We start from the raw sequence: 56196 nt of genomic DNA on the forward strand, positions 1-56196 counted from the left end.
GTGGAACGACCTTTTCTACCGCTCGTGGTCGCGTCGTTCGGCCGCTCTGTCTCTGCGTTCGACGGCGGCGTTGAACGCCATCGCGCCCGCCGCCGTGGCTCACCCGCCCCCCTTCTGACGTCGCGAGGAACATTCCGTGATCACCCCTACCAAGCCGTCTACCTGGATCGACGCCGTGCCGTGCGCCGCCAAGGACGGCTACGTGCCCGTCGCTTCGCAGGTCGACTCACCCAGTGACCTCATCGCCGCAAGCACTCCGCTGATGCAGGACTGCGCGGACTCCTGCCCGTTCATCTCCCGGTGCTACGAGCGGGTACGCCCGGAAGCCGGCCGGTTCGACGGCGTGTGCGCGGCTCGGGTGTGGATCAACGGGAGGGTGGTCGCGAAGGCCGAGGGCGCTCCGGCGCTGAGCAAGCTGCCTTCACGGGCGGGGAGTTGCGGCACCAGTGGAGGAGTGGCCGGTCACGGGCGAGTGGGGGAACCCTTGTGTGGGGAGTGCCGGGAGGTGGCGCTGCGCGCCCAGGTGCGCTCCGCCGGCCCGGCGAGCATTCGCAAGCGTTCGCGAGGCAAGAGGTCCGCCGCGGCAGCCTGATCGAAGCGCGCGGCGGATGGCGCGCGCACCCGGGCGGATCGCGCCACCAGGCTCCTGAACTGCTCGTTCGTAATTGACACCCCCACTGCCCATAGTAGAATTTAGTTAATACGGAGAGGGGATCCCCTGCTGAGTGAAAGGACTCTCGTGAACGCATCCACGCCCGACCCGCTGACCGTCTTGAAGACCGCCACCGACTACGGCCTCACCGAGCACCAGGCGGAAGCCGCGCTCCTGCTCGCGGCAAACTACCTGGTAGACACCTGGCAGTTGCACGCGGATGCGAGCGGTCAGGACCGTACCGACGGATCAGCCATGGAGCGGTGGGCGCAGCAGTTCACTTCCTGCCACCGCCGCGCCGTACTTGAGGAGTCCATCGCCGTCGTCCTCGCCGCCGACACCGAGCCTTCCCCGGCGCTCCGATGCCCGTTCACCTCCCCCCGGCGGCCGCGCGCCATGCGCACCAGCCGGTCCCCGCGTGCACATCCGCTGACCCTCACTGACGCGTTACGGCCCGCTCGACCGGGGCGGGCCGCGTCGCCGGAGCTCTGCCGATCCGCACCGACGGTAAAGGCACGTAGCCGTCCTTCGGTTGGGCCTCTTGCTGACACCCCACCGCCGGCCGCACCCGCAGTCAGCGGTACCCCTCCCCCTAGAAAGACTTCACACCCCTGATGCTGCCTAGACGCCTGCCGCTGCTGGCGGTCGCCGACGTGATCAGCAGTCTCGACCTGAACTCGCAGCAGATCCGCCGCGCCACCAACGCCATGGAGCACATTGTGCAGCGAGCCTTCGCGCGGCGTGCCGGAGCCAAGCGCCACCTGAACTACGAAGAATTCGCCGACACGGTGCCCGAATGCCACTGGAGCCTGGTGTTCGAAGTCTGCGCGCTCATTCACCTCGAACGCTTCGCGGAGGCGTACGCGCTGACCAGTGCAGCGCGAGCCCTTCACCTATCCCCCGCACCGACCGCCGACCCGCCCGTCGAGCGCGAATCCACCGCAATGACGAGGAGCTACACGTGACCGACAACGCTTCCCTGCACCGAACCCTGATAACCACCTCCCGGTTCCTGGCCGACTTCTCCCATCCCGGACCACACCTTGCGCTCGCCAATCACCGCGCACTGCTGCACTTGTGGGGGCAGCTCTCTCCCAGCCGTCGATGCCGGTTGCTACTGGTCGCCGCGTGGGCGGCCCGCGACACTCAGGCCGTGCGAGGTACGTTCCACGAGGATCGCTTCGCCCACGAACTGATCGGCGCCACACGCAAATGGCTGGCCGCCAATCAGGACGGCTCATTGGATCAGTTCTGCCACGGCATACACCATGCCTACCTTGCCTGTACCTGGCTGACCAGTGAAGACAACAACGCGCTCTCCCTCCTGGTTTTCCTGTCCCTGGCCGTACTGCTGTCCTTGGGCGGCGACGGGAGGCAGCCGTGAACCCCGGCGATCCTGTCTGGCTGCGTCACACCGACGGCCGCCACATCCTCGACGCCGAGGGCCTGCCGGTCACCTTCGAGATAACGGCCGTCGACGCCATCGCCGACAACACCTGGTATCGGCTGACCACCGACCACCCGACCGCCCACGAAATCTTCAGTGGCAGGTACACCCGACACCGCATCACTCCGGGTTCGAGGTGCGGCGTGGGTTCCAAGAGCACCCACAGGGGCCGCAGACTGTGGTCAAGGGTCGACTTCCAGCGCGGTGATTTCGCGAAGTACCGCGGGACTTGGTACGAGGTATTGCGAGTCAACAACGCGTCGGTGACGATCCCACACCTCCATCTGCACGTCAGCGGTGGCGTGGTGCGCACCGGGGATGTCCGGCCCGGCTGGACATGGACGGCGCCGTACGACGGCCTCGCCGGCCGCATGTCTGCGGAGGAGATGCAGCAGCGGCAGGCCACTATGGAGGCTCCCTCTAATGACACAGCGTAGTTGACCCACCCCTTAAGCATAGTAGAAATTACTTAACGGGCGGACCACCCCAAGGAGACTCCCGGCCGTGCAGCTCGCCATACACCCCAGCACCACCCAGCAGAAAGACCGCGCCCTCAACTTCTACCTGGTGGGCCTCCCTCCCACCCCCGCAACTTGATCTCGGCCGTAGTCGCCTTCGCCCGCATTGACGAACTCGGCTGGGCCCCCCGCTCCGGCTACCCCGGCTCCGACGTCCAGTGGCCCGTTCGCTGCATGGTCTGCGGCTGGCAGGGCCAACGCTTCTACAGCCACCTGCGGCGCGCCAAGCCCCTCAAGCGCCACCAGAAGTGCGCACCCGTGTCCGACCACGCCCGAGCCCTCAACGCCCTGAACTCGAACGCGACGAGCACCTGCCCCTGCCGAACCCCTCACGCCACCAGAGAAGAAGACGTGGCTCGTCTGATCAAAATCGCCGACCAGGCACGACGCGAGTCCGACACCCGCCGCCTCCTGGCCGCCCTCAAGCACCTCCTCGGACCCTGCCCCGCCACGGCTTCGCGCGCCGCAGCCGCCCAGGCGTACGCCACCGCAGCCCAGAAATGACCGAAAACGAAAGACAGCACATGCCCACCCCTGCTCCGTACAAGCCCGGCGACCGCGTCTGCGCGGCGTACGACGCCCATGACGGCCCCGCCATCGTCTACAACCGGTTCGTGATCGAGGTCGGCCCCCGCGAGGAGTACGGCCACCGCGTATGGATCGACATGCCGGAGGACGCTGTCGGCGGAGCCGTCGGCGCCTATCACTCCAGCATCGCCAACTTCACCCTGATGGACATCCCCCTGCACCTCCAAGCCCCGCCGCAGATCGTCGCCAACACCCACTGGCACGCCGATCACGCCGCCCCCGGCTCCACCCGCCCGACCTGGCCACGCGGGCGTCACCACGCCCGCGTGGATGTCCCGCTCACCGACAACGAGCGGGAGAAGCACGCGGCGTTCGCCGCCCTCTACTCCGAGCACTGGATACGGCACGACCCCGCCGGCTTCGGCCTGTGGCTGTCACGCATGGTCTCCGAAGCATGGGGAGAGGACCGGTGAAGCCCCCGTTCCAACATGCACAGCCGTTCCACGGCTTGTGGTGCGTCGTCTTCCACGACCCCACCCGCGACAGCGGCACTTCGTCATACCTGCTGTCCTCCCGTACGACCAGCACCGAAGCTGCCGCCACGGCCACCGCACGCAGGCGGCACCAAACAGCAACCGCAGGAACAGCCGGGCAGTACCGGATGCCGATGGTGATCTGCGAGGTGACCTTCAAACCCAGCGCCTCGTGCCGGAGGTGTGCCGTGGCCTGGGCGGCCCGTGCGGACGCTCAGGTTGCCGAGCCGTCGGAGCTGCGGCTGCTGATCGAGGAGTGCGAAGCGAAAGTGGTCGGATTCAGCAATTCCGTAGCTGACGTGATCGATTCTGCCAGCCCCGGAGGCACCTGGGACGTGGAGCCCTACCGAGATCCGTACGGCCGGGTGCACTGGGCGGACGTTCGAGCCGACATCGGCAAGGCGGCGATGAGCACGCTGCGGCAGACACCCTTCGGGCTGCTCTGGCTCGACCAGGCCTGATTCAGCGAAGCAGCCTGTCACGCTCCACCGCAGCCACAGCAGAAACCTCCTTATGTGGATGGCTCTCCTGCGGCGACCGCCCCATGGCGGGCGGTCGCTCAGCAGGGAAACGCCATGCCCCCGTTCGGCCATCTATGCAGTTTCAGTGACAGGCGCATCTACAAGTTCGCGCAGTTTGTCGCGGGTTTCGGCGTCCGTGGAATAGATGACAGTGCCGACGATGCCGCGGGTGAGAAGCACCTTGTACGTGTTGAGGATCAGTTGCCGTACATCAGACTGCGGCACGCGTTTCAACGCAGGGTCGGCCGATGCCGCGTGATCAACGAGCCATGCACCATTTCGCCACAACAGGTCCGGCCCAATGATCACACCGCTCCAGTCGTACTCGAAGCCCTGTGCGTTATAGATGCAGCCGACCTGACCGAAGCCGGACGGGTCGGTGGCCCAAAGCGCGGCGGGCGGGGCTCCCATGACGGCTCGTTCACCCTTGGCGCTCCAAGGGCGGGACCAGTCGCCGATAACGATGTCCCCGGGCAGGGGCTCTCTCGGATTGGCGTACGACCATGGCCAGCACAAACCTGCTGTCATGCGCGCGCTGTAGCCATAGGACCGTCGCTGGTCGAGAAATGCTTCCAGTTCCTGGGGGGTGTTGGCTATTTTGAGCTCCATTAGACCGTCAGGGTTCCAACCCGCCGGTCCATCCCTGGATGGTTCGAGCAGTTGCTCCACCCAACGCAGATACGCCTCACTGCCACGGCTTCGAAAGTTGCCGTTGAGGCAGATAACCCGACACTCGACACCTTTTTTCTTGGCCGCAGTTCGGATCAGATCGACCGTTCCCAGCTCACCAGGACGTATGACTTGGAGCTCGTCGAGCAAGAAGACGGGAACCCGTGCAGCGTCGATCAGCTCCTCGACCTGCGGCCTTCCGGTTCGATGAGAAGTCGGGGTATACCGATTATTGGAGCTTTCACGGATGCGGTGTGCTTCATCGCAGATCAATACATCGAGGCTGTTCCGGTCAGCTGTGATGAAGCTGTTGAAGTACTTAAAGAGCTTCTGCACTTCGCGGCTGCGTGAACCGACCATCTTTCGCATGGCTGTAGTGAAAGCAGCCGACCCTGTGGCGTGCAGCACAGAGAGGCCGCGCCGGTGAAACTCACCGAGCAGGGCCAGCGCGATAGCACTCTTGCCAGACCCCGGGCCGCCAGCGACAACCACTACCTCCTTGTGGGGCGATTGCTGCGCCCTTCGGACAGCGTGTAGCACTTCCTCATATGCGACGCGCTGCTCATCAAGGAGTACAAACTGTTGCTGCTCACGGACCTCATCAGCGGCCACCGCCATAAGAGGCTTCGAAGGGATAATTTCCCCGGCGAGTAGCTCGTCGGATGCCGCTGCGCCGACCTCCGGGGCTAGGTGCTCCTTCAAGAAAACCATAACGTCTCTGCGACGCTCAGCACTGAACAGCCGCCCGTGCGCGCTCTGCCCCGCGTCGTACAATCCAGCAACGTCAGATTCGGCCGCATTGTACAGATAGGCTACCCCCGTGATCCGTTCCGGGTGCCCAACGAGAGCCCCGTTATGGGACACCAAGTAATCGCAGTAGCGGCGCACTTGCTCGATCGGGTTGAGCATAGGTCGACCGCTGGGTCCGGTCCGGCACAGCAGCGGTTTCCCCTCCACCGCCTCTGCACTTTTCCACTGCTTCAACTCGATGACGACGTACGAGGGGTTCCCACTATCCGGGTGCACACCAGCAAGTATTACGTCGACCCACTTAGAAGTAAGTGGCAGGTGGTACTCCATCATCACATCGATTTGCTCAAGGCCGGCATCCAGTAGTACGGCAGATAGCGCCGATATACTCTCCCCCCAAAAGCGCACCTCGGATGCACTGGGAGCGCAGCCGTGTTCCCGGACGAATCGCTCTCGCAACTGAGATGGCAGCGAGCCTTCATGCGCCAGCGCGGCGACTTCGTGTGCCGATCCACGGAACAGCAAGGATTGCCCCCAGGTTGCGTACAGGGTCTCGGGTGTCCACTCTATCTCCGCAGACGCTCCCCCTGCGTGCCGGAGCGCGTGCATACGGATCGCGCTCCGACAGGCGAAGAGACTGGCAGGCCAGCTATTTCCGCCGCCACCACGACGTCAGGAGGTGACGGTAGATCCTGGCGAGTTCTCGAATAATTTCGGGGCGGTCGGCGGAGCGGCTACCCCGAATGGCCGCTCTAACGATCAAGCATGCCGTGACGCAGATGGCCACGCAGCAAGTGACCAGCGTAAGGGCGGTCATGGAAGCAGCAATGAACAGAGGGTCGGAGAGCAAGGCAGTCCTTTCGGCGCTGCGCCGAACCGTGATCAAGCGCGCAGTCTCGGCTCGTTGCAGCCCATCGGTGTTCAGTCTGAGTATTTAGACCGTTTGGTCGGAACTGGCCGACGGTGCCGTGGAGACTGCCGTGTCCCGGCATGCTGCGCAGTGCGGCGCGGAAACGACTATCACTGCTGAGTGACAGCTACCCGTGTGGGAAGGCATGGAGAAGCTCCGTTGGCTGTTGAGGACGTGTCTGCCATAGCAGAAGTCCGGTGTTTGCCAGATGAGGCGGGACTATACAGGAGAACGCCCCGTGAAGAGAGTCGAGTTGGCCCGCCCAGCCGGTACTCGTCGGCGACCTCGCCCAGCCCCACGTCTCGAAGGTCGACACCTATGCCCGCTTGAACCTGCAGCCACACCGGGCCAGTTCGAACCCGTCAAGCAGGGTCACGCCGAAGCCGTGCCTCTCGAGGTAGTAGCTCCCTAGACGCAGTTCACGCCCTGCAGCACGCTACAGGGCGGCTAACTCGTGCCCTCAATAGTGCAGTTGACCTCGCCCATAGGGGTAGTAGAATTTATCTATGTGGTTGAGGGGGAAACCTTCAACTCTGGCCCGCCCCGCGCCCGCGGGGCGGGCCGCCGCATTTTCACCACCCCGACGGATTCGGACCCTCATGACGCAGCAACTCGACCTTTTCGCCGACCTCCAGCCGGCCCCCATGCCTCCGCAGCCCAAGACCCCGGTGACCTTCGCTGCGAAGCCCAGCCGCAGCACCACTGCGCCTTCGCCCGCGCCGCGGCCAGCCAAGAAGCAGCCCAGCACACCGGCACGCCCGCGCACCATCAGCGTCCGCCCCGCGAGTGCCCCCCATGCGCAGGCCATGCAGATCGGCGAAGCCGTCGCCGGAGCCTGGCATCGGCAGCACGGCGGCAACCACGTAAACGTGCCGATCGGCATCGTGGCCGCCCTCAGCCTGATCGGCCAAAAGGACCCAAACGGGCCCGACCTCGCGACGCAGATCCTCAGCCTGAACGACACGAACCTGATCGGCATGTACCGCGAGATCTGGTCTACCCACTGGTTTCAGCGCCCCGACCTCATCGACCGGGCCCGCATCCTCCACGAGTGGCTGAACGATACGGACGTCGACAAGAACCGCATATCCGCCGTCCGCGCCGTCACGGAAGCAGCCCTGAAGAACGGCCTGCTCACCCTGACCGGGTACGCCGACCCCTACCTGCGCTCCATGACCGACGTACTCTCGCCCGTGATGATTCTGCTGCGTAGCCGTGGCGCTCAGCAGGGGCTCGGCGAGTTCCACACCCCGGCTTCCGTCGCGGAAACCATGGCTGAGATCATGGGCTTCAACACTCTCGACATCATGATGACCACCACCGAGGCTGGCCAACCGCAACCGGGCCAGCACATTCACGACCCGGCCGGCGGCAGCGGTGGCCTGCTGCGCGCCGCAGCGCAGAACCTGCGCGAGAAGCACCTGGACCCCGCCGATTTCCAGTGGTCGATGTGCGATATCGACGAGATCGCTGCCGCCTGCGCCGCCGTCAACGCCATCATCTGGGGCCTCGGTCCCCGCGTCACCGTGGCCTGCGCCGACATCCTGACCAACCCCAGGGCAATCGAGGACGCTGTCGAGCACGCTCGCGCCGTGATCGAACACCGCAACTCCGTCTTGGGCAAGGCGAAGGTCATTGCGGCCATCCAGCGGCCCCAGCAGCTCCTGAACCAGGCCGTGGAGCGCGCGGCGTGAATGTGATCAGTTATGGCGGAGGGGTGCAGAGCACTGCGCTCATGGGCTTGGCTGCCCGTCACGAGATCCCGTACCACACCCTGCTGTTCGCGAACGTGGGTGATGACAGCGAGGATCCGGCGACGCTGGAGTACGTACGGCACGTGGCGAGACCGTACGCAGCAGCCAACGGCCTTGCCCTGCACGTCCTGCATCGCACGCTACGGGCCGGCGGGACGGAGACGCTGTGGGGGCGGATGATGCGGAAGGGCTCTCGCGCACTGCCCATACCCGTCCGGATGCCCAACGGGGCTCCTGGCACGCGGGGTTGCACGCGAGATTTCAAAATCTGGGTCACTGGCAGGTGGCTCAAGGCGAATGGCGCGACACCCGGCAACCCGGCGACGGTCGCCGTTGGCATCTCCCTCGATGAGATCGCCCGGGCGGCCAACCGGCGGGTCGAGCCGTACGAGCGGCTGGTCTACCCGCTGCTCGATCTCAAGCTCCGCCGGGTCGACTGCCAGCAGATCATCTCGGAGGCGGGCCTGCCGGTACCGCCGAAGAGCGCCTGCTGGTTCTGCCCGCTGAAGTCACTGGGGGGCTGGAAGGAGATGCGTCGCGACCGTCCGGGGCTGTTCCTGCGTGCCTGCTGCCTTGAGGAGTCGCTAAACGAGACGCGGCAGTGGGGCGGCAAAGGCGACGCGGTGTTCCTGACCCGTACCGGCCGGCCGTTGCTCGAAGCGGTCGAGGCAGCGCAGGAGGAGCTGCCCTTCGATGTGGGCTGCGACTCCGGCTGGTGCATGACCTGACATGGCTCTGACCTGCGTATCCGCAGTTGACCCACCCCCTAGACGTAGTAGAATTTAGTTAACAGGTTGAGGGAAAACCACACCCCCACACCTCTTGGAGACACCCACCGTGACCACCGCAACCGCCCAGAACCCCACCACCGACGCCGACCAGGACACCGCCGCCGACACCATCGAGGCTGCCCCCTTCGACATCTCCCTCATCGACCTCTACCTCCTGGCCGACCTGATCATCGAAAAGCTCGGCGACGGCTGGCACAAGGCCGACGACTCCATCGACCCCGAAACCATCCACTTCGCCCACCAGGACGGCCGCACGTTCGGCATCCGCCGCCTGTGGAACGGTTCCGCCGCCCAGACGTTCGCACTCGGCCCCGAGAAGACCGGCCCCCACTACAACGCCGCCTGCCACTTCACTACCGCCGAAGCGCCCCTCGACACCCTCCACCTGCGCCTCTTCCCCGTCTTCAAAGGCCACCGTGCGAAGCTTCGCTACGACGGCACCCGCATCCCTGTCACCACCGCCGACGAGCCCGCGCCGCAGCAGCCCGCCCAGCCGGAGGCACCCGCCGCGCCGACCGGCGAGCCGACCGCGAGGAAGACCACCGTGAAGAAGTCGCCCGCACGGAAGGCCGCGCCAACCAAGCCCGCGCCCAAGGCCGCCGCTAAGAAGCCCTCCCCGGCCGGCACAGGGAAGCCCGCCGCGAAGCGTCCGGCGAAGAAGGCCGCCACAGCTGCACGCCCCAAGGCCGCCGCGGCACAGCCCAAGCGCACGGCCCTGATCGCCTCCGTGGAAGAGGTCGGCGTGCAGAGCCTTCTCCTTCTGCGACCGCAGACCGGGGACAACGAAGGCAAGCTCGGCATCATCTTCGGGCAGCGTCGCTGCAAGGCAGCGATCATCGCCGCCGACAAGGCCCGCCTACATGCTCGTTCCTGCCCTGATCCGCGACGACCTTCGCGGCGTCGACGACGAGGCCCTGACCCTGTCGGTCATCGAGAACAAGCACCGCCGGGACGCGCACGCCCGCGACTACGTCGAAGCCGCCCGGCAACTGTCCTTGATGCCGCTGCCTCAAGCGGTCAAGGAGCGACATGCGCGCGCGCTCGGCCTGTCCGCCGCCGAGCTCACCGCCGCCGACAAGGCGTCGAAGCTGGACGACAAGAATCTCAGCGCCGCGGTCGCTTACGACTTTGACCTGGTAGAGCTGGCCGATTTCCAGGAAGTCGCGCACATCAACAACGCCCGCAGTCGTCTCGAAGCGGCAAAGATCCGGGACCGCAACGACGGCGCGGGCACGCGCGGCCACTGGGCCCACGCACTCCAGTGCCTCAAGGACGAGGCGGCCGAGAAGGCCAAGCGCGTCCAGCTCAAGCAGGACCTCGCCGTCGCCGGCGTCACGCTAGTGGACTGGGACTGGCGGTGGCACGAGACTCCCATGCGCCCCCTCAAGGACTTGGTCACCCCCCTCGGAACGGCCATCACCGCCCACCAGCACGCCCGGTGCCCCGGACACGCCACCACCCTCAACCCGTTCAAGCCCACGGTGACTTGGTTGTGCACTGACTGGCGAGCCTGCCAGCACAAGCTGAGCCGCGAAGCGTCCGAGTCGGCGGCACCGGACGCCGCGGAAATGGCGGAAAAGCGACGCAGAACCATCCGCTATAACGCGGCCTGGCGCCAAGCGTGTTCCGTACGGCAGGAGTTCATCGCGAATCTCTGCACCCGGCCCGGCGACGCGACCGACGAAGTCTGGAAGTTCACCCTCAGCGCCATCACCGGCACCTCCGCCATGTACTCCCAGTACATCGCACGCCACCGCACCGACCTCATCTCGGCCTTCCTGAAGATCAAAGACCCCAATCACGACAGCGAGCCGTGGCGGCGAGTCGAAGACCCCTTTGGGTCGCTCATCGCCCGTACCGGAGCGACCGGACGCTGGAGGCTGCTCTTCGCCCAGGTCGCCGCGGTGTACGAGCATCAGGCCATGTCCGATCAGGCGTGGCGGAACCCGATCAGCAAGGACACCACCAACTGGCTGGCCTTCCTCCAGCGTCAGAAGTACTCACTCAGCGACATCGAGGCCGAAGTGCTCGACACCGCACGCGAACGGTCATCCCGTTCCGCTGCCTGACCAACTCCAGCGCAGCGCATCACCACACCCCGCCCACTGCAGACCCCCCGACCCCACCCTCATCCATAGTAGAACCACACTAAGGGGGCGGGGGGTGCCGGGCCAGCCCGAAAGACCCATGCCTCAGCACCAGCGCACCCTCCTCGTCGGCGGCGCCACCGTAACCGTGCGAACCAGTAACCGCACCACCCTCGGCCTCGACGTCACGAAGGCGGGCGACATCGTCGTCCGCGGCCCTCACCACACCACCGACGCCGAAGCAGCCGCCCTTGTCGAACGCCGCCGACGGTGGATCTACCGGCAGCTCAACCACCTCGCCGAGATCTCCCCCCACGCCCCCGTACGGCACCTCGCCGACGGAGAGCAGTTCACCCTCCTCGGCCGCCGGTACCGATTCCGCATCGTCCCCGACGACGCACTGACCGCCCCCGTCACACGGCAGGAAGTCCCCGATTCGGGCACCGCCGTCCTCATGCGCCGCACCAGTCCATAAACCTGGACAAAGCGCGGCGAGAGCTCATCAATCTCCACGTCCAAACTGCACAGGAATGGCTGAAAATCTACGGCCCGCATATCACCCGATACACCAACACACCAGACATGACACTCACCGCGTCCCCCCGCCTCCGCACCACATGGGCCCGACACCACCCCGACCGCGGCCTCACCCTCCACTGGGCCACCGCCCAACTACCTGCCCCCCTTCTCCGCGAACTCCTCCACCGCACCCTCGACCTCCACACCGTCGCCGACACCCACCAGCTCGACCGTGAACTGCGCAACCTCTGGCTCGGCGACCTCACCCACCACCCGCTCCCACTCCCCCAGCCGGCCACGAACGCCACCTGCCCCGCCTGCTCCACACCCCCCGGCGCCCTGCACGCCAAGCACTGCGACATCGCCCGCTGCGCCCTCACCGGCCGCCAGCGCGACGACTGCCACCCTGCGAACGTCTGCAACACCGTCTGGACCGGCCACTACCCCGGCGTCGCCGAATGCACCGAATACGGCTTCTACTACCGCCACGGAGCCTACGGCTACGAACCCTGCAACGCCGACGACCCCGACGCCCACCACGACCTCAACCGCCTCTACGCCGAGTGCCACTGGGACGTTGCCGCCCAGCTCATGGTCATTCCCGGCTGAGCCCGCACGGCCCCACATCTGGACTCCTACATCCGCTCCGGGGTACTCACCCCAAATGAGGCCCCGTAACGGAAAGATCGCCGCATTCGCGGTCGCAGCCTGGATCCCCGTCACCTTGCTTCTGCGCTACGAAACAGCGTCGTCCTGGGGCCTCTCCGCCCTCCTGGGGGCCCTGACCACTCCACTCATCCTGTGGTTGACCTGGCTACGGAGACGCATGAACGAGCAAGCGAGGGAATGGGGCCGCCGCAGCTCCCGCGAGTGGCCCGAGAACAAACGATGACCACACAGGCCAGTCGCTGCGTTCATCACGACGAGCCATCACCTGAATCGCGGACTGCTCTCTGCACGCAGTTGCCCCTGTCTTGCCTCACTTCCTTACCGCTCTCCTCAACCGCCCTCCACACTCCTGACCTCGCCTCGTGTGGGGCGGATGGTCGGCAGCCGTAAGCTCGACTGGGCGCTGCAATGTGGGGCGGCAGCGCCGCGAAGCACCGGAGCGCGACCTTCTCTGTCGTCGTCTCCGGCGGAAACACCTTGTCCACGTTCTGTCCACGGACGGGCCTCAGGAAGCACAAACGCCCCTCCGGAAGACCTTCCGGAGGGGCGTTCTCAGTGCGTTTTACCTGGTCAAGCCGAGAGCCCCCTGTCGGATTCGAACCGACGACCTACGCTTTACAAGAGCGTTGCTCTGACCAGCTGAGCTAAGGAGGCGTGCCTGGTGAAGTGTACCCAGGCTCGCAGCCTACCTGGCGCCGCTATTTCGTGACCCGCGGGCTACTGACACCGGGCGTCGGCGCGGGTACCGTCACGGGCAGTCCTCAGCAGTGGACTACACCACTCCTTTTACTCGGATCGTCCGGCACGTTCCTGCCGGTGAAGGGACACACCCATGGCTACGGTCACGTACGACCAGGCAACCCGTATCTACCCGGGTTCCGAGAAGCCCGCCGTCGACAAGCTGGACATCGAGATCGAGGACGGCGAGTTCCTCGTCCTGGTCGGGCCGTCCGGATGTGGGAAGTCGACGTCGCTGCGGATGCTGGCGGGGCTGGAGGACGTCAACGACGGGGCGATCCGGATCGGGGACCGGGACGTCACCCACCTGCCGCCGAAGGACCGGGACATCGCCATGGTGTTCCAGAACTACGCGCTCTACCCGCACATGACCGTCGCCGACAACATGGGCTTCGCGCTGAAGATCGCGGGCGTCAACAAGGCGGAGATCCGGCAGAAGGTCGAGGACGCGGCGAAGATCCTGGACCTGACCGAGTACCTGGGGCGCAAGCCGAAGGCACTCTCCGGTGGTCAGCGCCAGCGGGTGGCCATGGGGCGCGCCATCGTGCGGGAGCCGCAGGTGTTCCTCATGGACGAGCCGCTGTCCAACCTGGACGCGAAGCTGCGCGTACAGACGCGTACGCAGATCGCCGGTCTGCAGCGGCGCCTCGGGATCACCACCGTGTACGTCACGCACGACCAGGTCGAGGCCATGACGATGGGCGACCGGGTGGCCGTCCTGAAGGACGGGCTGCTCCAGCAGGTCGACTCGCCGCGCAACATGTACGACCGGCCCAGCAACCTCTTCGTCGCGGGCTTCATCGGGTCGCCGGCGATGAACCTCGTCGAGGTGCCGATCACGGACGGCGGTGTGAAGTTCGGCAACAGCGTCGTACCGGTCAGCCGGGAGGCGCTGGCCGCCGCGGCCGACAAGGGGGACCGTACGGTCACCGTCGGCGTCCGGCCCGAGCACTTCGACATCGTCGAGCAGAACGGCAGCGCCGCCAAGTCGCTCTCCAAGGAGGCCGCGGACGCACCGGCGGGCCTCGCCGTCACCGTCAACGTGGTCGAGGAGCTGGGGGCCGACGGGTACGTGTACGGGTCCGCGGTCGTCGGTGACGAGCACAAGGACCTGGTCGTACGTGTCAACGGGCGACAGGTGCCGGAGAAGGGCACCGAGCTGCACGTCGTGCCGCGGCCGGGTGAGACGCACGTCTTCTCGACGTCTACGGGTGAGCGGCTCAGCGACTGAGCGGCTCAGCGACTGAGAGGTCGATCGGCCGAGCCCTTGAGTCCTTGAGTCCTTGGCTTAAGGACTCAAGGGCTCAATGACTCAAGGAAAGGCTGAGCGGCCGGCTGGGTCGGTAGGTGAGCGGCCGGACCGCGCGACCGGCCCCCGGGCGGTGCGGCCGTTCGTTCCGTACGGCGGTGGCGGTTCTTCGGGGCCGGCACCGCCGTTTCGTGTTCGGAGCGGCGGTCCGACCTCCGCCCGCCTTGTCGACAAATACCCCGGCACAGCAGTCATTTCGAGCCTGTACGTCAACATCGCGTGCGGCCGGGGAGCGAAAAAACCGCTCGATTCGGTGACTAAATGTCGCCAAATCATCACTACTCGCTACCATCGCCCCGTGAACTCCGCAGCCCGCCGTATCGGCCGAACCCTCGCCCTCGTCCTTCCCGTCGTGCTCGTCCTGTCCGGGACGCTCGCCGTCACCCGCGTCCCGTGGGCCTCGCCCGGGACGGATTCGCAGATGCTGACCGCGTCCTCCGAGAACGCCTCCACCAAGGCCGGTTCCCGGGCGCCGCAGGACGTGCTCCGCGACCGGCTCCTGGTGGAACTCCAGGACAAGAACCCCGGTGTCGCCCTGACCCACCTCCAGGAGGAGACCACCAAGCGGCCCTCGCTGGCCAAGCACTGCATGGCGATCGCGCGCGCCCTGGGCCGTGCCGCGGTCGCCAAGTACGGCGGTGCCACGCACCGTGCGCAGGCCTGGTCCCGGCCGGTCTGCGATACGTCCTTCGCCACCGGCGTCGCCTCCGTCCAGTGACCCCGGCTCGCACCGCATAGGGTGCGAACCATGACAGCCCCGTACCCGCACCCCACGCAGGCGGTGGTCCTGGCCGGAGGCCAGGGTTCGCGACTCCGTCCGTACACCGACGACCGTCCCAAGCCGATGGTCGAGATCCCCGGCACCGGGACCCCGATCATCGGCCACCAGCTCGCCTGGCTGGCCTCCGAGGGCGTCACGGACGCGGTCGTCTCCTGCGGCCACCTGGCGGAAGTGCTTCAGGACTGGCTGTCCCAGGCGCAACTTCCCCTGAGTGTCACGACCGTTGTCGAGACCGAGCCGCTCGGTCGCGGTGGCGGTCTCAAGTACGCCGCCGCCTCGCTGCCCCGGCCGGAAGAGCCCTGGTACGCGACCAACGGCGACATCTGGACCCGCTTCTCCCTGCGCGAGATGGCGGACTTCCACCATGAGCGCGGTGCGGACGCCACCCTCGCGCTGGCCCGGCCGCGCATTCCCTGGGGCGTCGTGGAGACCGACGAGTTCGGCCATGTCCTCGACTTCATCGAGGCGCCGCCCTCCCCTTATCTGATCAACGCCGGTGTGTATGTCTTCTCCGCCGCCTTCACCGGGCTGCTGCCCGCGCGCGGGGACCACGAGCGCACCACGTTTCCCCGCCTGGCCCGCGAACGCCGGCTGGCGGGCTTCCCGCTGCCGCACGGGGCGTACTGGCGGGCCATCGACACGGCCAAGGACCTGACCGAGGCGGCCAAGGAGTTGGGCACTCAGGGGGCTTGAGGGCCTGCATCCACATGCGCTTGAGAGCCTGCATCCGCATCCGCATCCGCATCCACGTACGCGTGCCGGCGATCCTGCGGGCTGCGGGCCGCGAGAGCTTCCGGACTGCCTGACTGCCTGACTGCCGGACTGCCTGGCCGCCGGACTGCCGGGCCGCGGGCGCTCAATGAACCGCCCCCACAGCCTCTGCCGTGAGGGCGGTCCATTGCGTTCAGCTCAACCGAGGGGTCCGGGTCCGTCCTCCGCAAGGCGTTTCACAACGCCCCCGACCCACGCCCCTCCCCTTCAACCCAGCAACCCGCCCAGCGTGCTCCCCCGCCCCTTGCCGCTGCTGGAACTGCTCGAACCGCTCTCGCTCGCGCCTCCGTTGGTGCCACCGGCGGTGCCGCCGACGGAGGGCGCCTGGGGGGTCGTCCCCGGGGCCCGCGTCGGTACGGACTGCCGCGGCGGCGTGCCGTTGGACGTACGGCCGGGCTGCTGCGCCGAGCCGGTGACGCTGCCGGTGGCCCGCGCCGTGCCGGGGGCCGAGGCCGACGGGGCCTTGGACTTCGGGGAGCCCGCCTTGCGCGAGGCGTCGGCGGACGGCTTCCCGGGGTGCTTCGACGCCTTGCCGGGGCGCCCGGGGCCGTGCTGCGCCTTCGTGCCGCCGCGCTGGGACTGCTGGGGCAGCGGCGAACCGGGCAGGTTGTTCGTCGCGGGCTCGCCGGGCTTCGGTACGGACGGCACCGTGGCGGACCGTACGGCACCGCCCAGCAGCGACCCGCCGAGCAGCGTCAGGCCGGCGACCACGGCCGTCAGGACGGCGCCGCGGCGCAGTACCCGGCGCCGCAGGGCCCACAGCTCGACCCGCGGGCCCAGCCGCCGCCACGCCTCACCGGCCAGCCTGGCGTCCATCGAGTAGACCGGCGCGCCCGCGATGACCAGCGGGCTCCAGGCGGCGAGGTAGATGATGTCCGGCGCGTCGTAGACCGGTACGGTGCGCCAGCTGACCGTCATCAGGAGCGCGGCGGACAGCAGCGCGCCGAACGACGCGGCGACCCGCTGCCACAGCCCGCACATGGTCAGCACGCCCACCACGACCTGGAGGAAGGCCACGGTCAGCCCGGCCCCCACCGGGTGCGAGAGCGCGAAGTCGCGCAGCGGCGCCACCAGCGTCCACGGGTGCAGCGACTGGAGCCACTTGACCATCGAGCCGCGCTCGCCGCCGTCGAAGTAGACGGGGTCGCAGAGCTTGCCCATGCCCGCGTACACGCAGATCAGGCCGAGGAAGATGCGCAGCGGCAGCAGGACGACACCGAGGTTCATCCGGTGCCCGGGGTAGTACGCGTGGCGGATCGTCTCGCCGCGCCGCTTGGCTTCGTCGCCGTAGCGCTCGTACGCGGCGGTGTCGTCGTCCGGGTACGGCGGCTCGTCCTCGTAGTGGTCGTAGGCGCCGGTGGTCGGGCGGACGCCCTCCAGCAGGGTGGTGTCCGCGTCCACGGGGCCGCGCGGGCCGACCACGGTCGAGGACGGGCCGCCGGAGCCCGCGGCGGGCTGCTCCTCGTCGAGCCGGACCCTGGGCAGGACCTGGGTCGTGGTGCCGGCGTCCTCGCCCGTCTCGGCGGCGGTGGTGCGACCGGAATTCCGTACGGCGTGCAGGAGTTGGCTGGTGGCCGCGGTCGTGCCGCCCGGTTCGGTCCGGCCGCTCCACACCACGGGCGCGCGGCGTCTGCCCACCACGGGCTCCCGCACCGCGGGGATGCGCGCGGTGTCGGCCATGGCGCTGCCGCTTGTGGCGGGCGCGGCGAGCTGCACGCGGAAGCTGGCGTGATTGACGATGACCTGCGCGGGATCGCACGGCACCTTGACCGAGCTCAGCACCGGCTCGTCATCGAAGCCCGGCGAGCGTCCCCCCGTAGGCGTGCGGGGTGTTCTGGTGTCCACGCTCATCTAACCGAGTGACCCGCGTTTAAGACACTGCCTTGACCGCGCCTATCTGTCCGAGGCCCGTCAAAGGGAGGATGAGATCACCGGCGGTCGTACGGGCGGCCTCCGCATGGCTGCGGGGAGGCCCCTGCCCCATGGGAATCACCGGCACCGCCGCCGAACAGCCTTCCGGGTGATGGTTCGGACGTGCGTGCGCTGCCGGACGAGGTGGTGCTCAGGCATCCGTACGCTGCCGAACGCGGTGGTGCAGGGCAGAGCGGAAGGGCGGAGCGGAGGGGCGGAGCGGAGGGCGCGGACCCGGCCCGTCGGCCGCCCGCCCGCGCCCCCGCGCCCGCCCCTCACCACCTCACGCGCGCCGTCGTGCCGCTTCCCACAGGACCACGCCCGCCGCGACGCCCGCGTTCAGCGACTCCGCGCCGCCGGGCATCGGGATGCGTACGCGTACGTCGCAGGTCTCGCCGACCAGCCGCGACAGGCCCTTGCCCTCGCTGCCGACGACGATGACGACCGGGCCGTCCAGCACCTCCAGGTCCTGGAGTTCCATCTCGCCGTCCGCCGCGAGGCCCACGACGGTCATGCCCGCCTTCTGGTAGCCCTCCAGGGCGCGCGTCAGGTTCGTGGCGCGCGCGACCGGCGTACGGGCCGCCGTACCCGCCGAGGTCTTCCACGCGCCGGCCGTCATGCCGGCGGCGCGCCGCTCCGGCACGACCACGCCGTGCCCGCCGAACGCGGCGACGGAGCGCACCACGGCGCCGAGGTTGCGCGGGTCGGTGACGCCGTCGAGCGCGACGATCAGCGGGTCCTCGCCGTCGTCGAAGGCGGCGGCCGCCAGGTCCTCGGGGTGCGCGTACTCATAGGGCGGCACCTGGAGGACGAGGCCCTGGTGGTTGAGCCCGTTGGTCATCCGGTCGAGCTCGGGGCGCGGCGCCTCCATCAGGTTGATGCCGCGGTCGGCGGCGAGCTGCAGCGCCTCGCGCACCCGCTCGTCGTTCTCGATGAACTGCTGCACGTACAGCGTCGTCGCGGGCACGCCGTCGCGCAGCGCCTCGAAGACCGGGTTGCGGCCGACGACCAGCTCCGAGGTGCCCTTGGCGCCGCCGCGGCGCGGGGCCGGGCGCCGGTTGGCCGCCTGCTTGGCCTTGGCGTTGGCGACGCGGTTCTTCACATGTCCCTTGCGCGCGGACGCGGGCGGGGTGGGGCCCTTGCCTTCCAGGCCCCGGCGCCGCTGGCCGCCGCTGCCGACCTGCATGCCCTTCTTGTTGGACGTGCGGCGGTTCCTGCGCTGGCTGTTGCCGGCCATGGGTCACCTGTCTCTTCACTGCTCTCGACGTCTCGCGACGTGGAGTGGATACGTACGTACGGATGTGTGTCTGGTGCGCCGGGCGCATGTGTGCTGTGCGTCCGATGCGTGTCTGCAAGAAGTGTCGCCTGTAGGCGGCCGGTACGGCCAACCGGCCGGTGCGGCGCGCCGCTACCGGCCGGTTGCCATGGGCGCCTGCCTCGGCCGGCGCCTCAGGACGACGATCGACCTCAGGACAACGACCAGCGGGGTCCCGAAGGGGTGTCCTCGATGGCCAGGCCGGACTGCTGGAGCTGGTCGCGGATGGCGTCGGCGGTCGCGTAGTCCTTACGGGCGCGGGCCGCCTGGCGCTGCTCCAGGACCAGCCGGACGAGCGAGTCGACGACGCCGTGCAGGTCGTCGCCGCGGTCCGTGCGGCCGCCCGACCAGTGCTCGTCCAGCGGGTCCAGGCCCAGCACGCCGAGCATGGCGCGGACCTCCGCCAGGCGGGCGACGGCCGATTCCTTGTCGTCGGCGGTCAGCGCGGAGTTTCCCTGCCGGACGGTGGTGTGCACGATGGCGAGCGCCTGCGGTACGCCGAGGTCGTCGTCCATCGCCTCGGCGAAGGCCGGCGGCACCTCGGCGGCGGGCTCGACCGTACCGGCCTTCTCCACCACCCGCTGGACGAAGCCCTCGATCCGCGCGAACGCGGACTCGGCCTCGCGCAGTGCCTCCTCGCTGTACTCGATCATCGAGCGGTAGTGCGGGGTGCCCAGGTAGTAGCGCAGCACGATCGGGCGCCAGCGCTTGACCATCTCCGAGACCAGCACCGAGTTGCCCAGCGACTTGGACATCTTCTCGCCGCTCATGGTCACCCAGGCGTTGTGGCACCAGTAGGCGGCGAAGTCGTCACCGTACGCCTTGGCCTGCGCGATCTCGTTCTCGTGGTGCGGGAAGACCAGGTCGACGCCGCCACCGTGGATGTCGAAGGCGCTGCCCAGGTACTTGTGCGCCATCGCCGAGCACTCCAGGTGCCAGCCCGGGCGGCCGCGGCCCCACGGGGTCTCCCAGCTCGGCTCGCCCGGCTTCGCCGCCTTCCACATGGCGAAATCGCGCGGGTCGCGCTTGCCGGTCTCGCCCTCGCTGGAGGGCTGGAGCAGATTGTCCAGCTCCTGGTTGGACAGCTCCAGGTAGCCCGGGAAGGAGCGCACGTCGAAGTAGACGTTGCCGTCCGCCGCGTAGGCGTGACCGCGCTCGATCAGCCCCCGCATCATTTCGATCATCTCGGGGATGTGGCCGGTCGCGCGCGGCTCGTACGTGGGGCGCAGGCAGCCGAGGGTGTCGTAGGCCGTGTTGAAGGCGACCTCGTTCTCGTAGCCGATCGCCCACCACGGGCGGCCCTGGTCGGCGGCCTTGTTGATGATCTTGTCGTCGATGTCCGTCACGTTCCGGATGAACGTCACGTCGTAGCCGCGGTGGACGAACCAGCGGCGCATGATGTCGAAGTTCAGCCCGGACCGGATGTGCCCGATGTGCGGAGCGGCCTGCACGGTCGCGCCACACAGGTAGATCGAGACACAGCCCGGCGTGAGCGGGGTGAAATCACGAGTCTGCCGGGCGCTGGTGTCGTACAGGCGAATAGTCACGCGTCAAGGGTAGTCCGAACCGGACAGTGCCCCGCGACCCCTGGGGTACACGGTCACAGAAGCGTGATATTTCCCCTCGGCGCGACACGTGTGGTCACCGCGGTACCGAGAACCGGTTGATCACCTTGTGCGGGGTGATCCGGATGACGACACGCGGGGAGTCGTCCGGCGGGCCGGGGTTGAACTCGTCGTACGACGTGCCGGTGTACTTGTACGCCAGCTCGTCGATCAGCCCCCGCTCCTCGTCGGGACTGAAGGTCGCCGTGCCGCGGATCTCGGCGTACGTGTACGGCGCGTCGAACGGGAGCACCATCAGCGCCGCGCGCGGGTCGCGGCGCAGGTTGCGCTCCTTGCGGCGGCCGACGGTGGTGGAGATCAGCACGTCGTCGCCGTCCCGCTTGGCCCAGACGGGAGTCACCTGGGGGCTGCCGTCGGGCTGGATGGTCGCCAGGCTGACGAAGACCGGGCCGTCGAGGAGGGCCTTGAGCTCGTCGGACAGTGCGGCTGCCATGGTGGGTCCTTCCTGCGGGCTGTCGGGCGGGCGGCGACGGGCCGCGGGGTACGGACGGGTCCGCACTCCCGACTCTGCCCAACTCCCGTTCTCCGCGCGGCATTCCCGTGCCGCCTGGCCGGTATTCGCCCTTGGGTGGCCGTAGGCCGTCGGCTCGCGGTGGCCGGACGCCGTCCGGTCTGCGGTGGCCGGCTGCCGCCCGGTCTGCGGCGGCCGACTGCCCTCCAGCCCTCGGCCGCCGGTCGTCGGCCCGTACGCCCGCACCCGGCCCCGCCGCTCAGATCCCCGGCAGCACCAAGGCCGTGGCCACCGCCGCCAGCCCCTCCGCGCGGCCCGTCAGGCCCAGGCCGTCCGAGGTCGTGCCGGAGACCGAGACCGGCGCGCCGGCCGCTTCCGAGAGGACCTTCTGGGCCTCGGCGCGCCGCTTGCCGATCTTCGGGCGTACGCCGATGACCTGCACCGCGATGTTGCCGATCACAAAGCCCTCGGCCCGTACGATGCGGGCCGCCTCGGACAGCAGCGTCACGCCGGAGGCACCGGCGTACTCCGGGCGGCTGGTCCCGAAGTGCGCGCCGAGGTCGCCCACGCCGGCGGCCGAGAAGAGCGCGTCACAGGCGGCGTGCGCCACCACGTCACCGTCGCTGTGCCCGGCCAGGCCGTAGCCGTCGCTCGCCGCGTCGTCCCAGAGGAGCCCGGCGACCCACAGTTCCCGCCCCTTCTCGAAGGCGTGCACGTCGGTGCCGATGCCCACCAGCGGCACCCGCTGCGGCTCAAACATAACCATCGGTGGCCCTCCTGCGGGCGAGTACGGCTTCGGCGAGCACCAGGTCCAGCGGCCGGGTCACCTTGAACGCTTCTTCGTGGCCGGGCACCACCACGACGGGCGCGCCGAGCTGCTCGACCATGCCGGCGTCGTCGGTCGCGCCGTCACCCTGGAGGGCGACCGTCTCGTGGGCCTTGACCAGGGTCGCCCGGTCGAAGCCCTGCGGGGTCTGTACGGCGCGCAGCCGGGCCCGCTCCGGCGTGCCCACCACGGGCTCCGGCTCGCCGGTGCGCTCGCCGGTGCGCGGTTCGACCTGCTTGACGGTGTCGGCGAGCGGCAGCGCCGGTACGACGGCCGGGGCGCCGTCCCGTACGGCGGCGATCACCGAGTCGACCGTGTCGGCGGGGACCAGCGGCCGGGCCGCGTCGTGGACCAGCACCACGTCGATGGTGTCGGGCAGCGCCTCCAGACCGCGGCGTACGGACTCCTGGCGGGTCTCGCCGCCGGGCACGACCTTCAGGTCGGTGCGTTCGGAGAGCGGGTACTGGTCCAGCAGGTTGCGGACCTCGGTGGCGCCGTCCGGCGGGGCGACGACCACGACGAGGGAGACGGCGCGGGAGGCGGCCATCGCCCGTACGGCGTGGACGAGCATGGGTGTGCCGCCCAGCGCCCGGAGCGCCTTGGGGGCACCCGGGCCCAGCCGTACGCCGCGTCCGGCCGCGGGGATCACCGCGGCGGTACGGAGGCGGGGTGTGCCGGTGTGACCGGCGGAATCTGGGGATACGTCTGACATCGGTTGCTCCGAAGCCCGGGGAGACCCCGGAATTAGCGCAGACAGGTTTGTTTCCTGAGCCGACATGGGTATGGCCGCAGTGTGCCGGGCGCGACGCCCCGATCCGGACCCTTCCGTGACGACCGGTCGGGACAGCTGCCCGGGCCCGGCACGCCATCAGCCGGCGGGACGGCGGATCTTGTCGGGACGAACACGGGGGCGGTCACCACGGGAAACGATCACAGAGTTCGGTAGTGGTGCGCGGTTCTACCCGGTTTCCGCGGCGTCCGCGTATGACAGCCGCGTATGACAACGCAGGCAGATATGCCGCAGCGCCCGGCAACTGACCGCTCCGAGCCGGAGTCGGCCGCCACTCGGGCACCGCGGCATTCTTACGTCGTCAGGACGCGAGGACCTCGTCGAGCAGGGCCTCGGCCTTGTCCTCGTTGGTGTTCTCCGCGAGGGCGAGTTCGCTCACCAGAATCTGGCGGGCCTTGGCGAGCATCCGCTTCTCACCGGCGGACAGGCCGCGCTCCCGCTCACGACGCCACAGGTCACGCACCACCTCGGCGACCTTGATCACGTCACCCGAAGCGAGCTTCTCCAGATTTGCCTTGTAACGACGGGACCAGTTCGTCGGCTCTTCGGCATACGGTGCGCGGAGCACCTCGAAGACCCGGTCCAGCCCGTCCTGGCCGACCACATCGCGTACGCCGACGAACTCCGCATTGTCCGCTGGTACACGAACAGTCAGATCGCCCTGGGCGACCTTCAGCACCAAGTAGGTCTTGTCCACGCCTTTGATCTGGCGAGTTTCGATGGCCTCGATCAGCGCGGCCCCGTGATGGGGATAGACCACGGTGTCGCCAACCTTGAACGTCATGTGACAGGTACCCCTTCCGTGGCTATCCATGCTAACACGGGAACGGGCTGTTCTGAATGGCGTTTTCGCAGGTCAGGGCATATCTCGGGGCTTGACAACAACGGCCGGAACGTGCTTCGGCGGCCCTCCGGGTGCAGGAATTCGCAGGTCGGAGGCGCTTCGCGTGCGGCCCGAAACACGTACGTCACACCCCGGGAGGGGCCCGGGACGACGCCCGTACGTCCCGTTTTGCCGGAATCCGGATGTCGCAGTTCCGCTACTCCGTTCGGTTCCGGAGCGCGGGTGTCCGCCGAATCGCGAATTGATCATCGCGCACCGGCCGCCGTACGTGATCAATTCCGAGAAGCCACCGCATTCCCTGCGAATGCCGATTTACCTCCGGGGAAACCGCCGGGCTTCACCCGAACGGCCGCTTGCCTCATTTCCGGGTTTCTTCTATGCGCTCGCCGGGGGCTTCCGGAGAGCGGGCCGGCAACTTCCCCGGTGACGGGCGGTCCGCGGCATTCGGACGTACGGCGGAGGGCGACCGTGGCGTGCCGTGGAGGGATGTGACGAGGGTGTGATCGTCCTGGGGGCGGGTCGGGTGCGGCGGCCCGGGGGCGGCTCGGTAACCTAGCGGCGCTGACACACCCTTAGGGCGGCTTTACGCGGACGTCGACACGGCGGCCGCGCACGGGCCGCCCAGCCGCCCCCGCGACCGGGCTCGAAGTTCGGCCGCCGTAGTTCGTCCAAGGAGATGCCGCCGCCGTGAGCCGCAGCCTTCGACGCGGCGTCCTCGCCGCCACCGTTCTCACGCTCTCGATCGCCACGCTCTCCGCGTGCGGAGCCGGGAACGACGCCCAGACGCTCCAGGTCAAGCCGGACAACGCCGCGACCAGCGTCGGCGACATCAAGATCCAGAACGCCTCCGTCGTCACCCAGCCCGACCCGAACGCCCAGGGCCCGGCCGTGGTGACCGCGACGGTGTTCAACAACGGCAGCAAGGACCAGACGCTGGAGTCCATCAAGGTCAACGGTACGAACAAGGAAGCGAAGCTGGCGCCCGCCAAGGGCTCCGGGCCGGTCGTGGTCCCGGCCGGCGGCTCCGTCGTCATCGGCGGCAAGAACAACGCCTCCGCCGTACTGGACAGCGGCCGCGAGTCCGTGAAGAACGGCGACGCGCAGTCCGTGACCTTCGACTTCAGCGACGCCGGCAAGGTCTCCCTGCGGGCCTTCGTCGTCCCGGCCAAGAGCTACTTCAAGGACTTCGGCCCGAGCGAGGTGCCGTCGCCGTCCGGCTCGGCCAAGCCGGGCGGCAGCCCCGCCTCGCCGTCCGGCAGCCCGTCCGGCTCGGCCAAGCCGGGCAGCTCGCCCAGCGGCAGCGCCACGCCCGGCGGCAACGGCACGCCGCAGTCGCCCGAAGGCCGCTGACGCCGGTGGCGGCGCGGAGCCGCCACGCGTAGGACGACCGCGGGTACGCGCCGGGCAACCGCGCGTACCCGCAGAACGACCGCGAGCGCCGTGCGGTCCCGGGGATTCCGGGGCGCGCGGCGCTCGCGTAGGGCCTCTTACGGCCTTCCCTGCTTTTACGGCTCGAACTTGTACCCCAGCCCGCGGACCGTGACCAGGTACCGCGGCGCGCCCGGGTCCGGCTCGATCTTGGCCCGCAGGCGCTTCACGTGGACGTCCAGCGTCTTGGTGTCGCCCACGTAGTCGGCGCCCCAGACGCGGTCGATCAGCTGCATACGGGTCAGCACCCGGCCCGCGTTGCGCAGCAGCATCTCCAGCAGGTCGAACTCCTTCAGGGGCAGGTCCACCTTGCCGCCGGAGACCGTGACGACGTGGCGGTCCACGTCCATCCGTACCGGCCCGGCCTCCAGGGCCTGCGGCGTGACCTCCTCCGGCTCGCCGCGGCGGCGCAGCACCGCGCGGATCCGGGCGACCAGCTCCCGGGTGGAGAAGGGCTTGGTGACGTAGTCGTCGGCTCCTATCTCCAGACCGACCACCTTGTCGATCTCGCTGTCCTTCGCGGTCACCATGATGACCGGGACGTTGGAGCGGCCGCGCAGCTGACGGCAGACCTCGGTGCCGGGCAGGCCCGGCAGCATCAGGTCCAGCAGGACCAGGTCGGCGCCGTTGCGCTCGAACTCGTCCAGGCCGTCGGGGCCGGTGGCCGCGACGGCGACCTCGAAGCCCTCCTTGCGGAGCATGTACGACAGGGCGTCACTGAACGATTCCTCGTCCTCGACGACGAGCACTCGGGTCACGGAAGGACCTCCGGGGCAGGGTGAGCAGGGAGCGGATCGTTGAAGGTCTCGTACGGGCGGTCCTCTTCGTCGAGGCCTTCCGCCGACGGGTCGGAGGCGGTACGCGCACGGTCGCGTACGGCACCGGCCTCCGGGAGACGCAGGGTGAAGGTGGAGCCCTGTCCCTCAGCGCTCCAGACGGTGACCTCCCCGCCGTGCGAGGCGGCCACGTGTTTGACGATGGCGAGGCCGAGGCCGGTCCCGCCGGTGGCGCGCGAGCGCGCCGGGTCCACGCGGTAGAACCGCTCGAAGATGCGGTCCCGGTCCTTCTCCGATATCCCGATGCCCTGGTCAGTCACCGCGATCTCGATCAGGTCACCGCCATGTGCCTGGACACGGCGGCCCGCGATACCGACCCGGGTACGGGCCGGCGAGTAGTTGACGGCGTTCTCGACGAGGTTGCCGAGGGCGGCGGCGAGCTGGCCGCGGTTGCCCCAGACGTGCAGGTCGGCGGTGCCGGCGGCGGCCATGGTGATCTGCTTCGTGCCGGCCTGCTGGCGGCAGCGGTCGATCGCCTCGGCGACCAGCTCGTCCACGCGCACCGGCTCGGCGTCCTCCAGCGGGTCGTCGTTCTGCACCCGGGAGAGGTCGATCAGTTCCTGGACGAGGTTGGTCAGGCGGGTGGCCTCGTTCTGCATCCGGCCCGCGAAGCGCTCGACCGCCTCCGGGTCGTCGCTCGCGTCCATGACGGCCTCGGACAGCAGCGACAGCGCGCCGACCGGGGTCTTTAGCTCATGGCTGACGTTGGCGACGAAGTCGCGGCGTACCGCTTCTATGCGCCGGGCCTCGGTCAGGTCCTCGACCAGGAGCAGCACCAGCCGCGAGCCGAGGGGCGCGACCCGGGCGGAGACCGCCAGGGCGTCGCCGCCCCGGCCGGTGCCCCGGCGCGGCAGGTCCAGCTCGATCTGGCGTATCTCGCCGTCGCGGCGGGTTTCGCGGGCCATCTGGAGCATCGGCTCGACGGCCAGCTTGCCGCCGCGTACGAGCCCGAGGGCGTACGCGGCGGAGCTGGCCTTGACGACGGCGTCGGCCTCGTCCAGGACGACGGCCGAGGAGCGCAGCACGGACAGGACCGTGTCCACACCGGGCGGCAGCACCGCGTCGGTGTGCAGGGAGGTCCGGGTGGGCTTGGCCTGATCCCGCTCGCTCCAGCGGAACGCCAGCATGGCGAAGACGCCGGTGCACAAACCGGCGATCGCTGCCACTGCGGCGACGGCCGCGTCCACGTTCATGACTCCAGGTTATGCGGCGGCTGTGACACTTCCCCAGCCGTTCGAGGGCCTGCTCGAACATACGTCGCCCAGAGTTCACCTTGGTGTCGGCGCCGGTTCACTCCGGGTGGCAGAACCGGTCGCGTTCCGGCCGGAACGTGGGAGCGTGGGGGTTTCAGCCCCCCGCGTCACCACTCCGGGCGGCACATCACCATCCCGAGCGACACGTCACCACCCGAACCGAGAGAAGGTCACTGATGCGGGACGCGTACCACGAGGAGCTGGATTCGATCGGCGAGGGCCTCGTCGAGATGGCCAGGCTCGTCGGCTCCGCGATCGGGCGCGCCACCACGGCGATACTCGACGCGGACCTGAAGCTGGCCGAGGCCGTCATCGCCGCCGACGAGAAGGTGGACGATCTCCAGCGGGACCTGGAGGCCCGCGCGATAGCCCTGCTGGCACGCCAGCAGCCGGTCGCCACCGACCTGCGGATAGTCGTCACCTCCCTGCGGATGAGCGCCGACCTGGAACGCTCCGGCGACCTGGCCCAGCACGTGGCCAAGCTCGCCCGGCTGCGGTTCCCGGAGCGGGCCGTACCGCGGGACCTGCACGCCACGATCCTGGAGATGGGCCAGCTCGCCCAGCGCCTGATGGCCAAGGCCGGCGAGGTCATCATCACCAAGGACGTCGACCTGGCACTCCAGCTGGAGCAGGACGACGACGCGATGGACCTCCTCCACCGCACCCTGTTCCAGCACCTGATGGACGACCGCTGGAAGCACGGCATCGAGACGGCCGTGGATGTGACGCTGCTGGGCCGCTACTACGAGCGCTTCGCCGACCACGCGGTGTCGGTCGCCAAGCGCGTCGTCTACCTGGTCACCGGCGAGCACGCGGACGAGATCGCCGCACCGGCACCGGTGGAGGGCGCGTAACGGCGCCCGTCCCCGTCCGGAAGCCGTTCAACGGCGCGCCGTGCCACCGCGCGCCGTTGATGCGCCTCGGCGGGCGGGCCTCCAATGGAAGCGGACGACAATCAATGCCCCTCTTCCCAAGGAGGCAAACCATGGCGCGCTCCTCCACCCCCGAACCCCAACTGTCCAACTGCGGCTGCGGCCCCAGCTGCTCCTGCGGCTGCCAGTCCGGCGGGCCTTGCCAGTGTGGGGGCGGGTGCGGCTGATATCCGGCCGCCCCTGCGGCCGGCTTCCGACCTGCCACGGTCACGCCTGAACGTTCCGGCGGGCGTTCGGGGGCGATCGTGGCGGGAGAGGCGGGCCCCGCTCGGCGGTGTGGCGAGCGGGGCCGTCCTGCTGCGCAGGGAACGGCCGAGCGGACAGAGGTCGCCGTCCCTGTTTCATCGAGGGCTTCTACGGAGATTCCTTCAGGCCGGGCGGGCCGGGCGGGCCGGGCGGGAAACACCCGGCGCCATGGTGTGCAGAGGCGCGGCGGCGGGCATCTGAAGGGCCCCGAACCTTCCGCACCAGGAGTTGCCGTGCAGTTGACGGAAGCGGCTCCGATCATCGTCGCAGTCATCACGATCATCGGCGGGCTGGCCCAAGCTCGTCGCCGACGGCCCATGGCGGCTGCTCGGCTCCTACGGGCTGGGGCAGGACGCGGTCCCGCGCCGCCGTGACGCACGTGGAAGGCCGATCTGAGCGCCTGCCCAAGCCGCGTCCGTCCCCGCACGCAGCGCCCGCCGCCTCCAGCAAGCCACCCACCCGATGCCAGACGCCCCGAGCCCCCACACCCACCACGCCAACGAACCCCCGCCTGAAAACCCGCAGGCGGGGGCTCCGAACGCATGGGCTCACTTCTTCTTGCCCCGGGTCCGGCGGGGCCGTTTCCCGCCCCCTGGCCAGAGGGGCGCGCACCTCGCCTGACCTGCGGTCGGGCGGTCGTTGGCCGTCGTTGCCTGTTGTCGCCGGGCGTCCTCGGAGGGGCTGGAGCGGGCCCGGCCCGGGCCTCTGGCGCCGGCTGTTCAGGCACTCAGGACATGCGGATCTCCGGCTGGTACATGTCCAGCCAGGTCGCGATGTCGATCATCCGGTCGAGCTGCTCCCGCACGGCGTCCGGCATTTTCGCCGGGTCCAGCTTCACCATTTTGTCGATCGATGCCCGGGTGACGATCTGGAAGACCGGGTGGTCCGGCTCGGAGAGCAGCTGCCTGCCCATCTGCTGCAGCCCGCTCGCGTAGCCCGGGTCCTGGGTGGAGGGGTAGGGGCTCTTCAACCGCTCCACCACCGATCGCGGAAGCAGATCGCCGGCGGCTGCGCGCAGCAGGCTCTTCTCCCTGCCGTCGAAGCTCTTCATCGACCACGGGGTGTTGTAGACGTACTCGACCAGCCGGTGGTCGCAGTACGGCACCCGGACCTCCAGGCCGACCGCCATGCTGATCCGGTCCTTGCGGTCGAGCAGCACCTGGAGGAACCGGGTGAGGTGCATGTGGCTCATGACACGCATGCGCCGTTCCTGTTCGTCCTCCCCGGGCAGCGTCTCGACGTCAGCAACCGCCCCGCTGTAGCGGTCCTTGAGGTACGTCGCCAGGTCGCTCGTGGCCATCAGGTCCGGGTTGAGCACCTCCAACGCGTTCGCCTTGGACCACGCGGACAGTACGGGGACCATCCACGGGAAGATCTGGGCGCGCTGCGCCACCGGGTCCCGGAACCAGGGGTATCCCCCGAACAGCTCGTCCGCCGTCTCACCGGAGAGCGCGACCGTGGAGTGCTCGCGGATGGCCTTGAACAGCTTGTACAGCGATACGTCCACGTCGGCGAGGCCGTTGGGGAAGTCCTTCGCGGCCAGGACCGCCCTGCGCGCGTCAAGATCGGTGAGCGCGGTGTGGGGCAGCACGATGTCCTCGTGCAGCGAGCCGACATGGTCGGCCACATCGTGCACGAACGGCGAGTCCGGGGTGGCCCGCATGCTGTCGGGCCGGAAGTTGTCGGCCAGCCCGACGAAGTCGACGGAGAAGCTGCGCACCTTCTCGCCGCGAGCGGCCAGTTCCCGCGCGGCCAGCGCCGTGATCGAGCTGGAGTCCAGTCCGCCGGAGAGCAGCACGCACTGCGGCACGTCCGCGACGAGCTGGCGCCGCACGATGTCGTCGAGCAGCTCACGGATCTTGGCGACCGTGGTGTCCCGGTCGTCGGTGTGCTCCTGGGTGGCCAGCTTCCAGTACGTCCGCTCGCGCAGACCGGCGCGGTCGACCACCACGAGGCTGCCCGGCCGCACCTCGCGCATGTTGGACCAGATCGCGTGGCCCGGCGTCTTGGACACGCTCAGCAGCTCGAAGAGGCCTTCGGCGTCGATCACCCGCTTGAACATGGGGTGGGCCAGGATGGTCTTGGGCTCCGAGCCGAAGAGCACGCCGTCGGCGGTGGGGTGGAAATAGAAGGGCTTGATGCCCATCCGGTCGCGGATCATGACCAGCTTCTCGTGCCGGGAGTCCCAGACCGCGAAGGCGTACATGCCGTTGAGCCGGTCGGCCAGTGCCTCGCCCCACTGCAGGTATCCGCGCAGCACGACCTCGGTGTCGCTGGCCGTCCCGAAGCGGTGGCCGAGGCTGCGCAGCTCCTCACGCAGTTCCGTGAAGTTGTACACCTCACCGCTGTAGGTGATGACCACCGGGCCGTGCGGGGTGTCGACCCGCATCGGCTGCGTGCCGCCCTCGATGTCGATCACCGCCAGTCGGCGGTGGCCGAGTGCCACGTGCCGGTCCACCCAGGTGCCACTGGCGTCGGGGCCCCGGTAGGCCATGGTCCCGGTCATCGCGTCCACCGTCGCCTGCTCTTTGGTCAGGTCGTGGTCGAACGCGAGCCAGCCTGAGATTCCACACATCTCGGCACTCCCGTCGTCGTCATAGGCTGGATTGCCCACAGGCGGGATCGTCGCGCGGATTCATTAGTGTTTTTTTCAAATGTTTAACAGGACTCCGTGAGGTCTGCCCGGGCAAGGTTGCCGGAGCGTGTCAGGCGGGTGGACATGCGGCGGGTTGAGGGCCTGCGGGCGGAGGTGTCGGGGTTCGCGGCAGATGTGTCTTCGCACGCGAGCAAGCGGCCGGCCCGTGACGAAGCGCCTGATCTTCGCCGGACCCAACAGCGGGCCAAAAAGAAACACGCCCCTCATCTGCACCAAACGCGCAGGTGAGGGGCGTGATCGCGATGCTTACTTCTTCTTGCCCTGGTTCTTCACGGCCTCGATGGCGGCCTTGGCGGCCTCCGGGTCGAGGTAGGTGCCGCCCGGGTTGACCGGGTGGAAGTCGGCGTCCAGCTCGTAGGAGAGCGGGATGCCGGTGGGGATGTTCAGGCCGGCGATGTCCGCGTCGGAGATGCCGTCGAGGTGCTTGACCAGGGCGCGGAGCGAGTTGCCGTGGGCGGCGACCAGGACCGTGCGGCCGGTGGCCAGGTCGGGGACGATGCTGTCGTACCAGTACGGCAGCATGCGGACGACGACGTCCTTGAGGCACTCGGTGCGCGGGCGCAGCTCGCTGGGGATGATCGCGTAGCGCGGGTCGTCGATCTGGGAGAACTCCGCGTCGTCGGCGAGGGCCGGCGGCGGGGTGTCGTACGAGCGGCGCCAGAGCATGAACTGCTCCTCGCCGAACTCGGCCAGGGTCTGCGCCTTGTCCTTGCCCTGGAGCGCGCCGTAGTGGCGCTCGTTCAGGCGCCAGCTGCGGTGGACCGGGATCCAGTGGCGGTCGGCGGCCTCCAGGGCCAGCTGCGCGGTGCGGATGGCGCGCTTCTGGACGGAGGTGTGCACGACGTCGGGGAGCAGGCCGGCGTCCTTGAGCAGCTCACCGCCGCGGACCGCCTCCTTCTCGCCCTTCTCGTTGAGATTGACGTCCACCCAGCCGGTGAACAGGTTCTTCGCGTTCCACTCGCTCTCGCCGTGGCGAAGGAGGATCAGCTTGTACGGTGCGTCGGCCATGCCTTCGAGCGTAATCCACTTCCGGCCACGGGATCGCCGCGGCCCACGGTCAGGGGAGGGGGACCCGCACGGGGCGAGAGGTTGATCTTCGTGGGGACACGGACGCCGGTACGTGGGGGCACGGGCGCCGATACGGGTGCTGGCACGATCGCGCCGCGCGTGCGGGTCCGGGAGGCTGGCCGTGGGGTCGCAGAGCCGCCATCGGACGGCCGGGGGCGGCGGACGGCCCGGACGGAACACCACACCGAAACGGGGGAGAATCGGAATGACGACCTTCACTCGCCGTGACTGCATGATCACAGGGGCGGCCGCCGTAGCGGCTCTCGCTCTCGCTTCGCCGGCCTCCGGAAGCGCAGCGAAGGCCGGGCCACGGAGCGCGCCGAAGGCCGGCCCACGGAGCGCGAAGCCGGTCCGTATGACACTTCCCGCACCGACCGGCCCCCACCAAGTGGGCGTGACCCACCTCCACTTGGTGGACGGCACCCGGCGCGACCCCTGGGTGGCCTCACGGCCGTACCGGGAGTTGATGGTGAGTGTCCGCCACCCGGCCCGTGCGGCCGACGGGCATCCGCTCGCTCCTCACATGCTGCCGGGTGAGGCGGCGGCGTTCGACGACTGGAGCAACTTTTCGGAGGACATCGCGAAGGGCCTGGCCGACTGGGGCGCCACCCGTACGCACGCACACCTGGACGCGCCGGTCGCGCGGCATGCCGGGCGGGGGTTCCCGGTGGTGCTCTACTCGCCCGGTGCGGCGGATCCGCGCGCGCTGGGCAGCACGCTCGCCGACGAGCTGGCCTCCCACGGGTACGTCGTCGTCAGCATCGACCACACGTACGAGGCACCAGGGGTGCAGTTTCCGGATGGGCGGGTGGCACATACCCGTCTGCCGGAGGAGGCGGGGAAGGCGCAGCGGCCCGAGCAGGTCGTCGCGCTGTTGAAGAAACTGACGGCGGTACGGGTGGCCGACACCCGCTTCGTTCTGGACGAACTGGCCCGGCCGGCTGCACTGCCGCGCTCGCTGCGGGGCGTGCTGGACCTTCGGGCGGTGGGGATGTTCGGGCAGTCCGGCGGCGGGTTCACGGCGGCGCAGGCCATGCACGACGACCTCCGGATCAAGGCGGCGGTGAACATGGACGGCGTGATGGGTTACACCCGGCGCGACGACGATCCCGCCAACCCGTCCACGGTCGGTACCGACGGGCTGGACCGCCCGCTGCTCCTGATGGGCATGGAGGGCGACGACCACCACACGGTCGCGTCCTGGAAGGCGGTGTGGGAGCACAGTTCGGGGTGGCACCGGGACCTCACGCTGACCGGTGCCGCGCATGCGAGCTTCACGGACGCGCAGTCGCTGGTTCCGCAGTTGGCCGGGGAGGGCGGGCTGTCGCGGAAGACCGTCGAGAAGCTGGTGGGTACGGTCGCGCCGGACCGTTCGGTGGCCGTGCAGCGGGCGTACGTGACGGCGTTCTTCGACCGGTGGCTGCGGGGGAGGCAGCAGGGCGGGTTGCTGGACGGGCCGTCGGCTCGGTTCCCGGAGGTTCGGTTCGTATGGTGATGTCCGTACGGTGCCCCCGTACGGTGATGTCCGTACAAGTCGGGATGTCCATACGCGGGGTCGGTGCGCCGACGCGCCCCGAAAGGGCGGCCGTCAGCCCGACGACCCCTGGGTCAGATGGCTGAACGCCTCCAGGTTCCGCGTCGACTCCCCCCGTGCCACCCGCCACTCGTACTCCTTGCGGATGGCGGAGGCGAAACCCATCTCCAGGAGGGTGTTGAAGCTGCCGTCGGCGTTCTCCAGGACCGTGCCGAGGATGCGGTCGAGTTCGTCGGGGGTGACGGCCGCGAGCGGGAGTTTGCCGACGAGGTAGATGTCGCCGAGCTTGTCGATCGCGTAACTGACGCCGTACAGGCGGGTGTTGCGCTCCAGGAGCCAGCGGTGCACGGTCTCGTGGTTCTCGTCCGGGTGGCGGACGACGAAGGCGTTGATGGAGAGGGAGTGCTTACCGAGGATCAGGGAGCAGGTCGTGGAGAGCTTGCGGGTGCCGGGCAGGGTCACCACGTACGTGCCGTCGGTGGGCGACTCCCACGTCAGGCCGGCGTCGTCGAGAGCCGCCTCGATCACCTGTCGTGCCGCGTCGTCAGCCATGGGGAGATCGTAGGTGACGGCGTCGCTCCTGCATCGCGGCGGTGTACACCTCCGCGGTCGCGGCGGCGGCGGTGTCCCAGCCGAAGGCCCGGGCGTGCCGGGCGGCGGCCGCGCCCATCCGGCCGGCCAGGGAGGTGTCGCGGGCGAAGCGGCCCAGGGCGCGGGCGTAGTCGGCCGGGTCGTGGCCGGATATCAGGAAGCCGCTGACGCCGTCGCGTACGGCCACCGGCAGACCGCCGACGGCGGCCGCGACGACCGGTGTGCCGCACGCCTGGGCCTCGATCGCGACCAGGCCGAACGATTCGCTGTAGGACGGCATGACCAGGACGGACGCGGCGCGGTACCAGTCGGCGAGCTGTTCCTGCCCGACCGGCGGGCGGAAGCGTACGACGTCGGCTATGCCGAGGCGGGCGGCCAGCTTCTGCAGGCCCTCGGGCTTGGCCAGGCCGCTGCCGCTGGGGCCGCCGACCACCGGGACGACCAGGCGCGACCGCAGCGACGGGTCCTCGTCCAGGAGGACGGCGACGGCGCGCAGCAGGATGTCGGGGGCCTTGAGCGGCTGGATGCGGCCGGCGAAGAGCGGGATCAGGGCGTCCTGCGGCAGGCCGAGGCGGGCGCGGGCGGCGGCCCGGGAGGCGGAGGTGTCGGAGGTGGCGGAGGGGTCGCCGTCGGGGGTGCCCTCGGCCGCGGGCCGGAAGCGGTCCAGGTTCACCCCCGGGTGCACCACCGCGACCTTGCCCCGCTCGGCCTCGTAATGGCGCATCAGCTCCCCGGCTTCCTCGTCCGTGTTGGCGATCAGCCGGTCGGCGGCGCGCACGATCTGCGTCTCGCCGATGACGCGCGCGGCGGGTTCGGGGGTGTCGCCCGCGGCCAGCGCGGCGTTCTTGACCTTGGCCATGGTGTGCATGGCGTGGACGAGCGGGACGCCCCAGCGCTCCGCCGCGAGCCAGCCGACGTGACCGGAGAGCCAGTAGTGGGAGTGCACCAGGTCGTAGTAGCCGGGGCGGTGGCCCGCCCACGCCTGCATCACGCCGTGGGTGAAGGCGCAGAGCTGGGCGGGCAGCTCCTCCTTGGCCAGGCCCTCGTACGGGCCGGCGTCCACGTGCCGTACGAGGACGCCGGGGGCCAGCTCGACGGCGGGCGGCAGCGTGCCGGTCGTGGCGCGGGTGAAGATCTCCACCTCGATGTTGAGGGAGGCGAGCTTCCTGGCCAGCTCGACGATGTAGACGTTCATGCCGCCGGCGTCGCCGGTGCCCGGCTGGTGCAGCGGGGAGGTGTGCACGCTCAGCATGGCGACCCGGCGGGGGCGGCGCGCCGTTCCGGGCAGCCGCAGTCCGGAACGCCCCGGGAACGGACCGTGGGGACGGCTGCGGAGCCTGGACACGTATTGGCTCACTGCGGGCTACCTCCTAGCCGGTACGGCCTGGCCGGGGCGTGCGGCGCCTCCGAAGCCCGTAACAACAGAAATGGCGCATCCATTTCCCTGTGAGCCCGCTCTCCCGCCACTTTGCCAAAGCGTGACCTTGAGTCCCTGAGCCTTGAGCCCTTGATCCCTTGAGCCTTGAGTCCTTCAGTGCGTGGCCCCGAGTCCCTGGGCGGCGGAACCGGACGCCCGCGGCAGCGGCCTGCCGGGACGGGCGTGCCTGCCGTACGCATAAAGTCGGAGCATGGTCCGCAGCACGTCCGCGTCTCCCGCCTCTCCCCCGCCCTCCCGCCCCCTCGGGAACGCGACCCGCGGAACCACCAATCCGAACCGGCTGCGCCGCATGGACCGCTGGATCGCCGCCACGCACGCCGCCGCGCTGCGCCGCGGTCCCGCCCCGGTCGCCGTGGACCTCGGCTACGGCGCCGCGCCGTGGACGGCCGTGGAGCTGCTGGCACGGCTGCGTACCGTACGGGCGGACGCGCAGGTGGTCGGCATCGAGATCGACCCGGAACGGGTCGCCGCGGCGGCGCCGTACGCGTGCCCGGGGCTGGTCTTCGCGCACGGCGGCTTCGAGGTGCCGCTGCCGGGGCGGCGCCCGCCGGTGCTGATCCGGGCGGCGAACGTGCTGCGCCAGTACGCCGAGGACGAGGTCGCCGCCGTCTGGGAGCGGCTGTGTGCGCGGCTGGCGCCGGACGGGCTCCTGGTGGAGGGCACCTGCGACGAGATCGGGCGGCGGCACGTGTGGGTGGCGCTGGGCCCCGAGGGGCCGCGCACGGTCACCTTCGCGGCCCGGCTCAGCGCCCTGGAAACCCCGTCCGACCTGGCGGAACGCCTGCCGAAGGCACTGATCCACCGCAACGTACCGGGCCAGCCCGTGCACGCGTTCCTGCGCGACTTCGACCGGGCGTGGGCGGCAGCCGCCCCGTACGCGTCACTGGGCGCGCGGCAGCGGTGGATGCGCAGCGTGCTCGCCCTGAGTACGGCATGGCCCCTGGCCGACGGGCCGCGGCGGTGGCGGCAGGGGGAGGTCACCGTCCGGTGGGAGGCGCTGGCGCCCGTGTGACGGGCCGCGGGGCGGCGGGGCGGGAACTCGCCGTAGGACGACGGGCGGGAACTCAGCCCACCCGCGCACCCCGGGCCAGCTCCCGCAGCTTCCGGTCCGTCGGGGAATCGCGCGGCGCCGTATACGTACACAGTGCCTGCTCGGTGTCCTGGGGCAGCCGGAAGCTCTCGTAGAAGAGGACGAGTTCACCCGCCTCGGGGTGCCGCACGCGCTTGGTGCCGCTGCACCGTTCCTGTACGGACTGGGCCTCCCACAGGCGCCGGAAGTCCGCGCTGTGGTCGAGGAGTTCGCAGATGACAGCGCACAGCCGGGGGCTCTCCGGGCTGCGGCCGGCCTCGGCGCGCAGGTTGCCGACGATGCTCTCCGCGATCGCCTCCCAGTCCGGGTGGAGGGCGCGGGCGGACGGATCGAGGAAGATCAGGAGGGCGGAGTTGCGCCGTGCGGGCTCGATCGCGTCGTAGTCGAAGGCGAGGCGGGCGGCGAGGCGGTTCCAGGCGAGGATGTCCATGCCGGGGCCCTGGATGTACGCGGGGACGGTCTCGTCGAGGGCGTCCAGCAGGTGCCGGATCTCGGGCCGTACGCGCCGCTGCGGCGCCGGGGCCGGGGCGGCGCGCCGTGGTCCGGCGACGTTGCGCAGGTAGCGGGCCTCGGCGTCGCTCAGCCGCAGGGCGCGTTCGATGGCGTCCAGCACCGGTTCCGAGATGGCGTTGGCGCGGCCCTGTTCGATGCGCGTGTAGTAGTCGACGCTGATGCCGGCCAGCTGCGCGACCTCCTCGCGCCGCAGGCCGCGCACGCGGCGCCGGGTGACGCCGCCCGGCAGGCCGAGTTCGGCCGGGTCCAGCGCGGCGCGGCGCGCCTTGAGAAACGCTCTGATCTCGGGTTCCGTCTGCACGCCCATCGCACCAGTATGCGGCGCGGACGGCGCGCGGGAGGGCCCGGCGCCGGCCGCCGTCCATCAGGGTGGTTCCGCCGGACCCAGGCTGCGGCGGGCCTGGTACGGGGCGGGGACGGCACGCAGGGTGGTGGGCACGACACCGTACGGGCAGGCCGGGCGACCCGGGTACGCAGGGCGGCCCGCCGAAGGCACCCCCACGAGAAGAGGACACATGCAGCGCAGGATTCTTGGCGGCACCGGCATCTCGGTCAGCGAGTACGCGCTCGGCGCGATGATGTTCGGGGCCTGGGGGAACAAGGACCACGACGAGAGCGTGCGGATCGTGCACCGCGCGCTGGACGCGGGGATCAACTTCATCGACACGGCCGATGTGTACGCGGCGGGCGAGTCCGAGGAGATCGTCGGCAAGGCGCTCCGGGGACGGCGCGAGGACGTGGTCCTGGCCACCAAGTTCTTCAACCCGATGGGGCCGGACGCCAACCACGGCGGCAGTTCGCGGCGCTGGATCGTCCGGGCGGTGGAGGACAGCCTGCGGCGGCTGGGCACCGACTACATCGACCTCTACCAGGCGCACCGCCCCGACCCGGCGACCGACATCGACGAGACGCTGTCCGCGCTCTCGGACCTCGTGCGGTCCGGCAAGGTGCGGGCGGTGGGCAGCTCCACCTTCCCCGCCGAGGCGATCGTCGAGGCGCAGTGGACGGCCGAGCGCCGGGGTCATGTGCGCTTCCGCAGCGAGCAGCCGCCGTACTCGATGCTGGCGCGCGGCGTGGAGGCGGCGGTGCTGCCGACCGCGCAGCGGTACGGGATGGGCGTGCTGACCTGGGGGCCGCTCAGCGCGGGCTGGCTGTCCGGCCGCGACCTGTCGGCCAGCGGGCGGGCCGCCCTGGAGAACGCCAAGTTCGACCTGTCCGTGCCGGAGAACGCGCGCAAGGCGGAGGCGGTCACCGAGCTGGCGAAGGTGGCGTCGGAGGCCGGGCTGACGCTGCCGCACCTGGCGACGGCGTTCGTACGGTCGCACCCGGCGGTCACCTCCGTGATCATCGGCCCGCGCACGTACGACCAGCTCGAAAGCCTGCTGGACGGCGCGGAGGTGACGCTCGGCGCGGACGTGCTGGACCGTATCGACGCGATCGTGCCGCCGGGCACGGACCTGAACAAGGCCGACCTCTACTACACGCCGCCGGCCGTCGCGGACGCGGCGCTGCGGCGGCGGTAGGGCGGGCGCACGGCGACGGCAGGACGGGCCGGGTGCGCCGGCCGCGCGGCCGTGGTGCCGCGCGGCCGGCCCGGCATCACCGGGAGATCTGCTTGCGCGAGCTTTCGCCCGTGATCTGGATCTTGCGCGGCTTGGCCTGCTCCGCGACGGGGATGCGCAGCGTCAGGACCCCGCTCTCGTACGACGCGTCCACCCGCTCGCTGTCGAGCGTCTCACCGAGGAACAGCTGCCGGCTGAACTTGCCGGTCGTCCGTTCGCTCGCGATCATCTCGGCGCCCTCCGGAGCGGCGGCGGCGCGCTCGGCGCGGACGGTGAGCACATTGCGCTCGATGTCGAGGTCGATGGTCTCCGGGTCGACCCCGGGCAGATCGAAGTGGATCACGAACTCGTCGCCGGACCGGTAGGCGTCCATCGGCAGCGCGGCCGGACGCGCCGTCGTACCGAACACCTGCTGGGTGAGGCGGTCGAACTCGCGGAACGGATCGGTGCGCATGAGCATCACGGGTCATCTCCTTCCGAAGGCAGTGGGTGCGATGCCCCTTCGCCTTCTGGTATAGCGCGACGAAGGAAACTTGACAAGCCCTGGCTCAGGTTAGTTGCGGACACCGGCCAAAGCGCCAGGCGGGACGGGCGACGCCCCCACTCCGGTCCCCCATGCAGGTGACACCTCCACGCATTCCCCCCAAATCGGCGCTCCGACCCGGAATACTCCGTCCCCCACCGACCGGAGGAACCCCACCCGGAGGAGCTCACTCATGGCCTGGATCTGCCCGCGCTGTGACCGCGCCGAGGGGGTCGCCTACGTGGCCAATGGGGGCGGGCTGACGCCTTTTCCCTGTCTGCACTGCGACCGGAACGCCGTGTATCCGGCTCCGCCGGAACGGCGGGCGGTCGGGAGTGCGCCGTGCCGGACCGACCGGTGCGCGGGGACGGTCTGCGACGTTTTCGAGTACGACGTGAAAGGGCGGCTCCACCGGGTCGTACGGGCTCCGTGCCAGCAGTGCGGGCAGTCGTCGGCGCGGGAGATCCAGCACGGCCGGCGAGGGCCGAAGGAACACTTGGCACCCCGGCCCGTGAGGTGAAATGCCGGGCCGCTCCGGGCCGGGCCGCCCTCGCCCTTCAGCCCCTGCCCACCTCGTGCAACGCCTCCAGCAGCGCATCGACCAATTCCCGGTCCCGCGCCTGCGTGAGAATGCGCCGGGCCTGTTCCGGGGGCAGCCACAGCAGCCGGTCGACTTCATGATTCGGGTCGAAGTCGCCCGCAATCGCCTCGGCCGCCCAGTAACGGACGGCTTTGGGGCGTCCGCCGGCCAGGTAATGGACGGTGGGGAGTTCGGCGCCGGGGGCGCATTGCATTCCGGTTTCTTCGGCTACTTCGCGCAGGGCGCCCGCCAGCCAGCCCTCGTCGCGCTTCAGCTTGCCTTTCGGATGTGACCAGTCGTCATATTTCGGCCGGTGGACAAGGGCGATTTCCAGTTCGCCACCGACGGGGGAACGGCGCCACAGCACGCAGCCCGCCGCCTTGATGGGTTTCCGGGGCACCGACATCTCTCCCTCATCCCTTCCGGACCGGCTGGGCCGCCTCGGAAACCGGGGCGGGAATCCAGGCCCGGCCGAACACGAAGCGCGCCGCCTCGACCTCGTGGCGCTGGTCGGCGTGCAGGACGCCGAGGGCGTAGGCGGTGGCGGGGGCGATGCGCGGGGTGCGGGCGGCGGCCGACGCGGCGGCCGCGGCCTCGGCGGCGTCCCGGTGGCGTTCCAGGGCCCGGCCGGCCTCCGCGAGCCGCGGGTCGACGTCGTCGGGGTCGAGCACTTCCTGTGCGTACCGGCTCAGGCGGGCCAGCACCCGGACCTGGCGCCAGGGCGCGTCCTGCCGGGCGTCCGAGGTGAGCGCGTCGGCGTTGTACGGGTGTCCGGCGCGGGCCAGCGGCAGCGCCGCGACGGCCTCCGCGAGCCGCCGGTGGGCCTGCTCGGCCAGCGGCGGCAGTACGTCCTCCGCCGGCCGGTCCGCGGCGGCGGTGAGCGGCGCCTCCGAGGCCAGTACGGCCACGGCGTCGGCGACCGCGTGGAAGCGGGAGGAGCCGAGCGCCTGGAGGGCGGCGGAGTGCGCACGGGTGCGGGCGAGGGTGATCTGCCGTTCCAGCAGGGCCCCGGCGCGCGCGGCCCCGGTGGAGAGGATGGCATCGGCCTCACCGGCGTCCGCGCCGTCCCGGCCGGCGGCGGGGGGCGCGGCTTCGGGAGAGAGGGTGCTTCCCATGGCCGTACGGGCGGGGACGGCCTCGCGGTCCCGTTCCCGTTCCGCCCTGCCGGTCAGCCGTTGCAGCGCTCCCAGCAGGCGGTCCAGCCGTGCCGTACTGGCGTGTTCGCGGCCCAGCGTCCCCGACAGCCATGCCAGTTCGCCGCGCAGCTGATCGGCCCACTTCTCGTCCGTGAGCGGACGGAAGGTGTGCAGCGCGCCGCCGATCCGCCGCGCGGAGGCTCGGAGTTGGCGGGCGGCCTCGCGGGTGCCTTCCGCGTCGGAGCCGCTTTCGCGGTGGGAGCGGAGGCTGCGCAGGAAGTCCGTCGCCTGGTGGTGCAGGTAGGCGGCGAGGACTTCGCGGGCGGTGCGTCCCGTAAGCGCGGCGCCGCCGGTTCCATACGGGCGTGGCCGGCCGCCGGGGCGCGACGGCGAGCCGGGGCGTGCCGGGCCGTCGGCCAGCGCGGCAGGCGCGCCGCCCGGTCCGGCGGGCTCGTAGCGGAGCGGGGGGAAGTCATGTCGCTGGGCCACGCCGGCGCCTCCGGGCGTCAATGAGCATTTCCTGTACGTTGCGCAGCGGCGCGCCGTCCGCGTCGACCGCGTGCCGGGTCCAGTTGCCGTCCGGTCCCAGGTGCCAGGACGAGGTGGCGTCCGACGTGCCGGTCTCCAGGAGCCGGTTGAGGGCGGTGCGGTGACCCTGGTCGGTGACCCGTACCAGCGCCTCGATCCGCCGGTCCAGGTTGCGGTGCATCATGTCGGCGCTGCCCAGCCACACTTCGGGCTCGCCGCCGTTGCCGAACGCGAAGACCCGGGAGTGTTCGAGGAAACGGCCGAGGACGCTGCGTACCCGGATGTTCTCGCTGAGCCCCTCGACGCCGGGCCGCAGCGCGCAGATGCCGCGGACCCACACGTCGACCGGCACGCCGGCCTGCGACGCGCGGTACAGCGCGTCGATGACCGCCTCGTCCACCATCGAGTTGACCTTGATGCGGACGTACGCGGGCCGCCCGGCGCGGTGGTGGGCGATCTCCTTGGTGATGCGCTGGACGAGGCCGTCGCGCAGCGACTTGGGGGCCACCAGCAGCCGCCGGTAGGTCTCCCGGCGGGAGTAGCCGCTGAGCCGGTTGAAGAGGTCGGAGAGGTCCGCGCCCACCTGCGGGTCGGCGGTCAGCAGCCCCAGGTCCTCGTACAGCCGGGCGGTCTTGGGGTGGTAGTTGCCCGTCCCCACGTGCGAGTAACGGCGCAGCATCTCGCCTTCCTGGCGGACGACCAGCGACAGTTTGCAGTGCGTCTTGAGCCCGACCAGCCCGTACACGACATGGCAGCCCGCCTCCTCCAGTTTGCGCGCCCATTTGATGTTGGCCTGCTCGTCGAAGCGCGCCTTGATCTCGACGAGGACGAGCACCTGCTTGCCGGATTCGGCGGCGTCTATCAGGGCGTCGACGATCGGCGAGTCGCCCGAGGTGCGGTAGAGCGTCTGCTTGATCGCCAGGACGTCCGGGTCGGCGGCGGCCTGCTCCAGGAACGCCTGCACGGAGGTGGAGAACGAGTCGTACGGGTGGTGGAGCAGCACGTCACGGGCGCGCAGCGCGGCGAAGACGTCGGGCGCGGAGGCCGACTCGACCTCGGCGAGGTCGCGGTGGGTGCCCGCCACGAACTTGGGATACTTCAGCTCCGGGCGGTCCAGCGCTCCTATGCCGAACAGGCCGGTGAGGTCCAGGGGGCCGGGCAGCGGGTAGACCTCGGAGTCGGAGACCTTCAGCTCCTGGACGAGCAGGTCCAGTACGGCGGGGTCGATGGTCTCCTCGACCTCCAGGCGCACCGGCGGCCCGAAGCGGCGCCGCATCAGCTCCTTCTCCAGCGCCTGGAGCAGGTTCTCCGCGTCGTCCTCCTCGACCTCCAGATCCTCGTTGCGGGTCACCCGGAACATGTGGTGCGCCCGCACCTCCATCCCCGGGAACAGCTCCTCCAGGTGGGCGGCGATCACGTCCTCGATGGGTACGTACCGCTGCGGCGCGGCCTCCAGGAAGCGGGAGAGCAGCGGCGGCACCTTCACCCGTGCGAAGTGGTCGTGGCCGCTGACCGGATTGCGTACGACCACGGCCAGGTTGAGGGACAGGCCGGAGATGTACGGGAACGGGTGCGCCGGATCGACCGCCAGCGGGGTGAGGACCGGGAAGATCTGCTGGCGGAACAGGGTGAACAGCCGGGCCTGCTCCTTCTCGGTCAGGTCGGGCCAGCGGATCAGGTGGATGCCCTGGTCGGCGAGTTCGGGGGCGACGTCCTGCTGGTAGCAGGCGGCGTGCCGCGCCATCAGCTCGCGCGAGCGGGTCCAGATGAGGTCCAGCACCTCGCGGGGCTGGAGGCCGGAGGCGGAGCGGGTGGCGACACCGGTCGCTATGCGCCGCTTGAGGCCCGCGACGCGGACCATGAAGAACTCGTCCAGGTTGCTCGCGAAGATCGCGAGGAAGTTGGCCCGTTCGAGCAGCGGGGTGGCCGGATCCTCGGCCAGTTCCAGCACCCGCTCGTTGAACGCCAGCCAGCTCCGCTCGCGATCCAGGAAGCGGCCGGCGGGCAGTTCCTCGCCGTCGGCGCCGGGCGCTCCGGTTTCCTCGTAATCGTCCAGGTCGGCGTCGAGATCGGGCTCCAGCTCGGGCACCGGCGCGGCGACCGCGTGCGGGCGGTGCGCCGCTATGGAGCCCACCGACGGCTGCGCGGACGGCGGCGGCTGGGCCGCCGTCCGGGACGCGGTCGTCTCGGTCCGGTCCGTTGCCTGGGCGCTGGGCTGCTGGTTCATGGCCTTATTCTTCCGCGCCGAGGGCGATACCAGCCCGTCGGACGGAGTCGGTACGGGGCGCAGGCGGCGACCGGCGGCGTTCGGGACAGCGGGCTGCATTCAGCGATGCTCGCAAGCGACGTTGAACCATCGGTAACGCGGATATGGCGGACAGGCAAGCGGGCCGCTACCGGCCGGTGTTTACATTCCCGTGTCTTGTGCGGAGGGGAGCGCGCCCCATGGCGCGCGAGGGGGCGCGCGAATGCCCCGGCGTGCGCCCCCGGCCGAGGCCGAGGCCCCAGGGTGCTCGACACGATGCGGCGGGGAACAGGGCCATACGGGTCACTTCAACGGATTCAGGGGCACGAACTCGCTCTGGTCCAGGGCCAGGAGATCGGGGTTGAAGTCGGCTCCGCCGCAGTGGTTGTACGGAGCACGGCCCGGCAGCCGGACGATATTGCTGCCGATCAGGCCGGTGGTCCGGGACACGGTGAAGCCCATACCCCGGTGGTGGAGCGTCTGGCACCTGTTGCCGAACGAGGCGTTGCCAAGGCTGCCGAGACCGCCGGCGCCCGCCGGGGCCGCGGTCGACAGCCCCGTTCCGACCACTGCCGTGGCCAGACCGGCCGATACCGCAAGATGCCTGATGCGCATGGGATGCAAACGATCTCCCATGTCCGGGGACACGGGCCGGTTTCGCCGCAGGGCGGCCACGGAAGCGGCAGGCCCCCCTGGTCACCGGTATACGAGCCGCATTCACCCGTATGGGAATCACCCGTTCAGCGGACCTCGGCGCACGGGGCTGCCCGGACGCCGGGCCGGCAGGCGTCCAAGCGCCTGGTCAACGGGCCGGATGCGTCAACCGTACGCAGCACGTGACGACGGCTCCCCGGGCCCGGCCGCCGTCGCCCCGGCCGATCTCCAGGCCGTCCGTGAGCTGCCGTACGGTCCACAGGCCCCACCCCGTCGCGCTGCCCAGTCCAGGAGCGCATTCCGGGATGACGGAAGCGTCGAAGCCCGGGCCGCTGTCGGAGACGCGGCAGCACACCAGGGGCCCGCTGCGGTACAGCGCCAGGCGCCCGCCGCCCCCCGCGTGCCGGATCGCGTTGTCGGCCAGTTCATTGGCCGACAGCAGCAGGGCGTCGCGCCGGCGCCCCGCCAGGCCCAGGCGTGCCGCGTACGCGCCCATCAGGACGCGCAGACTCGGCAGGTCGGCCGAGGTGAAACGGGTCTCCAGGCTGTGGTCGGCCGGCCCGTCCGGAGCCGGTCCCCCCGGCGGCCGCTCCGGACCTCCGTCCGGGGAACCCTCGGTCGTCGGTCCCATCGCGTCACTCGCCTTCCACCGTCAGCTGCGGGATGTCGAGCGCCCCCAGAAGCAGGAACGTGTGGGTGTGTATGCCGCCGCACCGGATGACGACGCGCCTGCCGTCCGCGGCGGCTGCCAGGCGCAGCACGGCCCGCGCGCAGTAGATGTCGAGGAAGGTCAGCTCGGTGAGGTCCAGGACGGCGCGCGGCGCGTCCGAGGCGGCGACGCGGCGCAGGGCGGCGTCGAACCGTTCGCGGGTGGACAGGTCGGCCTCGCCGATCAGCCGCAGCCCGTACGTGTCGTCGGCCGCCTCCGTGAGCGGGGCGGCCAGCAGGGTGCCGGGGCGTTGCAGCAGGGCCGTGGGGTGCCCGGCCGATGCCCGGTCCAGTTCGTCGTCGCTGAAGCGGGTCTCGTCGTAGGTGCAGATCTCGGTGTAGTGCCCGTCGCGGAACAGGTAGTGGCAGCCCTCGCTCTCCCGCCACAGCACCTGTTCGATGTCCGCGCCGAAGGACGCCACCCAGGCCATGTCGATGGCGCTGCGGACCGTGGCGTACCCGTCGTCCAGCGCCTCCTCGACCTCCCGCCGCAGCCCGGCCATCTGCCGCTCCACCGAGAGGGGCCGCGGCAGCCACATCCGGTCCATGGTGAGCAGCTTCAACTGGCCGCGCCGCACGGAGAAACCGACCGGCGGCCCGTACGCCTCCAGGCGCTCCAGCACGGTGGTCTCCGGCAGCGCCGGGTCCGCGAAGAGCAGCACCCGCTCGCCGCGGCTGATGCCGGCATGCGTGTACGCGCCGATCGTGGCCCACCGCGACTCCTCGTCCACGTAGCTCGCGAAGGCGTGGTCGCCCGGCCGCAGGCGCTCCACCGACACGATGCGGGCATGCTCCTCGGCTTGGAAGGGCAAGGAACTCTCCTACGTCTGACGCCGTTCCGACGCCTGCCGCCGTTTCGGCCCGGCCTCGCCGAGTGCGGGGGCACCCGGCCGTACCGAGTGCGAGCACTCGGCGGCAGAGTAGCGGGACGGCGGACGCCGTCGGCCCGGGATACGGGACGACGGCGTCCGTGGTCCGCTGTGGTGCGGCGGGCGATCGGTTGTGTCCGGCGATCGGCTGAACCGGAGAGATTTGTACGGTGAGTTGATACTGGCCGCGAAGTGGCCGCGCGGTGGCACACCCCTCACGTCACGTCCCGGCGCGCCCTCCTCACGTCTCCGTGCGGTACATCAGGTCCGTCTCGTGCGTGGTGAACCCGAGCCGTTCGTAGACGGAGACGGCGGGCCCGTTGTCCGCGTCGACGTACAGCATCGCCGTCGGCACGCCCTGTGCCGCCAGGTGCCGCAGGCCGATCGCGGTGAGCGCCTTGCCGAGGCCGCCGCCCTGCGCGTCCGGCCGGACGCCGACCACGTACACCTCGCCCAGCCCCTCCTCCGAGTGGATCTTTGTCCAGTGGAAGCCGATCAGCCGGCCGCCCCGCTCGGCGAGGAAGAAGCCCTTGGGGTCGAACCAGGGCTCGCTCTTGCGGTCGTCGAGGTCCCGCTGGGTCAGCGAGCCCTGCTCGGGGTGGTGGGCGAAGGCCGCCGCGTTGGCCTCCAGCCACGCCGCGTCGTCCGTGCCCGGCTGGAAGGCGCGTACGGTCACGCCGTCCGGAAGCGCCGGCTCCGCCAGGTCCAGGTTGCCCAGCGGACGGCGCATCTGCCGCAGCTCGCGGAAGAGCGTCATGCCGAGGGTCTGGGCGAGGTGGCGGGCCGCGGAGTGGCCGCCGTGCGCCCACACCCGCAGGCGGCGGCCGGACTCCTCCAGCAGTGCGGTGCCCAGCGCGCGGCCGTGCCCGTGGCCCCGGTGGGACGGGTGCACGACCAGTTCGGCGGCGGGCGCCTCCACGGGGTCGGTGTCCTCCAGCTGTGCGTATCCGGCGAGCACCCCGGCCTCGTCGTCCGGCCCGCCCGGTACGTACAGCAGCAGATGCCGTACGCCCTCGCGCCGCCCGCCGCGCAGCTGGAGCCGCCCCTGTTCGGACACGGCGGGCTGCCCGTCCGTCGCCGCGGCCAGCTCGATCAGTTCGAGGACGGCGGCGGCCGCATCGGGCGCCAGTTCGTCCGCCACCTCGATCCGCCGGCCGGTCCGGGCCTTGTCCTGTGCTGCGTCAGTCATGCCTCGAAGCGTACGGCCCGGACGCCGGTACACCCGATGCACACCGGTCCGTCACCCGGTACCCCCTGTTCCGCTACGCGCGTTGACCGTACGCTACGTCCGCTCGGACACCGGACGCCACGTCCGCTCCGATCCGCTCGGACACCAGCCCACAAGGGGGATCCACCTCATGTCACCGAGACCGCAGCGGCGGCGCGCGTCGCGCCTTCTGACGGCCGGGGCGGCGGCGCTCGCCGTGGCCGCCGGCAGCACGGCGGCGGCAGCGCCGGCCGGCGCCGAAGGCAACACGACCGCCTCGCACGCCCGGCACACCGGACACGGCCACGGCGGCCACTCCGGCCGCACCGTCGACGTCCAGCTGCTCTCCTTCAACGACTTCCACGGCAACCTGGAGGCCCCGCAGGGCTCCTCCGGCACCGTCGAGGAGGTCCAGCCCGACGGCAGCCGCAAGAAGGTCGAGGCGGGCGGCGTCGAGTACCTGGCCAACTCGCTGCGTACGGCGCGCAAGGGCCACCCGTACTCGGTCACCGCCGCGGCCGGTGACATGGTCGGTGCCAGCCCGCTGCTGTCCGGGCTCTTCCACGACGAGCCGACCATCGAGGCGATGAACAAGCTCGGCCTGGACGTCACCTCGGTCGGCAACCACGAGTTCGACGAGGGCCGCGCCGAACTGACCCGCCTCCAGAAGGGCGGCTGCCACCCGACGGACGGCTGCTACGAAAAGGGCAAGCGCTTCAAGGGCGCCGACTTCCCCTACCTCGCCGCGAACGTCACCGACGAGAAGACCGGCCGCCCGATCCTCAAGCCGTACACCGTGTGGAAGCACAAGGGCGTCAAGATCGGCTTCATCGGGGTGACGCTGGAGGGCACGCCCGACGTGGTCAGCGCCAGCGGCGTCAAGGGCCTGAAGTTCCACGACGAGGTCGAGACCATCGACAAGTACGCCAAGGAGCTGGACCGGCAGGGCGTGAAGTCGATCGTCGCGCTGGTCCACGAGGGCGGCATGCCGGCCTCCACGGCGTACAACTACGACTGCGACAGCCCCGGCCCCGGCTCCGGCATCTCCGGGCCGATCGCCGAGATCGCCAAGAAGGTCACGCCGAAGGTGGACGCCCTGGTCACCGGGCACACCCACCAGGCGTACGCGTGCACCGTCCCGGACCCGTCCGGGATGCCGCGCACCGTCACCTCGGCGGCTTCGTTCGGCAAGCTCTACACGGACACGACGCTCACCTACGACCGGCGCACCAAGGACATCGTCCGTACGTCGGTGAAGTCGGCCACCGCGCGCAACCACGTCGTCAACCGCACCCAGCCCAAGGCCGCGGACATGACCGCGCTGATCCAGCGCTGGAACAAGCTCGCCGCGCCGGTCGCCGACAAGCCCGTGGGCTACATCTCCGCCGACATCCCGGGCCGCGGGCAGGCAACGCCCGAGACGCCGCTCGGCGACCTGATCGCCGACGCGCAGCTGGCGGCCGTCAAGGCGGCGGACAAGGGCGGGGCGCAGCTCGCCCTGATGAACCCCGGCGGCATCCGCTCCGACCTGGCGCACAAGGCGTCCGGCAGCGAGGGCGACGGCGTGGTCACGTACGGCGAAGCCTTCACCGTGCAGCCCTTCACCAACATGACCAACGTCGTGACGCTCACCGGAGCGCAGCTGCTGACCGCGCTCCAGCAGCAGGTCAGCGGCCCGAACGAGGCGTCCCCGAAGATCCTCCAGGTGTCGAAGGGGCTGACGTACACCCTGGACCTGACCAAGTCCGGCGCCGGCCGCGTGGTCAAGGACTCGGTCCGCCTGGACGGCGCGCCGCTGGACCCGGCGAAGACCTACCGCGTCGCCATGAACGAGTTCCTGGCCGGCGGCGGTGACGGCTTCACCGTCCTGAAGGAGGGCAAGGACAAGTACGTCGGCCCGTCCGACCTGGACGCCCTCACCGCGTACCTGACGGCGAACTCCTCGGCCACCGCGCCGCTGGCGCCGCCGAAGGCGGACCGGATCACGGTGACGAAGTAACCGCGGGAGTTGTCCGGCTGCGGCCCGGCGGGGAGGTTTCCGCCGGGCCGTGGGCCGCAGCAGGCCGGCCCTCGGGCGTCAGTGCTTGCCCGCAGGCCTCAGCGCTTGCCCTTGGCGCCGGCCGCGAATCCGGTGGCCAGGTTGTGGTACGGGTGTGTCGTCGCGAGCAGCCAATCCGGCCCCAGTTGGTATCCCACCGACTGGTCGAATCGCTTGCGCACCTCTTCCTCCCGGCTCATCACCGCTTTCGAGCACTGCTTGTCCGTGGTCGGTTCGGCCTGCGAGAACTTGATGGTCTTCGGACCGATGTCGGCACTCCCCCGGTAATCGTTGCAGCCGAAGTTGCCGCGGAAGGTACCGTCCGCGTCGAGGACGACATACACCTTGCCGATGCCCGGGGCGTCTTCGTCGATCGGCCACTCCTCGTCCATGTAACTGAGCTTGGTGATATCCCATTCAGTGCCGACGAGGGGGAAGGGCTGGTTCCTGTGCAGCACGAGTTTCGACCCGTGCGAGTCGGTCAGATTGACCCAGGCATAGTTGGTGGTGATCTTCAACTTGCCGTCGAGGATCTGCCGAACGTCCTTCTCGTAGTCCAGGTGCCGTGCGTCGCAGCTCTCCCCGTCGCCCGCACCCGGAAGGTTCTCCCGGTCCCGCACCGTCACCGTGTCGCCCTCGATGTCGGCCTTCGCCCGGAACTCATGGCAGCCGGAATTCCCGGACGCCTTGCCGGCGCCGTCGAACTCCACCCAGGCCGCACCCCGCGGCGCCCGCTTCAGCCCGCTGTCCCCGATGGACACTTCCCATATGTCCCAGTGCGGACCGGCCAGCGGCAGCGGACTCTCGTCGTCGTCCGAATCCGATCCCGAATCCGATCCCGACTGCGCCGCGGCGGTCCCGCCGGTCCCGCCGCCCTGCCGGTCCTGCGCCGTACCGTCCGTGCCGCAGCCGACGAGGGCCGCCAGGCCCGCCAGCAGGGCGGTCGACGCCAGGGCGGCGCGCCGCGCTCCCTTGCCTTCGCGTGGCCTGCAGGTCACTCGCCTTCCCCCTTCATCCCTTCTCCCGCTATCCATCGACTTTCACCCCGTAGAAGCCACCCGCCTGGGTCGGGACCTCATTTTCGGTGGTGACTGCCAGCGCGTCATGATTCAGGCTGTACTCCGCGTGCTCACGGAACACCCGTAGCAGTTGCTTCTCCACCGCCTTGATGCTGTCGCCGCACTCCCTGTGAGTAGTGGTGGCCGGATCGGAGAACTCAATGGCCGTCGCGGCGACCTCCGCCTTCGCTCTGAAGTCGTTGCATCCGAGGCTGCCGTGGACGGTGCCGTCGCCGTCGAAGACGACGTAAACCTCACCGATCTTCGGGGCGATATCGGTCGGCGCCGCCTGACTGTCTCCCTCATACAGGCTTCTCACGGCCCATTTGGTACCGATGAGGGGGGCGGGAATGCCGCGTTGCAACTCGAACCCGTCCTTGCGGGTGTTGACGAGAAACAATTGTTCCGCCGACGGGCCGGAGTCGGCCCGCAGACCGCTGCGCAGGATGGTCTTCACGTACTTCTCGAACGTGACCTGCTCGCGGCTGCACTCCTGCTGCTGCTCGCCGCGTCCGGAAGCAGGCGGGGACGATGAGGACTCGGACATCCGCACTTCACCGATACGCACCCGCCTGCCGTCGACAGTGGCATCGGCCTTGAAGCGGTGGCAGCCGAGACTGCCCGCGACGTGCCCATTGCCGTCGAACTCCAACCAGGCCGAGCCGTGCGGGGCCGCCGTGACACCGTCGTCCAGGCGCAGCCGTTCGATGTTCCAGTGCGTGCCGGTGAAGGGGACGTGGGTAGGGGACGGGGTCGGCGTGGTTTCTTGGGGCTTCGGGGTCCAGGGTGTCGCGGTCGCCCCGTCCCCGGCCCCGCCCCCGTCCCCGGAGTGCGCACCGCACGCAGACATTACGGCGATCAGCGCCAGGGCCCCGGCCGACCGGATAACACCCCGGCGGGCCCGGCGATGCCGCCATATCCGCGCATTCCCCGGCGCCATGGCCTCCCACTCCCTCACACTCGATTCGCCGACATCACTCAGCACCCTCTCAACTCGTTGCTCCACAAGGAAACGGCCCATCTCCCGCTTCCCCGAGAGGAACAGCCCATGACGCCGACCTCCGACCGCTCCCCCTCCCGCGTCCCGCGCGGGCTTCGCCGCTCCCGGCTGCGCCTGGCCGCGATCACGCTGAGCGCCGCGCTCCTGGGCGCCGGTGCGCCGACCGCGTACGCGGCGCTCGCCGGCGATTCCCATTCCGCCGCCCCGAGTGCCGCCCCGCCCCAGAAGGCCGCCGAGGGACGCCCGTACGTCGAGACCAGCCTCCTGTTCGGCACCGCCCGGCCCAACGGCGGGCCGCCGGTCACGGACAAGGAATTCCGCGCCTTCGTCGACACGTTCGTCACGCCGCGCTTCCCCGCCGGACTCACGGTGCAGGACGGCTACGGGCAGTACCGCGACTCGCACGGCACGATCGAGCGCGAGCGCTCGTACGAGCTGATCCTGCTCTACCCGACATCCGAGGCCCGGCCCAACGACCCGAAGATCGAGCAGGTCCGCGCCGCGTACATGAAGCGCTTCGGCCAGGAATCGGTGGCGCGTATCGACGACAGCGCGCGGGTGGACTTCTGAGGTGGCCGAAGCCGGACCTCATCATGTTCACCTTGAAGTGAACATGGGCTAGGGTGGCCGCAGCCCGGCCGGGAGCGACAGGGGGGTGCACCCGGGCACCCGGCCGGGCCTACGATCCGCCACGACAGCAGCGAGGTTGAGGGTCATGCCGACTCTGGGAATCATTGGGAGCGGGCACATCGGCGCGGCGGTCGCCCGGCTGGCGGTGGCGGCCGGAATCCCGGTCGTGATGGCCAACTCACGCGGCCCGGAGAGCCTTGCCCGGCTCATCGCCGAGCTGGGCCCACTGGCCACCGCGGGCACCGCCGAGCAAGCCGCGCGGGCGGGCGGCATCGTCGTGACGTCCGTCCCGTTGACGGCCGTACCCACCCTGCCGACGGCAGCCCTGCGAGGCCGGACCGTCCTGGACACCAGCAACTACTATCCGCGCCGCGACGGCCGGATCACCCCGCTGGACAGCGAGGAACTGACCACCAGCGAACTCGTACAGCAGCACTTGCCCGGGGCGCACCTGGTCAAGGCGTTCAACAACATCTGGGCGCACCACATCCCCCAACTCGCCCGCCCCTCCGGCGCACCGGACCGCTCCGCACTGCCGATCGCCGGCGACGACCAGGGTGCGAAGCAGTCGGCGGCGGCCCTGATCGACCGGCTCGGGTTCGACACGTTCGATGCCGGGCCGCTGGCCGAGAGCTGGCGGTTCGAGCCGGAGTCGACCGCCTACACCCGGCTGTACGCCGCCGACCCGGACGTCCCCCGAGACCGCCTGCTCGACGTCCCCGGCCTGCCCGTACCGGTCGAGGGCCTGCGCGCGGCCCTCACCCAGGCCCAACGCGTACGCGTCGCCAACCGCGTGTACTGACCCTCGACCAGGCCCGCCGTCCAGGACGCCGACCCGGCCTTACTCGCCCTTCCCCTCCGCGAGCGTGTGCGCGACCAGGGCGTTGGCGTGTCCGTGCCCCATCCCGTGCTCGGCCTTCAGCCAGCCGACCAGCTCCATGTGCTTGGTCAGCGGCGAAGCGCGGACGAGGTCCTTCCACTCGGCTATGGGCTTCCCGTACTTCTTCTCGATCGACGGGAAGTAACTGGCCGGGCCTTTCACAGCAGTTTCAGTCATGTCCGCAGTCTGGCACCCACCACTGACAACGGGCCCTGGCCCCAGGGCCGCCCGCCCCGCAACGTGCGCCCGTAATTCAGGAGATGCGCAACGGGAGGCGCTGTTATGGTGCGCCGATGTCATCGATCAGGCAGGTTCAAATCACCTTCGACTGCACGGAGCCCGAGCGCGTCGCCCGCTTCTGGTGCGAGGTGCTGGGGTACGTCGTACCGCCGCCCCCGGAGGGGTTCGCCTCGTGGGCCGATTTCGACCGCTCGCTGCCGCCCGACCGGCAGGGCGCGTCGTTCGCCTGCGGCGACCCCTCGGGTGTGGGCCCGCGGCTGTACTTCCAGCGCGTCCCCGAGGGCAAGGTCGTCAAGAACCGTGTGCATCTCGACGTACGGGTCGGCACCGGGCTCGTCGGCGAAGAGCGCCTCGCCGCACTCGAAGCCGAGTGCACACGACTGATCGCGCTCGGCGCGACGCGCGAGCGAGTGCTGCTCGCCGACGAGTACAACGAATCGTGCATCGTGATGCAGGACGTCGAGGGCAACGAGTTCTGCCTCGACTGAGCCGAACTAGTCCCTCCGGTCGAGCTTGCCCGCTTTGACGTGCGTTATGAGGCGGCGGAGGGCGTGGGGTGCGGCCCGGAGGATGGTGTCGGGGGTGGCGCTCTCCATCAGGCCGATACCCCCGTCGCGCTCGTCCACCGCCACGAGCACGCAGTTCGCCCCCTCGCCGCTGAACGACGAGCGGGTCCAGTTTGGCTGGGGCATACTCTCTGCCTCTCGTGAGCCGTATCGCGATGACCAGCCATGAATACGGGCTACCGCCCCCTAACCACGCCCGTCCAGCTCGCCCGCCTTGACCTGCGCTATCAGGTGACGCAGCCCCTGCGGCGCGGCCCTGAGGATGACGTCGGGGGCGTCGCTCTCCATCAGGCTGATACCCCCACCGGGGCCACCCACTGCCACGTGCAGGCAAGCTTCCCCTTCACTGCAAAACGACGAGCGCGTCCAATTCGGTCGAGTCATGCCCTCCGCCTTTCACAAGCTGCGTGCGATGGCCTGGATGAAATCCCGTGACTCCCTCTTCCCGAGGGCCACGGCCTCCATACGCTCCAGGAGCTTTCGGTACTTGGACAGCTGGGCCTCGGCGTCCAGCATCACCGGACCATGCGACTGGTCGAGTTGCACGGTGTCCAGATGCGGCACCGGCCCGTCGATGTAGTAGACCGACTGCCCCGATCCGGGGAACGCGCCTGCGTCGAAGGGGATGACCCTGATCGTGACCCCGTCCCGTTCGCTCGTCTCCAGCAGGCGTTCCAGCTGGGGCCGTGCGATCGTGGGGCCGCCGAACTTCATCCGTAGGGCCGCCTCATGAACGACTGCCCGATAGGGGGCCGGAGCATTGCGGTACAGAACCGTCTGCCGCTTGATCCGGAATGACACCCGGTGTTCGATCTCGGGCGGTGTCAGCGGGGTAACTCCTTGCCGAAAGACCTCACGCGCGTGCTCGGGCGTCTGCAGCAGCCCCGGAATGTGCACGGTGTGCGCCACCCGCAGGCCCGCCGCGTAGTGCTCCATCTCGGCCAGATCCAGCAACCCGGCAGGCAGCACCTCCCGGTACTCCTCCCACCAGCCGCGTCGGCGCGCGCCCGCCATGGTGATCAGTTCGTTCAGCAGCGGCTCGTCCGCGCAGTCGTAATTGCGGGCCATCGCCCGGATGCGCTCGCCGCTGACTCCGAAGCGTCCGGACTCGATGTTGCTGATCTGCGCCTGGTTCGTGCCGAGCAGGCGACCCGCCTCCGTGGAGGACAGCCCGGCGAGTTCTCTCAGTTTTCGCAGTTCCGCGCCGAGCCTCAGCCGTCGGGCTGTGATCACAGCTCGTGGGGCCATCCTCGTTCCTCCGTCACCCACACAGGTACACATCTCAGGGATTTGCGGCGACCGCCTAATACTTTGACCGTAGCGGCCTACGGTGTGACGCGCACCACCATCGCTCACTCTTCACCCGAGGAGATTGCCATGGCCATCGCGTCCCCGCCCCAGAACTGGGCCTACACCCTCCAACTCCCCCGCTCCACCGGCGCACCCCGCATCGCGCGGGTGATACTGCGCGCCGCGCTTGACCACCACGGCCTGGGTGAACTGGTCGAGACTGCCGAGCTGTTGACCAGCGAGCTGGTCACCAACGCGTATCTGCACACCGAAGGGCCCTCCTCGGTGCGGATGCGGCGCGTGCGGGAGGACCGGGTCCGGGTCAGCGTGTGGGACACCGACCCGGTGATTCCGGCGCCGTTCGACCGGCCTGTTGATCTCTTCGGCGGGGCGGGTGGCGCCCTGGACGCGGAGGCCGGACGTGGGCTGCTGCTCGTCCGGGTCTGCGCGGCCAACTGGGGCGCTCACCCGATCGGTACCGCACTCTTCGGGCTGGAGGGGAAGGCGCTCTGGTTCGAACTGGTTACGGGGCGCGAGGCGTTCGACGTCGCGGCGTGAGGGGCCCGGTCACCGGCGCCCGCCGGGTCAGCGGAAGTCGGCGGCGTGGTCCTGCGCCCACTGCTCGAACGTGCGGGCCGGGCGCCCGGTGACCTGCTGGACCGTGTCCGTCACCGGCGCAGTCGTGCCGACGGCGGTGGCGAAGAGGCGGAAGAGCTGGAGCAGGACCTCCTTCGGGACCCTCGGCGTCGCGCGCTCCTCGGCGGCCTGCTCCTCGGAGATCGTCTCCATCCGCGTGGGGCGGCCGATGACCCGGCCGATGGTGACGACTTGCTCATCCCTGGTGAGGGACGCCGGCCCGGTGACGACGTACGCCTTGCCGGCGTGCGCGTCGGTGGCGTCCAGGAGGGCCGCAGCGGCCACCGCGGCGAGGTCGTCCTCGTGTACGGGGGAGGTGGCGGCCCCGGGGTGCGGGTCGCGGACCACGCCGCCTTCCCGGATCTCCTCGGCCCACTGGAGCGCGTTGGCGGCGTACGCGCCGCCGCGCACGAAGGTCCACTCCAGGCCGGAGGCGCGTATCGCGTCCTCCACGCCGCCGTGCATCCGGGCGAGGAAGTTGTCGTCGTCCCGCGGGCCGTCGCCGACGGCTATGGAGGAGTTGAGGACGATGCGCCGCACCCCGGCCTTCAC

At 70.0% G+C, this 56196-nt stretch carries 55 protein-coding genes and 1 tRNA gene (2 of these 56 cut by a window edge); 26 read left to right on the top strand and 30 right to left on the bottom strand.

Features of this window, described 5'->3' with window-relative positions:
• From IH45_RS0102155 to IH45_RS1000000148505, 8 genes are all read left to right on the top strand, one after another.
• On the top strand, positions 1 to 118 hold the final stretch of the coding sequence (locus IH45_RS0102155; protein WP_158812865.1) for a hypothetical protein. The gene continues 473 nt to the left of window position 1, outside the view; the window shows 118 of its 591 coding nt (coding positions 474-591); the start codon falls outside the window, past its left edge; its stop codon occupies positions 116 to 118.
• Positions 119 to 136: 18 nt separating this feature from the next.
• Complete coding sequence (locus IH45_RS01000000143010; protein WP_032916644.1) at positions 137 to 592, top strand: hypothetical protein; 456 nt, start codon at positions 137 to 139, stop codon at positions 590 to 592.
• Positions 593 to 1266: 674 nt separating this feature from the next.
• Entirely contained in the window at positions 1267 to 1617 is a 351-nt protein-coding gene (locus IH45_RS0102165; RefSeq protein WP_030660319.1) for a hypothetical protein, read from the top strand.
• On the top strand, positions 1614 to 2036 hold the full coding sequence (locus IH45_RS0102170) for a hypothetical protein (protein ID WP_030660322.1): 423 nt from the start codon (positions 1614 to 1616) through the stop codon (positions 2034 to 2036). Before IH45_RS0102165 ends, IH45_RS0102170 begins: the two co-directional genes overlap by 4 nt.
• Positions 2033 to 2536: a hypothetical protein gene (locus tag IH45_RS0102175; protein ID WP_030660324.1), complete on the top strand. Its 504-nt coding sequence runs from the start codon at positions 2033 to 2035 to the stop codon at positions 2534 to 2536. Before IH45_RS0102170 ends, IH45_RS0102175 begins: the two co-directional genes overlap by 4 nt.
• 156 nt (positions 2537 to 2692) lie before the next feature.
• The gene (locus IH45_RS0102185) at positions 2693 to 3121 is read left to right on the top strand and encodes a hypothetical protein (RefSeq protein WP_030660327.1); all 429 of its coding nucleotides are present in this window, start codon (positions 2693 to 2695) and stop codon (positions 3119 to 3121) included.
• A 20-nt stretch (positions 3122 to 3141) separates the two neighbouring features.
• Entirely contained in the window at positions 3142 to 3618 is a 477-nt protein-coding gene (locus tag IH45_RS0102190; protein WP_030660333.1) for a hypothetical protein, read from the top strand.
• Positions 3615 to 4139, top strand: a complete 525-nt coding sequence (locus IH45_RS1000000148505; RefSeq protein ID WP_158812867.1) for a hypothetical protein — start codon at positions 3615 to 3617, stop codon at positions 4137 to 4139. The genes IH45_RS0102190 and IH45_RS1000000148505 overlap by 4 nt, the downstream gene beginning before the upstream one ends.
• A gap of 132 nt (positions 4140 to 4271) precedes the next feature.
• On the opposite strand, the gene IH45_RS0102200 is transcribed toward IH45_RS1000000148505, so the two are convergent.
• Positions 4272 to 6143, bottom strand: coding sequence for a DUF2075 domain-containing protein (locus IH45_RS0102200; protein WP_030660340.1), 1872 nt, complete (start codon positions 6141 to 6143; stop codon positions 4272 to 4274).
• A gap of 984 nt (positions 6144 to 7127) precedes the next feature.
• Here IH45_RS0102200 and IH45_RS0102205 point away from each other — a divergent pair.
• The 5 genes from IH45_RS0102205 to IH45_RS1000000148510 all read left to right on the top strand — a co-directional run bounded on the left by IH45_RS0102205 (position 7128) and on the right by IH45_RS1000000148510 (position 12288).
• Positions 7128 to 8222 carry an N-6 DNA methylase gene (locus tag IH45_RS0102205; RefSeq protein WP_030660343.1) on the top strand — a complete coding sequence of 365 codons (1095 nt, stop codon included), beginning with the start codon at positions 7128 to 7130 and terminating at the stop codon, positions 8220 to 8222.
• A complete protein-coding gene (locus IH45_RS0102210) occupies positions 8219 to 9010 on the top strand; it encodes a phosphoadenosine phosphosulfate reductase (protein ID WP_030660346.1) in 792 nt (263 codons plus the stop codon). Before IH45_RS0102205 ends, IH45_RS0102210 begins: the two co-directional genes overlap by 4 nt.
• A 923-nt stretch (positions 9011 to 9933) precedes the next feature.
• The gene (locus IH45_RS01000000143015) at positions 9934 to 11142 is read left to right on the top strand and encodes a hypothetical protein (protein WP_050514464.1); all 1209 of its coding nucleotides are present in this window, start codon (positions 9934 to 9936) and stop codon (positions 11140 to 11142) included.
• A 118-nt stretch (positions 11143 to 11260) separates the two neighbouring features.
• Entirely contained in the window at positions 11261 to 11635 is a 375-nt protein-coding gene (locus IH45_RS0102220; RefSeq protein ID WP_030660349.1) for a YgjP-like metallopeptidase domain-containing protein, read from the top strand.
• A gap of 107 nt (positions 11636 to 11742) precedes the next feature.
• Complete coding sequence (locus IH45_RS1000000148510) at positions 11743 to 12288, top strand: hypothetical protein (RefSeq protein ID WP_032916646.1); 546 nt, start codon at positions 11743 to 11745, stop codon at positions 12286 to 12288.
• A 640-nt stretch (positions 12289 to 12928) separates the two neighbouring features.
• Here IH45_RS1000000148510 and IH45_RS0102230 read toward each other — a convergent pair.
• A tRNA-Thr gene (locus IH45_RS0102230) sits at positions 12929 to 13002 on the bottom strand.
• A 178-nt stretch (positions 13003 to 13180) separates the two neighbouring features.
• Between IH45_RS0102230 and IH45_RS0102235 the strand changes: the two genes are divergently transcribed.
• The 3 genes from IH45_RS0102235 to IH45_RS0102245 all read left to right on the top strand — a co-directional run bounded on the left by IH45_RS0102235 (position 13181) and on the right by IH45_RS0102245 (position 15869).
• Entirely contained in the window at positions 13181 to 14317 is a 1137-nt protein-coding gene (locus tag IH45_RS0102235; RefSeq protein WP_030592419.1) for an ABC transporter ATP-binding protein, read from the top strand.
• A gap of 376 nt (positions 14318 to 14693) precedes the next feature.
• Positions 14694 to 15113 carry a hypothetical protein gene (locus IH45_RS0102240; protein ID WP_030372937.1) on the top strand — a complete coding sequence of 140 codons (420 nt, stop codon included), beginning with the start codon at positions 14694 to 14696 and terminating at the stop codon, positions 15111 to 15113.
• 30 nt (positions 15114 to 15143) lie between these two features.
• A complete protein-coding gene (locus IH45_RS0102245) occupies positions 15144 to 15869 on the top strand; it encodes a nucleotidyltransferase family protein (protein WP_030660351.1) in 726 nt (241 codons plus the stop codon).
• A gap of 285 nt (positions 15870 to 16154) precedes the next feature.
• Here the strand turns inward: IH45_RS0102245 and IH45_RS0102255 are convergent, their stop codons facing one another.
• The 7 genes from IH45_RS0102255 to IH45_RS0102285 form a co-directional block, all read right to left on the bottom strand.
• Positions 16155 to 17798, bottom strand: coding sequence for a DoxX family membrane protein (locus IH45_RS0102255; protein ID WP_199810605.1), 1644 nt, complete (start codon positions 17796 to 17798; stop codon positions 16155 to 16157).
• A 343-nt stretch (positions 17799 to 18141) separates the two neighbouring features.
• Entirely contained in the window at positions 18142 to 19095 is a 954-nt protein-coding gene (rlmB, locus tag IH45_RS0102260; RefSeq protein WP_030660358.1) for a 23S rRNA (guanosine(2251)-2'-O)-methyltransferase RlmB, read from the bottom strand.
• Positions 19096 to 19325: 230 nt separating this feature from the next.
• Positions 19326 to 20720, bottom strand: a complete 1395-nt coding sequence (gene cysS, locus IH45_RS0102265) for a cysteine--tRNA ligase (protein WP_030660361.1) — start codon at positions 20718 to 20720, stop codon at positions 19326 to 19328.
• A gap of 94 nt (positions 20721 to 20814) precedes the next feature.
• Positions 20815 to 21231, bottom strand: coding sequence for a PPOX class F420-dependent oxidoreductase (locus IH45_RS0102270; protein ID WP_030660364.1), 417 nt, complete (start codon positions 21229 to 21231; stop codon positions 20815 to 20817).
• A gap of 277 nt (positions 21232 to 21508) precedes the next feature.
• Positions 21509 to 22009 carry a 2-C-methyl-D-erythritol 2,4-cyclodiphosphate synthase gene (gene ispF, locus IH45_RS0102275; RefSeq protein WP_030660366.1) on the bottom strand — a complete coding sequence of 167 codons (501 nt, stop codon included), beginning with the start codon at positions 22007 to 22009 and terminating at the stop codon, positions 21509 to 21511.
• Positions 22002 to 22787, bottom strand: a complete 786-nt coding sequence (gene ispD, locus IH45_RS0102280) for a 2-C-methyl-D-erythritol 4-phosphate cytidylyltransferase (protein ID WP_030660369.1) — start codon at positions 22785 to 22787, stop codon at positions 22002 to 22004. Before ispD ends, ispF begins: the two co-directional genes overlap by 8 nt.
• Before the next feature lie 379 nt (positions 22788 to 23166).
• A complete protein-coding gene (locus IH45_RS0102285; RefSeq protein WP_003953493.1) occupies positions 23167 to 23649 on the bottom strand; it encodes a CarD family transcriptional regulator in 483 nt (160 codons plus the stop codon).
• 747 nt (positions 23650 to 24396) lie between these two features.
• On the opposite strand from IH45_RS0102285, the gene IH45_RS0102290 reads away from it, so the two are divergent.
• On the top strand, positions 24397 to 25059 hold the full coding sequence (locus IH45_RS0102290; protein ID WP_030660373.1) for a copper chaperone PCu(A)C: 663 nt from the start codon (positions 24397 to 24399) through the stop codon (positions 25057 to 25059).
• 155 nt (positions 25060 to 25214) lie between these two features.
• Here the strand turns inward: IH45_RS0102290 and IH45_RS0102295 are convergent, their stop codons facing one another.
• Both IH45_RS0102295 and IH45_RS0102300 read right to left on the bottom strand, forming a co-directional pair.
• Positions 25215 to 25895 (bottom strand): two-component system response regulator PhoP, encoded by a 681-nt coding sequence (locus IH45_RS0102295; RefSeq protein ID WP_003981262.1) that lies wholly within the window; start codon positions 25893 to 25895, stop codon positions 25215 to 25217.
• Positions 25892 to 27166, bottom strand: a complete 1275-nt coding sequence (locus IH45_RS0102300) for a two-component system sensor histidine kinase PhoR (RefSeq protein WP_030660376.1) — start codon at positions 27164 to 27166, stop codon at positions 25892 to 25894. The genes IH45_RS0102295 and IH45_RS0102300 overlap by 4 nt, the downstream gene beginning before the upstream one ends.
• A gap of 236 nt (positions 27167 to 27402) precedes the next feature.
• On the opposite strand from IH45_RS0102300, the gene phoU reads away from it, so the two are divergent.
• On the top strand, positions 27403 to 28080 hold the full coding sequence (phoU, locus tag IH45_RS0102305) for a phosphate signaling complex protein PhoU (protein WP_003981264.1): 678 nt from the start codon (positions 27403 to 27405) through the stop codon (positions 28078 to 28080).
• A gap of 1051 nt (positions 28081 to 29131) precedes the next feature.
• Here the strand turns inward: phoU and asnB are convergent.
• Together asnB and IH45_RS0102315 are read right to left on the bottom strand one after the other, a co-directional pair.
• Positions 29132 to 30979 carry an asparagine synthase (glutamine-hydrolyzing) gene (asnB, locus tag IH45_RS0102310; RefSeq protein ID WP_030660380.1) on the bottom strand — a complete coding sequence of 616 codons (1848 nt, stop codon included), beginning with the start codon at positions 30977 to 30979 and terminating at the stop codon, positions 29132 to 29134.
• A gap of 327 nt (positions 30980 to 31306) precedes the next feature.
• Entirely contained in the window at positions 31307 to 32068 is a 762-nt protein-coding gene (locus IH45_RS0102315; protein ID WP_030660384.1) for a phosphoglyceromutase, read from the bottom strand.
• A gap of 292 nt (positions 32069 to 32360) precedes the next feature.
• On the opposite strand from IH45_RS0102315, the gene IH45_RS1000000150565 reads away from it, so the two are divergent.
• Complete coding sequence (locus IH45_RS1000000150565) at positions 32361 to 33623, top strand: alpha/beta hydrolase family protein (protein WP_267885120.1); 1263 nt, start codon at positions 32361 to 32363, stop codon at positions 33621 to 33623.
• A 93-nt stretch (positions 33624 to 33716) separates the two neighbouring features.
• Here the strand turns inward: IH45_RS1000000150565 and IH45_RS0102325 are convergent, their stop codons facing one another.
• Entirely contained in the window at positions 33717 to 34214 is a 498-nt protein-coding gene (locus tag IH45_RS0102325; protein WP_030660389.1) for a type III secretion system chaperone family protein, read from the bottom strand.
• Positions 34207 to 35610, bottom strand: a complete 1404-nt coding sequence (gene mshA, locus IH45_RS0102330; RefSeq protein ID WP_030660392.1) for a D-inositol-3-phosphate glycosyltransferase — start codon at positions 35608 to 35610, stop codon at positions 34207 to 34209. Before mshA ends, IH45_RS0102325 begins: the two co-directional genes overlap by 8 nt.
• Positions 35611 to 35881: 271 nt before the next feature.
• Here mshA and IH45_RS0102335 point away from each other — a divergent pair, with 271 nt between their 5' ends.
• A complete protein-coding gene (locus IH45_RS0102335; protein WP_030660394.1) occupies positions 35882 to 36703 on the top strand; it encodes a methyltransferase domain-containing protein in 822 nt (273 codons plus the stop codon).
• A gap of 52 nt (positions 36704 to 36755) precedes the next feature.
• Here the strand turns inward: IH45_RS0102335 and IH45_RS0102340 are convergent, their stop codons facing one another.
• Positions 36756 to 37601, bottom strand: coding sequence for a helix-turn-helix transcriptional regulator (locus IH45_RS0102340; protein ID WP_030660396.1), 846 nt, complete (start codon positions 37599 to 37601; stop codon positions 36756 to 36758).
• 208 nt (positions 37602 to 37809) lie between these two features.
• Here IH45_RS0102340 and IH45_RS0102345 point away from each other — a divergent pair, with 208 nt between their 5' ends.
• On the top strand, positions 37810 to 38817 hold the full coding sequence (locus tag IH45_RS0102345) for an aldo/keto reductase (protein ID WP_030660398.1): 1008 nt from the start codon (positions 37810 to 37812) through the stop codon (positions 38815 to 38817).
• Positions 38818 to 38893: 76 nt separating this feature from the next.
• Here the strand turns inward: IH45_RS0102345 and IH45_RS0102350 are convergent, their stop codons facing one another.
• From IH45_RS0102350 to mshD, 8 genes are all read right to left on the bottom strand, one after another.
• Complete coding sequence (locus tag IH45_RS0102350) at positions 38894 to 39316, bottom strand: Hsp20/alpha crystallin family protein (protein WP_030660400.1); 423 nt, start codon at positions 39314 to 39316, stop codon at positions 38894 to 38896.
• A gap of 620 nt (positions 39317 to 39936) precedes the next feature.
• On the bottom strand, positions 39937 to 40365 hold the full coding sequence (locus IH45_RS0102355) for an NUDIX hydrolase (RefSeq protein ID WP_030660402.1): 429 nt from the start codon (positions 40363 to 40365) through the stop codon (positions 39937 to 39939).
• A 7-nt stretch (positions 40366 to 40372) separates the two neighbouring features.
• The gene (locus IH45_RS0102360) at positions 40373 to 41584 is read right to left on the bottom strand and encodes a CHAD domain-containing protein (protein ID WP_394298652.1); all 1212 of its coding nucleotides are present in this window, start codon (positions 41582 to 41584) and stop codon (positions 40373 to 40375) included.
• A complete protein-coding gene (locus tag IH45_RS0102365) occupies positions 41568 to 43850 on the bottom strand; it encodes an RNA degradosome polyphosphate kinase (RefSeq protein ID WP_030660407.1) in 2283 nt (760 codons plus the stop codon). The genes IH45_RS0102360 and IH45_RS0102365 overlap by 17 nt, the downstream gene beginning before the upstream one ends.
• Positions 43851 to 44171: 321 nt before the next feature.
• On the bottom strand, positions 44172 to 44330 hold the full coding sequence (locus tag IH45_RS1000000148515) for a hypothetical protein (protein ID WP_158812871.1): 159 nt from the start codon (positions 44328 to 44330) through the stop codon (positions 44172 to 44174).
• Positions 44331 to 44670: 340 nt separating this feature from the next.
• Complete coding sequence (locus tag IH45_RS0102375; protein WP_050514465.1) at positions 44671 to 45153, bottom strand: ATP-binding protein; 483 nt, start codon at positions 45151 to 45153, stop codon at positions 44671 to 44673.
• 4 nt (positions 45154 to 45157) lie between these two features.
• A complete protein-coding gene (locus IH45_RS0102380) occupies positions 45158 to 46042 on the bottom strand; it encodes an MEDS domain-containing protein (RefSeq protein WP_050514466.1) in 885 nt (294 codons plus the stop codon).
• A gap of 298 nt (positions 46043 to 46340) precedes the next feature.
• Positions 46341 to 47288, bottom strand: coding sequence for a mycothiol synthase (mshD, locus tag IH45_RS0102385; RefSeq protein ID WP_030660419.1), 948 nt, complete (start codon positions 47286 to 47288; stop codon positions 46341 to 46343).
• A 169-nt stretch (positions 47289 to 47457) separates the two neighbouring features.
• Here mshD and IH45_RS0102390 point away from each other — a divergent pair, with 169 nt between their 5' ends.
• Positions 47458 to 49305 carry a bifunctional metallophosphatase/5'-nucleotidase gene (locus IH45_RS0102390; protein ID WP_030660422.1) on the top strand — a complete coding sequence of 616 codons (1848 nt, stop codon included), beginning with the start codon at positions 47458 to 47460 and terminating at the stop codon, positions 49303 to 49305.
• Between the two features lie 98 nt (positions 49306 to 49403).
• Here the strand turns inward: IH45_RS0102390 and IH45_RS0102395 are convergent, their stop codons facing one another.
• Both IH45_RS0102395 and IH45_RS0102400 read right to left on the bottom strand, forming a co-directional pair.
• Positions 49404 to 50342, bottom strand: a complete 939-nt coding sequence (locus IH45_RS0102395; protein WP_030660427.1) for an META domain-containing protein — start codon at positions 50340 to 50342, stop codon at positions 49404 to 49406.
• Positions 50343 to 50370: 28 nt separating this feature from the next.
• On the bottom strand, positions 50371 to 51423 hold the full coding sequence (locus IH45_RS0102400) for an META domain-containing protein (RefSeq protein ID WP_030660430.1): 1053 nt from the start codon (positions 51421 to 51423) through the stop codon (positions 50371 to 50373).
• 27 nt (positions 51424 to 51450) lie between these two features.
• Here IH45_RS0102400 and IH45_RS0102405 point away from each other — a divergent pair, with 27 nt between their 5' ends.
• Both IH45_RS0102405 and IH45_RS0102410 read left to right on the top strand, forming a co-directional pair.
• Positions 51451 to 51972: a DUF3574 domain-containing protein gene (locus IH45_RS0102405; protein WP_050514467.1), complete on the top strand. Its 522-nt coding sequence runs from the start codon at positions 51451 to 51453 to the stop codon at positions 51970 to 51972.
• Between the two features lie 145 nt (positions 51973 to 52117).
• Positions 52118 to 52834, top strand: coding sequence for an NADPH-dependent F420 reductase (locus IH45_RS0102410; RefSeq protein ID WP_030660437.1), 717 nt, complete (start codon positions 52118 to 52120; stop codon positions 52832 to 52834).
• A gap of 39 nt (positions 52835 to 52873) precedes the next feature.
• On the opposite strand, the gene IH45_RS0102415 is transcribed toward IH45_RS0102410, so the two are convergent.
• Entirely contained in the window at positions 52874 to 53089 is a 216-nt protein-coding gene (locus tag IH45_RS0102415) for a DUF4287 domain-containing protein (RefSeq protein ID WP_030660440.1), read from the bottom strand.
• A gap of 116 nt (positions 53090 to 53205) precedes the next feature.
• On the opposite strand from IH45_RS0102415, the gene IH45_RS0102420 reads away from it, so the two are divergent.
• Complete coding sequence (locus IH45_RS0102420) at positions 53206 to 53640, top strand: VOC family protein (protein WP_030660443.1); 435 nt, start codon at positions 53206 to 53208, stop codon at positions 53638 to 53640.
• Positions 53641 to 53646: 6 nt separating this feature from the next.
• On the opposite strand, the gene IH45_RS0102425 is transcribed toward IH45_RS0102420, so the two are convergent.
• Entirely contained in the window at positions 53647 to 53844 is a 198-nt protein-coding gene (locus IH45_RS0102425; protein WP_030660446.1) for a DUF397 domain-containing protein, read from the bottom strand.
• Between the two features lie 270 nt (positions 53845 to 54114).
• Positions 54115 to 54966: a helix-turn-helix domain-containing protein gene (locus tag IH45_RS0102435; RefSeq protein WP_030660449.1), complete on the bottom strand. Its 852-nt coding sequence runs from the start codon at positions 54964 to 54966 to the stop codon at positions 54115 to 54117.
• 129 nt (positions 54967 to 55095) lie between these two features.
• Here IH45_RS0102435 and IH45_RS0102440 point away from each other — a divergent pair, with 129 nt between their 5' ends.
• Positions 55096 to 55566: an ATP-binding protein gene (locus IH45_RS0102440; RefSeq protein WP_032916650.1), complete on the top strand. Its 471-nt coding sequence runs from the start codon at positions 55096 to 55098 to the stop codon at positions 55564 to 55566.
• Between the two features lie 27 nt (positions 55567 to 55593).
• Here the strand turns inward: IH45_RS0102440 and IH45_RS0102445 are convergent, their stop codons facing one another.
• Positions 55594 to 56196, bottom strand: partial view of an NAD(P)H-binding protein gene (locus IH45_RS0102445; protein WP_030660455.1) — the 3' portion only. It continues 252 nt past the right edge of the window; only the last 603 of its 855 coding nucleotides appear in the window; the start codon falls outside the window, past its right edge; it ends in the stop codon at positions 55594 to 55596.

Source organism: Streptomyces rimosus subsp. rimosus (genome assembly GCF_000720725.1).
GTDB classification, from domain to species: Bacteria; Actinomycetota; Actinomycetes; order Streptomycetales; family Streptomycetaceae; genus Streptomyces; species Streptomyces rimosus_A.

Excerpts from the sequence above, each read along its gene's own strand:
- IH45_RS0102270 (WP_030660364.1), bottom strand. The coding sequence starts at position 21,231 with ATGGCAGCCGCACTGTCCGACGAGCTCAAGGCCCTCCTCGACGGCCCG.
- IH45_RS0102405 (WP_050514467.1), top strand. The coding sequence starts at position 51,451 with ATGACGCCGACCTCCGACCGCTCCCCCTCCCGCGTCCCGCGCGGGCTT.
- IH45_RS0102190 (WP_030660333.1), top strand. The coding sequence starts at position 3,142 with ATGCCCACCCCTGCTCCGTACAAGCCCGGCGACCGCGTCTGCGCGGCG.
- IH45_RS0102425 (WP_030660446.1), bottom strand. The coding sequence starts at position 53,844 with ATGCCCCAGCCAAACTGGACCCGCTCGTCGTTCAGCGGCGAGGGGGCG.
- mshD (WP_030660419.1), bottom strand. The coding sequence starts at position 47,288 with ATGACTGACGCAGCACAGGACAAGGCCCGGACCGGCCGGCGGATCGAG.
- IH45_RS0102350 (WP_030660400.1), bottom strand. The coding sequence starts at position 39,316 with ATGCTCATGCGCACCGATCCGTTCCGCGAGTTCGACCGCCTCACCCAG.
- IH45_RS1000000150565 (WP_267885120.1), top strand. The coding sequence starts at position 32,361 with ATGATCACAGGGGCGGCCGCCGTAGCGGCTCTCGCTCTCGCTTCGCCG.
- IH45_RS01000000143015 (WP_050514464.1), top strand. The coding sequence starts at position 9,934 with ATGCTCGTTCCTGCCCTGATCCGCGACGACCTTCGCGGCGTCGACGAC.
- ispD (WP_030660369.1), bottom strand. The coding sequence starts at position 22,787 with ATGTCAGACGTATCCCCAGATTCCGCCGGTCACACCGGCACACCCCGC.
- IH45_RS0102420 (WP_030660443.1), top strand. The coding sequence starts at position 53,206 with ATGTCATCGATCAGGCAGGTTCAAATCACCTTCGACTGCACGGAGCCC.
- IH45_RS0102255 (WP_199810605.1), bottom strand. The coding sequence starts at position 17,798 with ATGAGCGTGGACACCAGAACACCCCGCACGCCTACGGGGGGACGCTCG.
- IH45_RS0102335 (WP_030660394.1), top strand. The coding sequence starts at position 35,882 with ATGGTCCGCAGCACGTCCGCGTCTCCCGCCTCTCCCCCGCCCTCCCGC.
- ispF (WP_030660366.1), bottom strand. The coding sequence starts at position 22,009 with ATGTTTGAGCCGCAGCGGGTGCCGCTGGTGGGCATCGGCACCGACGTG.
- IH45_RS0102315 (WP_030660384.1), bottom strand. The coding sequence starts at position 32,068 with ATGGCCGACGCACCGTACAAGCTGATCCTCCTTCGCCACGGCGAGAGC.
- IH45_RS0102410 (WP_030660437.1), top strand. The coding sequence starts at position 52,118 with ATGCCGACTCTGGGAATCATTGGGAGCGGGCACATCGGCGCGGCGGTC.
- IH45_RS0102300 (WP_030660376.1), bottom strand. The coding sequence starts at position 27,166 with ATGAACGTGGACGCGGCCGTCGCCGCAGTGGCAGCGATCGCCGGTTTG.
- phoU (WP_003981264.1), top strand. The coding sequence starts at position 27,403 with ATGCGGGACGCGTACCACGAGGAGCTGGATTCGATCGGCGAGGGCCTC.
- IH45_RS0102340 (WP_030660396.1), bottom strand. The coding sequence starts at position 37,601 with ATGGGCGTGCAGACGGAACCCGAGATCAGAGCGTTTCTCAAGGCGCGC.
- IH45_RS0102245 (WP_030660351.1), top strand. The coding sequence starts at position 15,144 with ATGACAGCCCCGTACCCGCACCCCACGCAGGCGGTGGTCCTGGCCGGA.
- asnB (WP_030660380.1), bottom strand. The coding sequence starts at position 30,979 with ATGTGTGGAATCTCAGGCTGGCTCGCGTTCGACCACGACCTGACCAAA.
- IH45_RS0102400 (WP_030660430.1), bottom strand. The coding sequence starts at position 51,423 with ATGGGCCGTTTCCTTGTGGAGCAACGAGTTGAGAGGGTGCTGAGTGAT.
- rlmB (WP_030660358.1), bottom strand. The coding sequence starts at position 19,095 with ATGGCCGGCAACAGCCAGCGCAGGAACCGCCGCACGTCCAACAAGAAG.
- IH45_RS0102375 (WP_050514465.1), bottom strand. The coding sequence starts at position 45,153 with ATGGGACCGACGACCGAGGGTTCCCCGGACGGAGGTCCGGAGCGGCCG.
- IH45_RS1000000148510 (WP_032916646.1), top strand. The coding sequence starts at position 11,743 with ATGACACTCACCGCGTCCCCCCGCCTCCGCACCACATGGGCCCGACAC.
- IH45_RS0102205 (WP_030660343.1), top strand. The coding sequence starts at position 7,128 with ATGACGCAGCAACTCGACCTTTTCGCCGACCTCCAGCCGGCCCCCATG.
- IH45_RS0102345 (WP_030660398.1), top strand. The coding sequence starts at position 37,810 with ATGCAGCGCAGGATTCTTGGCGGCACCGGCATCTCGGTCAGCGAGTAC.
- IH45_RS0102390 (WP_030660422.1), top strand. The coding sequence starts at position 47,458 with ATGTCACCGAGACCGCAGCGGCGGCGCGCGTCGCGCCTTCTGACGGCC.
- IH45_RS0102325 (WP_030660389.1), bottom strand. The coding sequence starts at position 34,214 with ATGGCTGACGACGCGGCACGACAGGTGATCGAGGCGGCTCTCGACGAC.
- IH45_RS0102235 (WP_030592419.1), top strand. The coding sequence starts at position 13,181 with ATGGCTACGGTCACGTACGACCAGGCAACCCGTATCTACCCGGGTTCC.
- IH45_RS0102285 (WP_003953493.1), bottom strand. The coding sequence starts at position 23,649 with ATGACGTTCAAGGTTGGCGACACCGTGGTCTATCCCCATCACGGGGCC.
- IH45_RS0102165 (WP_030660319.1), top strand. The coding sequence starts at position 1,267 with ATGCTGCCTAGACGCCTGCCGCTGCTGGCGGTCGCCGACGTGATCAGC.
- IH45_RS0102355 (WP_030660402.1), bottom strand. The coding sequence starts at position 40,365 with ATGTCGGTGCCCCGGAAACCCATCAAGGCGGCGGGCTGCGTGCTGTGG.
- IH45_RS0102415 (WP_030660440.1), bottom strand. The coding sequence starts at position 53,089 with ATGACTGAAACTGCTGTGAAAGGCCCGGCCAGTTACTTCCCGTCGATC.
- IH45_RS0102435 (WP_030660449.1), bottom strand. The coding sequence starts at position 54,966 with ATGGCCCCACGAGCTGTGATCACAGCCCGACGGCTGAGGCTCGGCGCG.
- IH45_RS0102220 (WP_030660349.1), top strand. The coding sequence starts at position 11,261 with ATGCCTCAGCACCAGCGCACCCTCCTCGTCGGCGGCGCCACCGTAACC.
- IH45_RS0102440 (WP_032916650.1), top strand. The coding sequence starts at position 55,096 with ATGGCCATCGCGTCCCCGCCCCAGAACTGGGCCTACACCCTCCAACTC.
- IH45_RS0102365 (WP_030660407.1), bottom strand. The coding sequence starts at position 43,850 with ATGAACCAGCAGCCCAGCGCCCAGGCAACGGACCGGACCGAGACGACC.
- IH45_RS1000000148515 (WP_158812871.1), bottom strand. The coding sequence starts at position 44,330 with ATGGGCTTCACCGTGTCCCGGACCACCGGCCTGATCGGCAGCAATATC.